This is a genomic window from Flavobacterium sp. KS-LB2, from assembly GCF_036895565.1.
In the GTDB taxonomy this organism is placed as follows: Bacteria; Bacteroidota; Bacteroidia; order Flavobacteriales; family Flavobacteriaceae; genus Flavobacterium.
The window spans coordinates 692057-749727 of the sequence record NZ_CP145904.1 but is presented as its reverse complement, the minus strand read 5'-3'; the positions used below and the strand labels follow the sequence as shown (position 1 = coordinate 749727).

General features: G+C 34.1%; 44 protein-coding genes and 4 tRNA genes (1 of these 48 cut by a window edge). 7 read left to right on the top strand and 41 right to left on the bottom strand.

Features of this window, described 5'->3' with window-relative positions:
• Positions 1 to 48: 48 nt before the first annotated feature.
• Positions 49 to 1398: a signal recognition particle protein gene (gene ffh / locus V5J73_RS03265; protein ID WP_338647598.1), complete on the bottom strand. Its 1350-nt coding sequence runs from the start codon at positions 1396 to 1398 to the stop codon at positions 49 to 51.
• Between the two features lie 138 nt (positions 1399 to 1536).
• Positions 1537 to 3315 carry an arginine--tRNA ligase gene (gene argS / locus V5J73_RS03260; RefSeq protein WP_338648653.1) on the bottom strand — a complete coding sequence of 593 codons (1779 nt, stop codon included), beginning with the start codon at positions 3313 to 3315 and terminating at the stop codon, positions 1537 to 1539.
• Between the two features lie 292 nt (positions 3316 to 3607).
• Between argS and V5J73_RS03255 the strand changes: the two genes are divergently transcribed.
• Positions 3608 to 6016 (top strand): outer membrane beta-barrel protein, encoded by a 2409-nt coding sequence (locus tag V5J73_RS03255; protein ID WP_338647596.1) that lies wholly within the window; start codon positions 3608 to 3610, stop codon positions 6014 to 6016.
• An 87-nt stretch (positions 6017 to 6103) separates the two neighbouring features.
• On the opposite strand, the gene V5J73_RS03250 is transcribed toward V5J73_RS03255, so the two are convergent.
• The 8 genes from V5J73_RS03250 to V5J73_RS03215 all read right to left on the bottom strand — a co-directional run bounded on the left by V5J73_RS03250 (position 6104) and on the right by V5J73_RS03215 (position 14216).
• Complete coding sequence (locus V5J73_RS03250) at positions 6104 to 6784, bottom strand: copper homeostasis protein CutC (RefSeq protein WP_338647594.1); 681 nt, start codon at positions 6782 to 6784, stop codon at positions 6104 to 6106.
• A complete protein-coding gene (locus V5J73_RS03245) occupies positions 6785 to 7780 on the bottom strand; it encodes an isoaspartyl peptidase/L-asparaginase family protein (RefSeq protein ID WP_338647592.1) in 996 nt (331 codons plus the stop codon).
• Between the two features lie 132 nt (positions 7781 to 7912).
• Positions 7913 to 8920 (bottom strand): 3-oxoacyl-ACP synthase III family protein, encoded by a 1008-nt coding sequence (locus V5J73_RS03240; protein ID WP_338647590.1) that lies wholly within the window; start codon positions 8918 to 8920, stop codon positions 7913 to 7915.
• Positions 8921 to 9128: 208 nt separating this feature from the next.
• Positions 9129 to 9581 (bottom strand): hypothetical protein, encoded by a 453-nt coding sequence (locus tag V5J73_RS03235; RefSeq protein WP_338647587.1) that lies wholly within the window; start codon positions 9579 to 9581, stop codon positions 9129 to 9131.
• Entirely contained in the window at positions 9569 to 11179 is a 1611-nt protein-coding gene (locus V5J73_RS03230; protein WP_338647585.1) for a hypothetical protein, read from the bottom strand. Before V5J73_RS03230 ends, V5J73_RS03235 begins: the two co-directional genes overlap by 13 nt.
• Before the next feature lie 798 nt (positions 11180 to 11977).
• Positions 11978 to 12925, bottom strand: a complete 948-nt coding sequence (locus tag V5J73_RS03225; protein WP_338647583.1) for an ABC transporter ATP-binding protein — start codon at positions 12923 to 12925, stop codon at positions 11978 to 11980.
• Between the two features lie 104 nt (positions 12926 to 13029).
• On the bottom strand, positions 13030 to 13725 hold the full coding sequence (locus V5J73_RS03220) for an OmpA family protein (RefSeq protein WP_338647581.1): 696 nt from the start codon (positions 13723 to 13725) through the stop codon (positions 13030 to 13032).
• A 14-nt stretch (positions 13726 to 13739) separates the two neighbouring features.
• Positions 13740 to 14216, bottom strand: a complete 477-nt coding sequence (locus V5J73_RS03215) for a lipocalin family protein (RefSeq protein ID WP_338647579.1) — start codon at positions 14214 to 14216, stop codon at positions 13740 to 13742.
• Between the two features lie 178 nt (positions 14217 to 14394).
• Between V5J73_RS03215 and htpG the strand changes: the two genes are divergently transcribed.
• A complete protein-coding gene (htpG, locus tag V5J73_RS03210; RefSeq protein ID WP_338647577.1) occupies positions 14395 to 16296 on the top strand; it encodes a molecular chaperone HtpG in 1902 nt (633 codons plus the stop codon).
• Between the two features lie 335 nt (positions 16297 to 16631).
• Here htpG and V5J73_RS03205 read toward each other — a convergent pair whose 3' ends face one another.
• Positions 16632 to 16859, bottom strand: a complete 228-nt coding sequence (locus V5J73_RS03205; RefSeq protein ID WP_338647574.1) for a CDGSH iron-sulfur domain-containing protein — start codon at positions 16857 to 16859, stop codon at positions 16632 to 16634.
• Positions 16860 to 17340: 481 nt separating this feature from the next.
• Here V5J73_RS03205 and V5J73_RS03200 point away from each other — a divergent pair, with 481 nt between their 5' ends.
• Positions 17341 to 18393, top strand: a complete 1053-nt coding sequence (locus V5J73_RS03200) for a glycosyltransferase family 9 protein (protein ID WP_338647571.1) — start codon at positions 17341 to 17343, stop codon at positions 18391 to 18393.
• A 54-nt stretch (positions 18394 to 18447) separates the two neighbouring features.
• Positions 18448 to 18906 carry a VOC family protein gene (locus V5J73_RS03195; protein ID WP_338647569.1) on the top strand — a complete coding sequence of 153 codons (459 nt, stop codon included), beginning with the start codon at positions 18448 to 18450 and terminating at the stop codon, positions 18904 to 18906.
• Between the two features lie 78 nt (positions 18907 to 18984).
• On the opposite strand, the gene V5J73_RS03190 is transcribed toward V5J73_RS03195, so the two are convergent.
• The 5 genes from V5J73_RS03190 to V5J73_RS03170 form a co-directional block, all read right to left on the bottom strand.
• Complete coding sequence (locus V5J73_RS03190; protein WP_338647567.1) at positions 18985 to 20469, bottom strand: LysM peptidoglycan-binding domain-containing protein; 1485 nt, start codon at positions 20467 to 20469, stop codon at positions 18985 to 18987.
• A gap of 739 nt (positions 20470 to 21208) precedes the next feature.
• A complete protein-coding gene (locus V5J73_RS03185; protein WP_338647566.1) occupies positions 21209 to 23476 on the bottom strand; it encodes an aconitate hydratase in 2268 nt (755 codons plus the stop codon).
• Between the two features lie 120 nt (positions 23477 to 23596).
• On the bottom strand, positions 23597 to 26368 hold the full coding sequence (locus tag V5J73_RS03180; RefSeq protein WP_338647565.1) for a bifunctional aconitate hydratase 2/2-methylisocitrate dehydratase: 2772 nt from the start codon (positions 26366 to 26368) through the stop codon (positions 23597 to 23599).
• A 400-nt stretch (positions 26369 to 26768) separates the two neighbouring features.
• Positions 26769 to 27722, bottom strand: a complete 954-nt coding sequence (locus V5J73_RS03175) for an AAA family ATPase (RefSeq protein ID WP_338647563.1) — start codon at positions 27720 to 27722, stop codon at positions 26769 to 26771.
• 118 nt (positions 27723 to 27840) lie between these two features.
• Positions 27841 to 29271 carry a peptidylprolyl isomerase gene (locus tag V5J73_RS03170; RefSeq protein ID WP_338647561.1) on the bottom strand — a complete coding sequence of 477 codons (1431 nt, stop codon included), beginning with the start codon at positions 29269 to 29271 and terminating at the stop codon, positions 27841 to 27843.
• 796 nt (positions 29272 to 30067) lie between these two features.
• Between V5J73_RS03170 and V5J73_RS03165 the strand changes: the two genes are divergently transcribed.
• Both V5J73_RS03165 and V5J73_RS03160 read left to right on the top strand, forming a co-directional pair.
• The gene (locus V5J73_RS03165) at positions 30068 to 31510 is read left to right on the top strand and encodes an alpha-amylase (RefSeq protein ID WP_338647559.1); all 1443 of its coding nucleotides are present in this window, start codon (positions 30068 to 30070) and stop codon (positions 31508 to 31510) included.
• A gap of 188 nt (positions 31511 to 31698) precedes the next feature.
• Positions 31699 to 33288 (top strand): peptide chain release factor 3, encoded by a 1590-nt coding sequence (locus V5J73_RS03160; RefSeq protein WP_338647557.1) that lies wholly within the window; start codon positions 31699 to 31701, stop codon positions 33286 to 33288.
• Positions 33289 to 33372: 84 nt separating this feature from the next.
• On the opposite strand, the gene V5J73_RS03155 is transcribed toward V5J73_RS03160, so the two are convergent.
• The 20 genes from V5J73_RS03155 to V5J73_RS03060 all read right to left on the bottom strand — a co-directional run bounded on the left by V5J73_RS03155 (position 33373) and on the right by V5J73_RS03060 (position 51987).
• Positions 33373 to 33735 carry a hypothetical protein gene (locus tag V5J73_RS03155; protein WP_338647556.1) on the bottom strand — a complete coding sequence of 121 codons (363 nt, stop codon included), beginning with the start codon at positions 33733 to 33735 and terminating at the stop codon, positions 33373 to 33375.
• Positions 33736 to 34101: 366 nt separating this feature from the next.
• Positions 34102 to 34413: a DUF3467 domain-containing protein gene (locus tag V5J73_RS03150; RefSeq protein ID WP_143386194.1), complete on the bottom strand. Its 312-nt coding sequence runs from the start codon at positions 34411 to 34413 to the stop codon at positions 34102 to 34104.
• 3 nt (positions 34414 to 34416) lie between these two features.
• Entirely contained in the window at positions 34417 to 38730 is a 4314-nt protein-coding gene (gene rpoC, locus V5J73_RS03145; RefSeq protein WP_338647554.1) for a DNA-directed RNA polymerase subunit beta', read from the bottom strand.
• Between the two features lie 304 nt (positions 38731 to 39034).
• Positions 39035 to 42847 (bottom strand): DNA-directed RNA polymerase subunit beta, encoded by a 3813-nt coding sequence (gene rpoB, locus V5J73_RS03140; protein ID WP_338647553.1) that lies wholly within the window; start codon positions 42845 to 42847, stop codon positions 39035 to 39037.
• A 275-nt stretch (positions 42848 to 43122) separates the two neighbouring features.
• Positions 43123 to 43491, bottom strand: a complete 369-nt coding sequence (gene rplL, locus V5J73_RS03135; protein WP_035670434.1) for a 50S ribosomal protein L7/L12 — start codon at positions 43489 to 43491, stop codon at positions 43123 to 43125.
• 90 nt (positions 43492 to 43581) lie between these two features.
• Positions 43582 to 44094, bottom strand: a complete 513-nt coding sequence (rplJ, locus tag V5J73_RS03130) for a 50S ribosomal protein L10 (RefSeq protein ID WP_338647552.1) — start codon at positions 44092 to 44094, stop codon at positions 43582 to 43584.
• Between the two features lie 22 nt (positions 44095 to 44116).
• A complete protein-coding gene (gene rplA, locus V5J73_RS03125) occupies positions 44117 to 44806 on the bottom strand; it encodes a 50S ribosomal protein L1 (RefSeq protein WP_039111376.1) in 690 nt (229 codons plus the stop codon).
• Between the two features lie 13 nt (positions 44807 to 44819).
• On the bottom strand, positions 44820 to 45257 hold the full coding sequence (gene rplK / locus V5J73_RS03120; protein WP_035639405.1) for a 50S ribosomal protein L11: 438 nt from the start codon (positions 45255 to 45257) through the stop codon (positions 44820 to 44822).
• Positions 45258 to 45323: 66 nt separating this feature from the next.
• Positions 45324 to 45875, bottom strand: a complete 552-nt coding sequence (gene nusG / locus V5J73_RS03115; RefSeq protein WP_126455879.1) for a transcription termination/antitermination protein NusG — start codon at positions 45873 to 45875, stop codon at positions 45324 to 45326.
• 10 nt (positions 45876 to 45885) lie between these two features.
• Positions 45886 to 46083 (bottom strand): preprotein translocase subunit SecE, encoded by a 198-nt coding sequence (gene secE / locus V5J73_RS03110; RefSeq protein WP_039109059.1) that lies wholly within the window; start codon positions 46081 to 46083, stop codon positions 45886 to 45888.
• 16 nt (positions 46084 to 46099) lie between these two features.
• Positions 46100 to 46170, bottom strand: a tRNA-Trp gene (locus V5J73_RS03105).
• A gap of 58 nt (positions 46171 to 46228) precedes the next feature.
• Positions 46229 to 47416: an elongation factor Tu gene (tuf, locus tag V5J73_RS03100; RefSeq protein ID WP_338647550.1), complete on the bottom strand. Its 1188-nt coding sequence runs from the start codon at positions 47414 to 47416 to the stop codon at positions 46229 to 46231.
• 54 nt (positions 47417 to 47470) lie between these two features.
• A tRNA-Thr gene (locus V5J73_RS03095) sits at positions 47471 to 47542 on the bottom strand.
• 80 nt (positions 47543 to 47622) lie between these two features.
• Positions 47623 to 47703 (bottom strand) — tRNA-Tyr (locus V5J73_RS03090).
• 33 nt (positions 47704 to 47736) lie between these two features.
• Positions 47737 to 47810, bottom strand: a tRNA-Thr gene (locus V5J73_RS03085).
• A gap of 90 nt (positions 47811 to 47900) precedes the next feature.
• Positions 47901 to 48203 (bottom strand): ribosome hibernation-promoting factor, HPF/YfiA family, encoded by a 303-nt coding sequence (hpf, locus tag V5J73_RS03080; RefSeq protein ID WP_338647549.1) that lies wholly within the window; start codon positions 48201 to 48203, stop codon positions 47901 to 47903.
• A 35-nt stretch (positions 48204 to 48238) separates the two neighbouring features.
• Complete coding sequence (locus tag V5J73_RS03075) at positions 48239 to 49135, bottom strand: tyrosine-type recombinase/integrase (protein ID WP_338647548.1); 897 nt, start codon at positions 49133 to 49135, stop codon at positions 48239 to 48241.
• Positions 49136 to 49205: 70 nt separating this feature from the next.
• Positions 49206 to 49400, bottom strand: a complete 195-nt coding sequence (gene rpsU / locus V5J73_RS03070; RefSeq protein WP_035670421.1) for a 30S ribosomal protein S21 — start codon at positions 49398 to 49400, stop codon at positions 49206 to 49208.
• Positions 49401 to 49749: 349 nt separating this feature from the next.
• On the bottom strand, positions 49750 to 50919 hold the full coding sequence (locus tag V5J73_RS03065) for an acyl-CoA dehydrogenase family protein (protein WP_338647547.1): 1170 nt from the start codon (positions 50917 to 50919) through the stop codon (positions 49750 to 49752).
• A 180-nt stretch (positions 50920 to 51099) separates the two neighbouring features.
• Complete coding sequence (locus V5J73_RS03060) at positions 51100 to 51987, bottom strand: ComEA family DNA-binding protein (protein ID WP_338647545.1); 888 nt, start codon at positions 51985 to 51987, stop codon at positions 51100 to 51102.
• 279 nt (positions 51988 to 52266) lie between these two features.
• On the opposite strand from V5J73_RS03060, the gene V5J73_RS03055 reads away from it, so the two are divergent.
• Positions 52267 to 53718: an amino acid permease gene (locus tag V5J73_RS03055; protein WP_338647543.1), complete on the top strand. Its 1452-nt coding sequence runs from the start codon at positions 52267 to 52269 to the stop codon at positions 53716 to 53718.
• 75 nt (positions 53719 to 53793) lie between these two features.
• Here the strand turns inward: V5J73_RS03055 and V5J73_RS03050 are convergent, their stop codons facing one another.
• From V5J73_RS03050 to V5J73_RS03030, 5 genes are all read right to left on the bottom strand, one after another.
• Positions 53794 to 54021, bottom strand: a complete 228-nt coding sequence (locus V5J73_RS03050; RefSeq protein WP_282710518.1) for a PspC domain-containing protein — start codon at positions 54019 to 54021, stop codon at positions 53794 to 53796.
• Positions 54022 to 54088: 67 nt separating this feature from the next.
• Positions 54089 to 55357 (bottom strand): DUF2851 family protein, encoded by a 1269-nt coding sequence (locus V5J73_RS03045; RefSeq protein WP_338647541.1) that lies wholly within the window; start codon positions 55355 to 55357, stop codon positions 54089 to 54091.
• A gap of 74 nt (positions 55358 to 55431) precedes the next feature.
• Entirely contained in the window at positions 55432 to 55914 is a 483-nt protein-coding gene (locus V5J73_RS03040; protein ID WP_338647539.1) for a 3'-5' exonuclease, read from the bottom strand.
• Positions 55915 to 56012: 98 nt separating this feature from the next.
• Entirely contained in the window at positions 56013 to 57374 is a 1362-nt protein-coding gene (locus tag V5J73_RS03035; protein ID WP_338647536.1) for a pyridoxal-phosphate dependent enzyme, read from the bottom strand.
• A 206-nt stretch (positions 57375 to 57580) separates the two neighbouring features.
• Positions 57581 to 57671 carry the 3' portion of a putative porin gene (locus V5J73_RS03030; RefSeq protein WP_338647534.1) on the bottom strand. The gene runs 1868 nt beyond the window's last position, so the window shows 91 of its 1959 coding nt (coding positions 1869-1959); its start codon lies off the right edge, out of view — the gene reads right to left on this strand; its stop codon occupies positions 57581 to 57583.

Sequence of the window (57671 nt, the reverse complement as noted above, 5' to 3'; positions counted from 1 at the left end):
AGTCTTAAAATCATTACGACTTTAAGACTTTCTACTTTTGATTCATTTTTATCTCATTCCTGGCATTCCGCCTTTCATGCCACCCATCATTTTCATTAGGTTTTTTCCTCCTGGTCCTTGCATCATTTTCATCATTTTGCTCATTTGGTCAAACTGCTTCATCAATTGATTTACTTGTTCGATTTTGGTTCCGGAACCTTTTGCAATTCTCGCTTTTCTTTTGACATCAATTAGAGCAGGCTTGCTCCTTTCAATTGGAGTCATCGAGTGAATGATTGCTTCAATATGCTTGAATGCATCATCTTCTATCTCTACATCTTTCATGGCTTTTGAAGCACCTGGTATCATTCCAACCAAATCTTTCATGTTACCCATTTTCTTCACTTGCTGAATTTGAGAAAGGAAATCATCAAAACCGAATTCGTTTTTGGCAATTTTCTTTTGGATTTTTCTAGCTTCTTCTTCGTCAAATTGTTCTTGAGCTCTTTCCACCAAAGAGACAACGTCTCCCATTCCCAGAATTCTTTCGGCCATACGAATTGGATAGAATACATCAATAGCATCCATCTTTTCCCCTGTTCCGACAAACTTGATTGGCTTATTAACTACTGTTTTAATCGAAATCGCAGCTCCTCCACGTGTATCACCATCTAATTTAGTTAAAATAACCCCATCAAAATTTAATCTTTCATTGAAGGCTTTTGCAGTATTTACGGCATCTTGACCCGTCATTGCATCCACTACAAACAACGTTTCATTTGGTTGAATTGCTTTATGAACGCGTTCAATTTCATTCATCATTTCCTCATCAACTGCCAAACGTCCTGCAGTATCGACAATCACTACATTGAAGCCATTTGCTTTCGCATGTTTGATTGCATTTTGAGCAATTTCTACTGGATTTTTGTTCTCTGGCTCTGAATATACCTCAACACCTATCGAATCTCCAACAACATATAATTGTTGAATCGCCGCAGGACGGTATATATCACAGGCTACTAATAATGGTTTTTTATTTTTCTTTGTTAAAAGATAATTTGCAAGCTTTCCTGAGAAAGTTGTTTTTCCTGATCCTTGCAAACCTGACATTAAAATAATCGATGGATTACCCGAAAGATTGATTCCAGCAACATCACCACCCATTAATTCAGTCAATTCATCTTTTACTAACTTCACCAATAATTGTCCTGGTTGAAGTGTAGTCAATACATCCTGACCTATTGCTTTCTCTTTTACTTTAGTAGTAAAATCTTTAGCAATTTTAAAATTTACATCGGCATCAAGTAAAGCACGACGAACTTCTTTTAGCGTTTCGGCTACATTTACTTCGGTGATTTTTCCGTGACCTTTAAGTATATGAAAGGCTTTATCTAGTTTATCGCTTAAATTATCGAACATAGTATTGATTTATTTTGAAATGCAAAGATAAACTAATTAGGAAATTAGGCAATTAGATAATTAGAATATTGACAAGGCATTTTGTTGATTGTTGTTAAAAAAAACGACCTCAAAAGGAAGTCGTTTTCATATTGTATATTACATTCTCTCGGGAACATTAATTCCTAGCAACTTAAATGAAGCTGCAATGGTATCTGCCACTTTTTTAGACAATTGCACTCTGAAAATTTTCTTTTCTAAATCCTCTTCTCCAAGAATAGGAACTGCCTGATAGAAGGAATTGTATTCGCGAACTAAATCGTAGGTGAAATTTGCCAGTAGAGCCGGACTGTGATGTTGCGCCGCATTTTGAATCACTTCAGGAAACAACTCTAATTGTTTTACCAGTTCTTTCTCTTTTTCATGTAGCGTTGTCATTTTTGATGTATTCAAAAAGTCAAAATTTGCTTTACGAATAATCGATTGTATTCTGGCATACGTATATTGAATGAATGGCCCCGTATTTCCTGCAAAATCTACTGATTCTTCTGGATTAAAAAGGATTCGTTTTTTTGGATCTACTTTTAAAATATAATATTTCAAAGCCCCTAAACCAATTGTGCTATATAATTTTGCTTTTTCTTCGGGAGAATAGGAGTCTAATTTCCCTAAATCTTCAGCAATTTTTTGTGCTGTATCGGTCATTTCTTGCATCAAATCATCAGCATCAACAACTGTTCCTTCACGACTTTTCATTTTACCTGAAGGCAAATCTACCATTCCGTAAGACAAATGAAACAAGTTCTTGGACCAATCAAAACCTAATTTTTTCAAGATAAGAAACAACACTTTAAAATGGTAATCTTGTTCATTTCCAACCGTATAAACCATTCCGCCTACATCTGGATAATCCTTCACACGCTGAATTGCAGTTCCAATATCCTGTGTCATATAAACTGCAGTACCATCGGAGCGCAATACAATTTTACGGTCTAAACCTTCTTCGGTTAAATCAATCCAAACCGAACCATCAGGATCTTTTTCGAAAACGCCTCTATCTAAACCAATTTGAACAACATCTTTTCCTAACAAATAAGTATTACTTTCATAATAATACGCATCAAAATCAACACCTAAATTTTTGTATGTGGTAGCAAAACCATCATAAACCCATTGATTCATTGTTTTCCAAAGCGTGATTACCGCTTCATCACCAGCTTCCCATTTTAGTAACATTTCTTGCGCTTCCAAAATGATTGGAGCTTGTTTTTTTGCTTCCTCTTCGGTTTTACCTGCGCTTATTAATTGCGCAATTTCTTCTTTATACGCTTTATCAAAAGCTACATAATAATTTCCAACTAATTTATCTCCTTTTAAACCGGTTGATTGTGGCGTTTCTCCATTTCCGAATTTTTGCCAAGCCAACATCGATTTACAAATATGGATACCTCTATCATTAATGATTTGAGTTTTATACACTTTCTTACCCGAGGCTTTGATGATTTCAGCCACTGAATATCCCAAAAGATTATTACGTACATGACCTAAATGCAAGGGTTTGTTGGTATTTGGCGACGAATATTCAACCATCACTGCCTTGTCATCTTGATTAGGAGTAACAAAACCAAACGCAACGTCATCTTTTATTTTTCCAAAGAAATCTAAATAATATGCATCCGAAATAACGATATTCAAAAATCCTGAAACCACATTAAAACGACTCACCTCAGCTAAATTTTCAACTAAATAGTTTCCTATTTTATTCCCCAATTCTACTGGATTACTTTTAACTACTTTCAACAATGGGAAAATAACCATTGTAATATCACCTTCAAATTCTTTCCGTGTAGATTGAAATTCAACTTTGTCAATCGTAACGTCAAACAAAGCGAGTATCGCTTTTTCAATTGAGGGCGTAAGAATCTGTGGTAATGTCATTTCGTGTATTGGTTTTAAGGTTGCAAATATAGTCATATTGCAGGAATTTGAAAATTGGAAAACAAGATAATTTACACCTAAAAATGAAGCTTTTACTATCATTTAAGGTATGCATCCATTTATTTTTCAAAAATTGATGTAACAAAATCCTTGTTTGAAAGTCTATTAAGAAACTTTTAATATTCCGTTTATGTTAAAAAATGTTAAATATTATTAAAAAAGGTATTATGTTTAACATAGTATTATATAAAAGAATACATTTGCATCATCAATCAATTAAATCAAATCAATCATGAAACTAAAATTAATTTTAATCTGCTTTATCGGAACGTTGTTTTCGATGCAGGCGCAAACGTCAGCCAAATCCCCCATACTAGAAAGTTCTGGAATGATTTCTGGAAAGATCATTGACAAAAAGACTAACGATCCCTTACCATATGTAAATATTGTAGTAAAGGAAAACAATAAGGTAGTAACTGGTGGTATCACCTCAGACAAAGGGACTTTTCAAATAAAAAATTTAGCTGTAAAGGATTACACTGTCGAAATTCAATTCATTGGATACAAAACAATTTCTCAAAGCGCTAAATTAACTGAAAACAACAACATCAACTTGAATACAATAGCACTTGAAGAAGATGCTATTCAACTAAAGGGAGTTGAAATTGTAAGCGAGAAGTCCTCCATCGAACAAAAAATTGATCGTAAAGTGATTAACGTTGGGAAAGATCTTATTTCTGCTGGTGCAACTGCCTCAGAAATCATGAACAACATCCCATCAGTAAACGTAGATCAGGACGGAAAATTATCGTTGCGTGGTAACGAAAACGTGCGTGTTTTAATAGATGGTCGTCCAAGCAACATTGAAGCTTCGCAATTGTTAAAGCAAATTCCTTCGGCTTCTATCAAAAAAATCGAATTAATTACCAATCCAAGTGCAAAATACAATCCAGAAGGAATGTCAGGAATAATTAATATTGTCTTGCATAAAAACGCTTCCGATGGGTTTAATGCGAGTATTAATACTGGACTAACTTTTGCAAAAACACCAAAGATTAGTAACTCCACGAATATGAACTACCGTACAGGGAAAGTCAACTTTTTTGCTACGTATGGCAATAATTTTGGAAAAAAATTCAACGAAGGTATCATTTCGAGACTAGATGACAACTCCCAACAAGTGTTTGATATTAAAAACAACGACAAATCACACTTATTGAAATTTGGGATGGACTATTTTATCAATGATAAAAATACACTTTCAGTCTACACTAATCAAAACAAAGTATTGGGAGATGGTAATGTAGATGTTAGCATTATGAACGTAAATACGATAGATAATTTAGTACAAAAATCAAATTATTTATCGGATAACATTGATGGAACTTACAATTTAGCATTCAAACATTTGACTAAAAAGGAAGGCGAAACAGTAGATTTAGAACTAAATCACAGTATTTATTCTGAAAAACAAAACGGAAACTTCCAGACCCTTTTCAACAATCCCAACATGACAAATAGTGGTTATATGGATCGTCTTATTGACAAAAGGCAAAATTCAACCATTAATTTAGATTATGTAAATCCACTGAGTGAGAAATCGAAATTAGAACTTGGCGCTGAGACGAGAATGATTCGAACAGACAACAACTACGACACCAACAATAGTTCTTTATCGAACTCTGATTACACGTATGATTTAGACATCCTTTCAGCTTACGCTACTTTTGGACAAAAGTTCGAAAAAATAGGATATCAGCTAGGCGGTCGTTTTGAAAGCTACAATGTCCGTGCAAAACTTAATGGCGCTTCTGCATTTAAAGATGATTATATTACTTTCTATCCATCAGCCTCTATGACTTTTTCTCCAAATGAAAAAAACCAATTTCAAATGAGCTATAGTCGTCGTGTAGACCGTCCAGGACTGGAACAAACAAAACCCATCCGTGAATTTAGTACTCCAAGAGTAACCTCAATAGGAAACCCAGAATTAGAGCCACAATTTACAAATTCATTAGAACTGAACTATACCAAAACGATCCCAAAAGGAACGATTACTACAGGCGTTTTTGTAAGAGCAATAAACAATGAAATCAATAGAATTATCTATCCTGATCCTCAAAATCAAGAGAACCAAATTCTGAGTTTTGATAATTTTGATACCAATACCTCTTTTGGTTTTGAACTATCATCTAACTATAAAATAACAAAATGGTGGGACATTCAACCTGCGATAGATTTTTCTAGCATCAAACAGAAAGGATTAATTTCCGTACAAAACACATCCAATAACACTTTTGATTTGGTAACCAAAGAAGTGAATGCTGAAGCCTTTAATGCTCGTTTCAATAGTAATTTTAAAACCACCAAAAACCTTCGTTTCCTTCTATTTGGATTCTACAGATCTGGTGTTGACGGCATACAATTTAACGGAAAAGAAATGTATAAAATAGATGCAGGTGGACGTTATTCATTTCTAAAAGATAAGGCAACACTAAGTGTTCGTTTCAACGATATTTTTAATACGATGAAAGCTGGTTTTGATGGTGAAAATCCGTACCCACTTCGAGGACAATTTACATGGGAAAGCCAATCCGTTTATGTGGGTTTCAACTATATGTTTGGAGCGGGGAAAAGCAAAAGTCTACAGCGCAAACAAAGAGATAATGACACTAATAAAGGTGGTGGTGGAATATTTTAAAACAGAATTATATTGAAAATTAGTTAAGTATTTTTGTAGTAAGGAAAACCCGGAGTATGCCAACTCCGGGTTTTTTGATTTTAAAAGTTATGATTGTTCTAAATTGGCTTTTAATGCTCTAATTTCACTATCATTTGCAGTTTCACCTTGATCAACAATTGCCGACGAATGGAAAAAAATAGCCTTCGTTTTTTCTTTTACTAATCCAATATTTGTGGAACGCAAACCACCGCCAGGCATAATGGTAATTCGGTTGTTTGCCTTTTCTACTACTGTTGCCAACACCTCAATACCTTCGACTACATTTGTTTTTTCACCAGAAGTCAAAATAGTTTTAAAACCACATTCGATTAGAGACTCAAGTGCATCAAACTTATTTTTTATGCTATCAAAAGCACGATGAAACGTGCACGGAAAAGGCTTTGCTAGCCCAACTAACAACTTGTTTTGTCCTTCATTAAGACTACCGTCTTCCTTTAAAATTCCAAAAACAAAGCCATCTACTTTTAGTTTTTTGAATGCTATAATTTCTGATTTCATTTGCTCGAACTCTACATCAGAGTAAACAAAATTACCGCCTCGAGGCCGAATCATTACATTCAAATCGACGGTGACTTTATCACGAACAGTTTTCGTAAGTTCAAAATCCGGCGTTGTTCCGCCTTCGTTTATATTGGCACAAAATTCAATTCTATCGGCACCATTTTCTTGTGCAAGAATAGCCGATTCCAAATTAAAGCAGGCAATTTCTAGTCTCCCTTTTTTCATCTAACGTAAAAAATATTCCGCATCAATTAATCGGTTTCCCGTTGCATCATGAACTGCGTAATTAAAACCTCCTTGAATGCAATACGAGCCGTATTCCCCTTTTTTATTTAAGGCAATAAAACCAACTTGGATATCTTTTAGATTTTTATTTCTTTTTCGGGTCAAATTTATGATTCTTGCCACTGCTTCCTCACAAGCTTTCTGTGGTGATTTACCTTGGCGCATCAATTCGACAACCAAGTGACAACCGGAAATCCGAATCACTTCTTCCCCGTGACCGGTAGCTGTGGCGGCCCCAATTTCATTATCAACATACAAACCGGCGCCAATTATAGGCGAATCGCCCAAACGCCCGTGCATTTTGAAAGCCATACCACTAGTAGTGCATGCTCCAGATAAATCGCCGTTTGCATCAAGCGCAATCATTCCAATAGTGTCGTGATTCTCGATATTAGCAATAGGCTTGTATTGACTGGTTTTCAACCATTCTTTCCATTCTTTTTCAGATTCTTCCAATAACAAATTTTCTTTTACAAAACCTTGAGATAAGGCAAACTGTAAAGCACCATCACCAACCAACATGACATGTGGCGTTTTTTCCATCACAGCACGAGCCACAGTAATTGGATGTTTTATAAATTCTAAACAGGCCACTGATCCAATATTTGCATTTTCATCCATAATACAAGCATCAAGTGTAACTCGCCCATCTCGATCTGGTCTTCCGCCATAGCCTACACTTCGTTCTTTTGGATCACCTTCAGGAACTTTAACTCCTGCTTCTACTGCGTCTAGGGCTCTTCCATTATTTTTTAAAATTTCCCAAGCGGCTGCATTGGCTTGTATTCCAAAATTCCATGTAGAAAGTACAATGGGTTTACTCCCTTTTTTTGATGAAAAATCATTTTCTTCTTCTGGTTTCCCTTTAAATGAATTTAATGCCACAGCTGCAGAGGCAATAGCTGCTGTTCTTAAAAAATTTCTACGGTTTGTCATTTTGATTGCATTACAATTTGAATGCTAAATATAATGTTTCATCTGCAAATAAAAAAGCCTGCACAATAATTTGCACAGGCTTCCTAAATCTATTTGAGAACAATTGTTTTTAACAACTAAATATTTTTTAGTCTACCATTTAATAATAGCACTTCCCCAAGTAAAACCACTTCCAAATGCGGCCAAAACAACCGTATCACCTGATTTTATTTTTCCTTTTTCCCAAGCTTCAGTTAAAGCAATTGGAATAGAAGCTGCAGTAGTATTTCCGTATTTCTGAATATTATTATACACTTGATCGTCTGTCAAGTTGAATTTCTTTTGGATAAACTGAGAAATTCTCAAATTTGCCTGATGCGGAATTAACATATCAATATCCGAAACCTGTAAATTATTAGCTTGTAATCCTTCATTAATTACTTCGCTGAAACGAACTACTGCATTTTTAAATACAAATTGCCCGTTCATGTATGGAAAATAACTTTCATCATCCGGATCATTATCTGCCAAAATATCCGTTACCCAACGGCCTCCCATTCCTGGAGCTTTTACAATTAATTCTTCGGCATGTTGCCCTTCAGAATGTAAATGTGTGGATAAAATACCTTTGCTCAAATCTTCTTCTCTACTCAAAACAGCGGCTCCAGCTCCATCTCCAAAAATGACCGAAACACCACGTCCACGAGTTGTCATATCCAATCCAGTGGAATGAACCTCAGATCCAATCACTAATATGTTCTTGTACATTCCAGTCTTAATATACTGGTCCGCAACAGATAAAGCATAAATAAATCCAGAACATTGATTCCTTACATCTAATGCTCCTACGGTTCTTAAACCTAAATCACGTTGTACTAAAACTCCTGGGCCAGGGAAATAAAAATCTGGACTTAATGTGGCAAAAACCACAAAATCAATATCGGCTGCAGCAACTCCGGAACGTTCAATCGCAATTTTAGCTGCTTTCACGCCCATAGAAGTCGTTGTATCTTCTCCTTTTATAATGTGTCTTCGTTCCTGAATTCCTGTTCGTTCCTGAATCCATTCGTCATTGGTGTCAATAATTTTTGATAAATCGTCATTAGTTACCACGTTTTCGGGAACATAATACCCTAATCCTGCTATTTTTGAATGATACATACTATTGTTATTTTATTAAAATAAAGTTGCAAATTTAAAACATACTTAAAAATATGAGCCCACAAATTACTGCTTTTTTAGCAACTTATCATTTTTATCTATTTTTTAGGAGCTATTTTTCCATGCTACAATAGGGTTTAATTGCAATCCAGTTGTGACCTCATCAACTATATCCTTAAAAACCAATTCAATCCCATTTTAGTTAATTTCATTCCATGGTATATGTTTTCCATCTTAAATAAGTGCCATCTTTTAATTTATGAACAATATAGGTTGGAGAGGTTGTTTTATAATTATTTTTCCTGAATTCTTTGATTGTTATATATTTAATTCCATCAAGGGATTTTATCCTTTCTGGTTTTTGGTTAAAAGCGTAAAAAGCAAAAGAAAATGAAGGAAGTCCAACACTGTCAGGATCTCCTATGCGATTTTTATATTTTTGAATTGCTTTATCTCTTTCTTTTTTAGATTCATATTTTTCAATATAAATACTGAAATGAACATTACAACTATCTTTATTTATGTTATAACTTTCTAATGACTCATCCTTTAAATCTATATAAATTGTCATGAAAGTTCTTTCTTTTTTTTCTTGTGCAAACGACAAATAGAAAGAACTAATAAATAAAGTTAAAATTATTTTTTTTATTATTGTTGACATGGTGGATTTGTGTTATAAAAATTATAAAAAGTTGCTAAAATTTGTAATCGCATTGCAGGAGCAACATTTCCCCAAGCGACTGTTGGTTGTGGTGGCAAGCCGGTTGTATTATTAATATTACCTGTACCCATAAGCCCAATCCAAGCTAGTGCATTGTAAACTTCTTCAGTTTGTGTATTGTCATATTGCTTTAAAACTTTAATAATTATGTCTCTGGAATGTTGTGCCATCAACTCGTGTTGTGCATTCGAAGGAGATTGTCCAGCAGGAACATTATATAAATATCGTGTGTAGTAATCTGTAATCCCAGGATAATCATCTTTTATACTTTCGATAAAACTCGCAGACCAAGTAATATTTCCTCCAGGAGAAAGAGACAACAGCTTTCTATACATTTCAGCATGAAGTATTTCATGAAAAAAAGTTCTTGCAATATTTAAGGGTGGAGAATTTAAAAAATTAGGATTAAATTTAATTTCTATTACAGAGTTTATAGGTTCATAAGTTACAGCACTTGCATTAGGATAATTTGGATCTACACCTACGCTTAAATTCAAATTAGCCACGGAGAAATTTCGATCAAACTTTTTCAAATAACTTTGAAAAATGGGAGCTTTTCCAAGTTTAGTGTATACGCCATTTAAACACGGATTATCTTTAAGAGATTTGTCAACAATTACTCTATAGGCAAAATCTATTTCTCCTAAAGAGTTAGAATTATCAGCCAAATATTGAATAAAACTCTGTGCTTGATCGTTAGGATTTTGCAATAAAAAATGAAATGCATTATAATGAAGCAGGTCAATATCTGTAACAGTCCAATAAGTAGGATAAAGATTAAAAATTGAAATTATATTATTTAAAGCAAAAGTAGTAGCGTCTTTATTCGCTTGAGTTAAACCACCATTAACTTTCATAAACTGAACAATATTTGGGTAAATCCAAGCATTTTCTTCGACTATCTGTTTTACGCTATAATTATTGTCCGTTATTGTGCTTATAAAATACCATACTTGTGTTGCAAACACAAAATCTGGATTATTAAGATCTGCATCTCCTTCATAAGGATTAGGAATAAATATTCCTGAATAATCAGTGTTACCACCACCAGATGAAGGATCGCCACCAGATGGAGGATTACCGGCACCAGTATCCCCACCTCCACCTCCAGTAGTACCGCATCCACTCGCAAGTAAAACAAAAACTTCTTTTGTAGCTTTAGTTCCATCAGAGTTAAAACAATCAGGTCTATCGCCCGGAGTTACTAATTCACCTTCACATTTATCTACAGTAGTATAATAACCGACTTCAATACAGGAATAAGAATCAAATGTTCTATTTGTATTACTATATTTTGATACTTCAGAGCTTGTTAGTGATTGTTTAAAAGATTTTTCTAATTTTACTTTTTCTAAACTTTTGTTTAGATTAAATTTTACCATTACTATTTCTTGGCTCCCATCAGGATAGTTACTAACAATAATGTTTTTAAAATAATTCAATCCTTTCTCTTGTCCAATTTTAAATGTGTACGATTTAAAACCATCTTCTTTTTCCAGATAAATTATATTAGTAGTATCTACAATAAAACCATACAAATCTTTAACTCTAGCTTGAGTGTTTGAATTTAGACTAGGTTGAATCTCTGCAATTGCTTTTACAGTTTTAGGATGCTGTTTTTTTTAATTCATCGAAACGAATAGTTTTAAATTTAAAGTCTTTCTTATTTTGACTTAATGCATCTTCGTAAAGGTCTTTTTCACAGCTAGTGAAAATAAAAAATAATGTTATCATGAGGAACCTAGCTAAATTTTCTAATTTTGTATTTATAAATTAATTTGTTTAGTACCTTTTCACTTTGCAACTCTGCTGGGCAGAAAAAGATTTTTCGCTCCCATTTTCAGTTTTTTTTAAAACTATTTTTTGTATTTTGTTCTTACATAATCTTGGTCAAAGGTTTAGTATAACCCATAAATACACTAAACTTCTTAGAATCTAAAATACTTAATTGATTGGTCGTTATTATTTTAATTTTAACATCTCAAAAACACAATACTCTCTTGAATAGCAAGCTAGGCTTTTTTAAACTATTCAAATATAGGATTTATTTTATAAAATCAAGTGAGAAATATTAGTTAAAATTCAATCTAGAAATGAGTATCCAAATTATTATTTTAGAAACAAAAACAGCCTGACACCAATTACCACTTTTAAAAATCCTTTTGAAAGCATCAAAAATATGAGTAAAGAAGTAATCAAATACCAACGAAAAAAGAGAATATTCTGCATTTGCTTTGGGAACAAGATCAATTCTTAGAAAAATATTTAAAGAATTAATTCCAACTTGACATAAAAGCAAAACCCCGAAATCATATTGATTTCGGGGTTTTCTATTTTTAAGATAGCATCAAGTATACTTCCTGATTGAATTCTAATTCAGAATCATGTTCGAAGAAAATGGCTCTTCTTTCAAAAGCCGCTTTAACCAAATAATGGCTTCCTTTGAAATAACATTGTTTCACAACTGCTTTCATAATTGCGTTGTCCACCACTTTTAATTGATGCGGATACAATAAAAGTGCTGCGTCTTCGTCATCCTCAAGAGCTATTAATTGAGACAATTTCAGTTCATTGACTTCCCCAAAAAGAGAAGCAATGTATTTATTCGCCGGATTTTCATACAGAGCTTTGGAGTCGCCTTTTGCCATTACTTTCCCATTTTGAACCACAATCGTTTCATCAGAGAAAGACAACGCATCGGTACTGTCATGCGTGGCAATAATACAGGTCACGCCTTTGTCTTTTAAGTAACGGAATAAATTGCGACGCAAGGAATTCTTTCTGAAAGAATCAATTTGGCTGAACGGTTCATCCAGCAAAATAATTTCTGGTTCTAAAGCCAAAACTCTTGCCAAGGCCACTCGTTGTTGCTGTCCGCCACTTAGAAATTTCGCCTTTACTTTTGCGAAAGCGGTCATTTCGACCATATCTAATAACTCTTGAACGCGGGCTTTCTTTTCCTCAGGATACATATTCGACAAGAACTTGCCTACATTTTCTTCGACAGTTATGTAGGGCATCAAATCAAAATCCTGCGCTAAATATTTAATGTAATCTTCTCCCGGGACAAGATTGTATTTGGGACCCAAAATAGGTTTGTCATTATAGGTTATTGCTCCGTTATCCAAATCATATAATCCGTAAATGAGTTTTAGCAACGTACTTTTACCGCAACCGCTTTCGCCAATAATAGCGGTGTTTTGACCTTTAGCAATAGTGAAACTTACATTTTCAATAACGGGCTTGTCAATGTAAGTGAAGGAAATATCTTTTATCTCAAGCATCATCTGTATTTAAGAGTGCAAATTTACAATGTTTAATTCAAATTTAGACACAAAAAAAGGCTGCTTCTTGACGAAACAGCCTTTGTTTATAGAGTATTTTTTGCTTAGTTTTTCACTTCAGCTTCGGCATCTTTAATCATTTTCTCGTTTGCAGTAATAGCAAATTCAACACGACGGTTTTGACTTCTACCCTCAACAGTTTCATTTGAAGCAATTGGATCAGCAATTCCTAAACCAGTAACTTGAAATCTGCTTGAAGAAACACCTTTACTAGTTAAATAATTTCTAACAGATGCTGCTCTTTCTCCTGAAAGTTTTAGGTTATAATCAGCTGGACCAGTACTGTCTGTATATCCGTAAATAGTAATATTAGTATCTGGATATTCGGCAAAAACAGGAACTAATTTATCCAAATTTGCTTTTGCAGCAGCAGTCAAAGAAGATTTATTAGTATCAAAACGCACTGCATTTTCATTCAAAACTAATTTGATTCCTTCTCCTACACGAACTACTTCAGCTCCAGGGAGAACCGCATCTATTTCTCTTGCTTGCTTGTCCATTTTGTTACCAATAACTCCACCGGCAACTCCACCGATAACACCGCCTAACACAGCACCCATTGCACCTTTACCACCTTTACCAAGATTGTTCCCTAGAACACCTCCTAGTACAGCTCCGGCAACAGCACCTATTCCAGCACCTCTTTGTGTTTTATTTGTGTTTTTTACTGCCTCACAACTAGTAAACATTGAACCTATAACCATTATTGCTGCCATTGCAACTATTGAAATCTTTTTCATATCTATATTTTTTATTAGTTAACTTTTTGAAATTGGTATACTACATCTGTCATTTTTCCTCCAACATCGATTTTATCAATCAATTGAAAAGAGGATTCTGTTTGATTGGCTACATATAAAATATATCCATCTCTCACTTTTCGAGCTTTTTCACCGGCATCAAGAATTTTTAGGATAAACTGACCATCATTATTTACAAACCAAGTAATAGGTGAGCTAAATGCGACACAGTTTGCTTTTGTCAAAGCCATAGTTCCTTTATTGTTATTAGAAACAAACTTCCATGTACTTCCTACAAAACATTCTGAATCTGCAAGCTGAAAACTATTTACTTTGATATATTGTGAACCTGGATATGTAACCGAGCTGATTGTCCAATTTCCTTTCATTGCAACTTGAGCCTTTCTATCTGTATTCGTACTTGTCACTGATGTTGACTTACATGCGAACATCAAAACAGCTAACGTGCATACTAAAATTATTTTTCTCATTTTCTTAAATTTTAATGAATTAATACTTACACAAAGATACAATGCAACTTCAGAAAAATGTTTCAAAATTAAATTATTTTGTATCATAATTAACGCCTACGACAATTTGTCACTTCAATTGTAATTGGTATTCTATTTGAAAGAAACATACCATAATAATAAATTTAAAACTCAAAATATGACAACAGGTAAAATTAATGTTTCGGTAGAGAACATCTTTCCCTTAATCAAGAAATTCTTATACAGCGATCACGAAATTTTCTTACGTGAATTGATTTCCAATGGAACAGATGCGACACTTAAATTAAAACATTTAACCAGCATTGGCGAAGCCAAAGTAGAATACGGAAACCCAATTATCGAAATTAAAATTGATAAGGAAGGAAAGAAATTGCACATCATTGACCAAGGTCTTGGAATGACGGCTGACGAAGTAGAAAAATACATCAACCAAGTAGCCTTTTCTGGAGCGGAAGAATTTCTAGACAAATACAAAGATTCTGCTAAAGATTCTGGAATTATTGGACATTTTGGTCTTGGTTTTTATTCTGCTTTTATGGTTGCCGAAAAAGTAGAAATCATCACTAAATCGTTCAAAGACGAACCAGCAGCGCACTGGACTTGTGATGGAAGCCCAGAATTCACATTAGAACCAGCTGACAAAAATACACGTGGAACTGAAATTATCTTGCATATTGCCGAAGATTCGTTGGAGTTTTTAGAAGATTCTAAAATCAACGGATTATTAAACAAGTACAATAAGTTCATGCCGATTCCAATTAAATTTGGAACCAAAACAGAGAAAATTGAACAAAAAAAGGGTGAAGAAGTTGCTGAAGAAGACAAAGACAAAACGTTTACAGAAGTTGAAGTAGACAATATCATCAACAACCCAAATCCAGCTTGGACCAAACAACCAACAGAATTATCAGCTGAGGATTACAAGAATTTCTACCATGAATTGTACCCAATGCAGTTTGAAGAACCGTTGTTCCACATTCATTTAAATGTAGATTATCCGTTCAACCTAACCGGTATTTTGTATTTTCCAAAATTAGGTTCTGATTTACAAATTCAGAAAGATAAAATCCAATTGTACCAAAATCAAGTGTACGTAACGGATAACGTAGAAGGAATTGTGCCTGAATTCTTGATGATGTTAAAAGGTGTGGTGGATTCACCAGATATTCCATTGAACGTTTCTCGTTCTGGATTGCAAGCAGATGCTGCAGTAAAGAAAATTTCGAATTACATCACCCGTAAAGTAGCTGATAAATTAAAGTCATTGTTCACTGAAAACCGTGAAGATTTCGAGCAAAAATGGAACGATATCAAAATCGTTTTGGAGTACGGAATGCTTTCTGAAGATAAATTCTACGAAAAAGCAGGTGCGTTTGTTTTATATCCAACAGTTGATGGAAAATTCCACACACTGGAAGAATTAAAAGAAAAACTGGCTGCGAACCAAACCGACAAAGACGGAAAATTAGTGGTTTTATATGCCGGAAATAAAGAAGCACAACACTCTTATATCGAAATTGCAAAAGACAAAGGATATGAAGTTTTATTACTAGACTCTCCTATTATCTCGCACTTGATTCAAAAAATTGAAGGCGACAACAGCAACATGACTTTTGTACGTGTGGATTCTGATCACATTGATAATTTAATTAAGAAAGAGGAAACGACAATTTCTAAATTATCCGAAGAAGAACAAACCAACTTGAAAACCGTTCTTGAAGCGATTGTTCCTAAACAAACGTATTCAGTTCAACTGGAAGCTTTAGACAGTAATGCGTCTCCATTTATCATCACGCAACCAGAATTCATGCGTAGAATGAAAGAAATGAGTCAGTCTGGTGGCGGCGGAATGTTCGGGATGGGCAATATGCCAGAAATGTACAATTTAGTGGTAAATACGAACTCTGAATTGGCAACCAGCATCTTGAAAAATAAAGACAAAAACGCTCAGGAAAGTTTAGTAAAACAAGCGCTTGACTTAGCTAAATTATCGCAAAACCTATTAAAAGGCGAAGCATTAACCGCTTTCGTAAAAAGAAGTTTCGAGCTGATTAAATAGTTTATTTGGTTAATTGGTTATTCGTATAACCGTTCCCAAAGTAACACCCAAAGCCTGCTAGTGAAAACTAGTGGGCTTTTTTTATGGAGCAAAACGATTGGTTTTCATGAGATGTTTTGTCCCGCTATGCGCTACCTGCGAATTCACCCGATTTCTTAGCTATGTAACGATCAACAAACACATGAAACTAAAGTAAGTGACAATTTAGAACGATGCAGCAATTCGTAAGATTCACAAAGAACCAATAAACTCAATTCTTCTAACCAACCAAACCTTCCTTAAACCAAAAAAAGCTAAATCAATTAAGATTTAGCTTTTAATACATTGAAAAAAAATTATTTTGTTTTCATTGGTGGCAAGTCAAATGCAGCAGGTTCATGCTCAAAACCATTGCGGTGTGAACCATCACAAAAAGGTTTGTTTACCGATAAACCACAACGGCAAAGACCTAAAGCCGTTCTCCCTTCTAGGCCGTATGTTTTTCCATCACAATCTGTTATTTCAAAATCTCCTTCAATTTTTATAGATCCATTGCGATTGATTGTTAGTTTTGTTGTGCTCATAATGCTATTTATTTTTTTAGAGTTCAAAGATTATAAAATATTTCAGGACCTTTTTATTTTGTGATGCTTTTTTATGATTCCAAATCGTAATTTACATTAATTCTATTTTGTGGTACGGTTTCAATCCATAAAAATAATCAAACTATTTGCACTTAATACTTATTTTGAATCCATTAGAATACAATTGCAATTCAACCCAACAAAAAAGCAACTAATTTTAAACTGATATGAAAATCTTCAAAGAAAAGCATCATGCCTTTCTGATTTCACACTACCCGAAAAGACTTCAAGATTAAGCTAGGCTTAAGATTAAAGTATATCTTGATACCTCGTAAATATTATTAGTTTCTATATTGTATATTTGCTTGTTAGCAATACGTTTACCGCAGAGCTAATTATTTTATTTTCTGTAAAAAATAAAAAAAACGATTTCAATTTAATATTAAAAAAACCTTTCAACACTAAATACCATTTTAAAAGCATGAGTATCTTAAAAAAAGTAAATGTATTCCGAAGAATTTTAACCCGAAACCTAACTAAAAACATAGGCAGTTCACAAAAAAATCAAGAGATAGATTTGACTCAAAAAATTGAAATCAAAAGAGTTTTAATTTCTAGACCCAATCATAGATTAGGAAATTTACTGCTGATCACGCCGTTAGTACAAGAGGTTATAAACACTTTTCCTGAATGTAAAATTGATTTATTTGTAAAAGGCGGATTAGCTCCAATAGTTTTTCAAAACTATGAAAACATTAATCATATCATTGAACTTCCAAAGAAACCATTTAAAAATCTAATTAATTACTTTCAAGTTTGGGTAAAAATAAAAAGTGCCAAATATGATATTGTAATCAACGTAGATAAAAATTCCTCATCTGGACGTTTATCAGCTCAATTTGCAAATGCAAAATATAAGTTTTTTGGTGAAATAGACGACACAATTCAGTTGCAATACAACGATTACGAACACATTGCGAAGTATCCCATATATGAATTTAGAAGCTTTCTAACTACGTTAGGATTTCAGCAAAAAGAGCATCCAATTCCATCGCTAGATCTTAAATTAAGTCCAGCTGAATTAGCTGAAGGCAAAAAAATAGTGGATGCGTTGGTTCCTAACGACAAAAAAACTATTGCTATTTTCACCTATGCAACAGCTGATAAATGCTATTCAGAAACTTGGTGGGAAGAGTTTTATTCAAAATTAAAGACTACCCATGAAGATTACAATATTATTGAAGTTTTACCGGTAGAAAATATTTCCCAAATTGGCTTTAAAGCACCTACCTTTTATAGTAAAGACATTCGAGAAATTGGTGCCGTTATTGCAAATACAACGATTTTCATTGGTGCCGACAGTGGAATTATGCATTTGGCTAGTGCTTCATTGACACCTACAGTGGGATTATTTTCACGTTCAAATCAGAAAAAATATGCCCCTTACAATACTAATAGTGTAGCCATAAATACTAATACTAGTACTACAGAAGAATCAATCAAAGTGATAGACAGCATACTTACTAAAAGTTAATTTTACATATAAAACAACAAACACTATTTTAATACTATACAAACTAAATTACTGATGAAAAAATTAACCACATTTCTACTTGTATTTTTATGTACTGGAATATTTTACGCCCAGAATACCAACTCCTTTGCTTTGAAGTTGGATCATATGGCACTTTCAGTAAAAGACTTGGATCGTTCTGTCGCTTTTTATACTACTGTTTTGAAACTTACTGAAATTACTAATCTTACGAGAAAGGAAGGTATTCGTTGGGTTTCATTGGGCGATGGAAAAGAATTACATTTAGTTTCTACTATAAAAGAACCTGTTATAGTAAACAAAGCGGTGCATCTTGCATTCAAATCGGCAAATTTTGACGCGCTGGTTAAAGCCCTTAAAGCAGCACACATAACCTATTCTGACTGGCCAGGAAAACTTGACACAATTACTGTTAGAGCTGACGGAATTAAACAAATTTACATACAAGATCCAGACGGATATTGGATTGAAATAAATAGTGCAGAACAACACTAAACTAAAAAACGAAACTCCTCAGTAACCTGAGGAGTTTCGTTTTTTTATTCCTTATAATTAGAATTCAACTAATTACCATTATTGCAAAACTCTATTTATTTGAGAGAAATTTTTCTCATAGTACTTTTCTTTAGTCGAGGAAATAATAACACCATTACTCACCGAAGAGTGGATGAATTTTATCTCCCCTTCACAAACTTCTACCACCATACCTACATGGTTTATTTGGCTTCTACCGTTTGTTTTAAAGAAAATCAAATCCCCTTTTTGGGCTTCTTCAGTATTTATTCTAGTACCGATGCCTGATTGTTCTCTTGATGTTCTAGGTAACTTTATATCAAATGCTCCAAAAGTAGTACACATCAGTCCAGAGCAGTCAAAACCTGCTTTTGATGTTCCACCAGTGCGGTACCTAGTTCCTATATTTTCTGAAGCACGTTCTATCAATTGATCTAGAAAATCATGGCTAAAAGTAGGCTTTAATGTGTTATTAAAATCAATTTTAGTGCTCTCAATCGTAATTGGATTGCTATTATCAGTACTTGCAACACTATTATTTTCTACTGGCACAGTATTCGTACGGATATTCAATTTATCGCCTACACGAAGTGCATTTTTAACTTCTGGGTTTTGTTTTTCTAATTCTTGAACTGTAATTCCGTATTGTTTTGCAATACCGTATTTAGTTTCTTTGGGCAAAACTTCACGAACAATATTATTCTCAACTGAGCTTGTCGTTTCATTTGCTTGAGAAATAGTTTGAGCTTCAGATTTTGGCTGAGAAGCGACTGCTGCTTCCATTTTAGGTACAACATTTAATGGTTCAGCACTAACAACAGCTTCTTTAGTAAACAATTGTTTATTTTCTTGTGGCACAACTACTGCTGCTGTAACTGGTATTCCATTTCCTGGAATAGTTATTTTTTGACCTACTCTAAGTGCTTTGGCTCCTAACGTTGGATTTGCTTTGTCTAAATCTTTAACTGTGATTCCGTATTTTCTAGCGATAGAATATTTTGATTCTTTTGGTAGTACTTCTATCGTGATTTGTTCCGTTAGTGATTTCTCAGTTTCAATTACTGGAGTAGTAACTACTAATTCTGGTTTTTGAGAAACCTTTTTGGTTTGAGAGATAACAACTGCTTCAGTTGAAGTTGCATTTGCTGGAATTATAATTTTTTGACCAATTCTTAATCCTGTCGCTTCTATTGTTGGGTTGAGTTCGTTTAATTCTTTTAGAGAGATTCCGTATTGTTTTGCAATTCCATAAGGCGTTTCTTTGGCCAAAACTTCATGCTCTTTTGAGGGTAAATCTGCTGCAACCTTGGATTTATTATTTGTCTTTTTAGTGGCTGCTACAGGAATTAATAAAATGGAATTGAGTTTTAATAGATTTTTTGCCTTTGGATTTAATTTAAAAATTGCGCTTTGTTTAACATCATATTTTTCCGCAATACTAGAGATGGTTTCCCCTTTTGCAATAGTGTGTTTTGTGATATTTTCTTGTGAAAAAAGAACGATACTATTTAATAAAAACAATGTTACAATTACTCTAAAACTCATATTCATTTATTTCAAATTACTTACCCCATTTTATACCACACAGCGATTTCGGGATATAATTATTAAATCTCGCTATGGTTTGCTTTTTTACTTTTTACTTAAAAAATTGTAAAAATCATCCTTATCTCTTTCCAGAAAAGAGGTTCAGAATGTGTTCGTTTAAATTCTAGTTGATTTTTTATTTCAATTGCAAAAAGCAGTTGAAATAGTACACCGTACACTACCTATTGTATTGTTGCGTTGAAAAAAAATTATAAAGAAAAGCCATCCAAAAAGCTTCATTTAAAATTTAATTTTTCAAAAAAGCTAATATAAGCCATTTAATCAAAAAACACCTCCTTTTTTTAAATTTTAACGTTCAAAAAACAAAAAATCGACTTGTTTTTTGAATTTTGCTGCGATTTTCAGTTCAAAGCTCTTTTCTTTTTCGAAAAAAATGTGCTGTAAAACCATGAATTGGCATTGAAAATATGGTTTCTAATGTGTAGCCATGATGAAAGTGGAAAGCCTTTTGAAGCGGAATTGCTTATTTTTCCTGAGAAAAAAGAGCGACAAAGAAGCTCCTTTTTTATCTTGGAAAAAAGCAATTTTGCGAAAAAGCTTGAAACGGCCAGCAGGAAATAGCTCCTAAAAAAAGTGTTCAGTAATCAGTCGCAATCTTGAATAACTGCCAACTAAATCACTAAACACTTTATATTTTGAACTGACCATTATAAACTGGTCTCTGAATACTTCTTGATTATGCGTTACTGGCAGCTGCTATTAAGTTTAATGCTGAACCGGCAACGAACCAACCAATTTGCCCTTCGTTGTAGGTATGATTTGCTAGGATTACATCTTTGGTACCATCTGCATGAACAAATTCTACTGTTAATGGTTTTCCTGGAGCAAAATCGACTAAATCAGTAAAGTTGATAGTATCATCTTCTTGGATTTTATCGTAGTCAGCTTCGTTAACAAAAGTTAATCCTAACATCCCTTGTTTTTTCAAGTTGGTTTCGTGAATACGAGCAAAAGATTTTACCAAAACTGCTTTCACACCTAAAAAACGTGGTTCCATAGCTGCATGTTCACGTGACGAACCTTCTCCATAATTGTGATCACCTACAACAATTGAAGCAATTCCAGCGGCTTTGTAAGCACGCGCTACAGCCGGAACTGCATCGTATTCTCCAGTCAATTGGTTTTTGACTGAATTTGTTTTTTGGTTAAAAGCATTTACTGCTCCAATCAACATATTATTAGAAATATTATCTAAGTGCCCACGGAAACGCAACCAAGGTCCGGCCATAGAAATATGATCTGTAGTACATTTCCCAAATGCTTTTATTAATAATTTAGCACCTGTAATATTTTTCCCATCCCAAGCTTCGAATGGCGCCAACAATTGCAAACGATCTGAAGTTTCAGAGACCGCTACCATTACGCCACTTCCATCTGCTGCTGGTGCTTGAAAACCGGCATCTTCTACTGCGAAACCTTTTTTAGGCAATTCATCACCATAAGGAGCAGTCAGTTTCACTTCGTCACCGTTATCAGTGATCAGAGTATCAGTGATTGGATTAAAATCCAAGCGTCCTGAAATAGCTAATGCGGCAACCATTTCTGGAGACGTTACAAAAGCGTGTGTGTTTGGGTTACCATCAGCACGTTTAGAAAAGTTACGGTTGAAAGAATGAACGATGGTATTTTTTTCTTGTTTATCGGCTCCTGCTCTATCCCATTGTCCTATACATGGTCCGCACGCATTTGTAAATACTTTGGTTCCCATTTTTTCAAAAGTAGCGATGATTCCGTCTCTTTCGATAGTATATCTAATTTGCTCCGAACCTGGATTGATTCCAAACTCTGCTTTTGGGCTAATTCCCATTTCAACTGCTTGGTTTACGATAGAGGCAGCACGCGCCATATCTTCATAAGAAGAGTTAGTACAAGAACCAATTAATCCCCATTCAACTTTTATAGGCCAGCCATTAGCAGCGGCTTCTTCTTTCATTTTAGAAACTGGTGTACCACGATCTGGAGTAAAAGGTCCGTTAATATGTGGCTCTAATTCAGAAAGATTGATTTCGATAACTTGATCGAAATACGTTTCCGGATTTGCATATACCTCTGGATCGGCAGTTAAGTAAGAAGCAACATTATCAGCCGCATCTACTACGTCCTGACGACCTGTTGCAGAAAGATACCTTCTCATTGACTCGTCATAACCAAATGTAGATGTAGTTGCTCCAATTTCGGCACCCATATTACAAATAGTTCCTTTTCCAGTACATGACATAGAAGTAGCACCTTCTCCGAAATATTCTAAGATAGCTCCAGTACCTCCTTTTACGGTAAGAATATCTGCCACTTTAAGAATTACGTCTTTTGGTGCCGTCCAACCCGATAATTTTCCAGTTAATTTTACTCCTATTAATTTTGGAAATTTCAATTCCCAAGACATTCCCGACATTACATCTACCGCATCAGCACCACCAACGCCAATAGCTAACATTCCTAATCCACCAGCATTTACAGTATGTGAATCAGTACCAATCATCAAACCTCCAGGGAATGCATAGTTCTCTAAAACGATTTGGTGAATAATACCTGAACCTGGTTTCCAGAAACCAATTCCATATTTATCCGATACTGAAGAAAGGAAATCAAAAACTTCTTTTGATTGCGTGTTTGCTAGAGCTAAATCAGATTTCGCTCCATTTTTTGCTAGAATTAAGTGATCACAGTGCACTGTTGTAGGAACAGCAACTTTTTTCTTTCCCGCATGCATAAATTGCAATAAAGCCATTTGAGCTGTTGCATCTTGACACGCTACTCTATCTGGAGCAAAATCTACATAATCTACACCTTTCGTAAACGCCTTAGTAGGATTACCATCCCAAAGATGGGTGTACAAAATTTTCTCTGTTAAAGTAAGTGGACGACCAACTATCTCACGTGCTTTGTCTACACGAGAGGTCATATTTGCATACACTTCTTTGATCATTTCAATATCAAATGCCATAAGATTTATATTTAATTAGTAGTATTCTATTTTGAACATACAAGATACAAAAAAACGGCGTATAAAAAAAGCCCGAGTCTAATGACTCAGGCTTTTATAATATAATTAACTAATTTATTATTATTTAACTAATAGCTTGTGAGAAGGTGCAAATTGTGTCAAATTAATTCCCTTCACTGCTGCTTTGTACTCTTCAATAGTAGGTGTTCTACCTAAGATTGTAGACAATACAACAACAGGTGTTGATGAAAGTAATGATTCTCCTTTTTTCCCTTCTGTATCTTCCACCACTCTTCCTTGGAAAAGTCGAGTAGAAGTCGCCATAACTGTATCTCCTTTGGCTGCTTTTTCTTGATTACCCATACAAAGGTTACAACCAGGACGTTCTAAATACAGAATATTTTCATATCCAGTACGAGCTACACCTTTAGGCGCATTATCGTCAAATTCAAAACCAGAATATTTTTGTAACACTTCCCAATCACCCTCTGCTTTCAATTCATCAACGATGTTATATGTTGGAGGCGCTACTACAAGTGGTGCTTTAAACTCAACTTTACCATGTTGTTCATCTATATTTTTCAGCATTTGAGATAAAATTTTCAAATCTCCTTTGTGAACCATACAAGAACCAACAAATCCAAGATCTACTTTTTTTGTTCCCCCGTAAAAAGAAAGAGGACGAATTGTATCGTGAGTATAACGCTTAGAAACATCCGCATTATTTACGTCTGGATCTGCGATCATTGGTTCTGCAACAATATCTAAATCAATAACTACTTCCGCATAATATTTTGCGTTTGCATCTGGTGTTAAAGCTGGTTTTTCACCTGATCGAATTTCAGCAATTCTATTATTTGCAATATCGATCAATCCTTTCAGCACTTGCTTTTGATTGTCCATACCTTTATCAATCATAATTTGGATTCTTCCCTTAGCAATCTCTAATGATTCTATTAAAGTATCATCCTCAGAAATACAGATTGAAGCTTTTGCTTTCATCTCTGCTGTCCAATCTGTAAACGTAAACGCTTGGTCAGCCGTAAGTGTACCAATGTGAACCTCAATAATTCTTCCTTGGAATACATTCTCTCCACCAAATTGCTGCAACATTTGCGATTGCGTAGCATGCACCACATCACGGAAATCCATGTAATGTTTCATGTCTCCTTTGAACGTAACTTTCACTGATTCTGGAATTGGCATAGAAGCTTCGCCTGTAGCCAATGCAAGCGCAACAGTTCCTGAATCAGCACCAAAAGCCACACCTTTGGACATTCTTGTATGCGAATCACCACCAATAATAATAGCCCATTCGTCTACAGTTATATCATTCAAAACCTTATGAATTACATCCGTCATGGCGTGATATTCTCCTTTTGGGTCACGAGCAGTAATCAAACCAAAATCATTCATGAATTTCATCAATCTTGGAATATTTGCTTTCGATTTATTATCCCAAACTGAAGCAGTGTGACAACCAGATTGGTAAGCACCGTCAACAATTGGCGAAATCACAGTTGCAGCCATAGACTCTAATTCTTGAGAAGTCATCAAACCTGTTGTATCTTGCGAACCTACAATATTTACGGTAACACGAACATCAGAACCCGCATGTAACACTTTACCCGGTGTATTTCCAACCGCATTTTTATTAAATATTTTTTCTACCGCAGTAAGTCCCTGTCCTTCAACAGAAACTTCTTTTGACGGAGCGAATACTGGTACGATATCAATTCCTAACGTTTTTGAAGCAAATGTTTGTAATTTTTTTCCAAATACAATTGCGTAAGACCCACCAGCTTTAATGAATTCCATTTTCTGAGGAGTGAATGCCTTAGAAATATCAATTAATTCTTGGTCGCCATTATATAATTTTTTTGTCTTTGTGTTGATGGTTAAGACAGTTCCAGTTGCAACAGAATATGCTTCTTCTAAAATTGGATCCCCATTTTCATTACGAAGTGCTTCTCCGTTTTCATCTAATTTTTTGACCCAGTTTTTAAGATCAAGACCAATACCACCCGTTACATCTACAGTAGTCAGGAAAATTGGAGAAATACCATTTGTTCCAGCTACAATAGGAGCTATATTAATAAATGGAACATAAGGACTTGCTTGTTTACCAGACCAAAGTGCCACATTATTTACACCTGACATTCTAGATGAACCAACACCCATTGTACCTTTTTCTGCAATTAACATTACAGATTTATCTGGATGTTGCGTTTTAAGAACTTCAATTTTATCTTGAGCTTCTGGAGAAATAAAACATTTACCATGCAATTCACGATCTGAACGGGAGTGTGCTTGGTTTCCCGGAGAAAGTAAATCTGTTGAAATATCCCCTTCACCAGCGATGAATGTAACCACCTTAATTTCTTCTACTACCTCTGGTAATTTCGTAAAAAACTCTGCTTTTGCATAGCTTACTAAGATTTCTTTTGCTATTTCATTACCACTTTTGAAAGCTGCTTCTAAACGATCTGTATCTGCTTCATATAGATACACTTGTGTTTTCAGAACTTCCGCAGCTTCTTTTGCAATTACAGCATCATTTCCTAAAGCTAAATCAAGTAACACTTTTATCGATGGACCACCTTTCATGTGTGATAACAACTCTAATGCAAATGCAGGTGTAATTTCATTTACAAGGGATTCGCCAAGAATAATCTCTTTTAAAAAATCAGCTTTAACATTAGCAGCAGGTGTAGTTCCTGGTACAACATTATAAATAAAGAAGTTAAGAGAATCCGCTCTATACTCGTTATTTAAATCTTTAATTTGCGCAATGATTTCGCTTAGTAAATCAGCGCCATCAATTGGTTTTGGGTGAAGCCCTTGACCTTTTCGTTCTTCAATCTCTTGAATATAATCCTTATAAGTGTTCATAATAGAAGTCTTTTCTTGGTATTTTTATTTTTTGTACGCAAATTTAGGAATTAAAGCCGAGAATTAAAAAAAATATAATAGAAGTAGCTTTTTCAAAAATTATTATTACAAAATAAAGAGTTTCACCACCTTTTATTATCAAAAACTCAATTATAACTTAAAATAATAAATTATTAATAGTTTAAAATCTTTTCTTTGAGAAAGTTGAAATTTAACAATACTTAGTAAATTAGATTTTATAGCACTTTCAGCTAAGAACCTTTCTAAATTACCATTTACAACGTTATAGTTGCGTGTTTTGATGTTCGTTTTGGTCAAACTAACATACGTGTATTCCAAATAAAAAAAAGCCAAACAAATTTCTAAAATCTGTTTGGCTTTTTCTAAAAACTAAAAATAATTACATCAGCTTAGAAATAATCATTTCTTCAGTAATTCCCTCGGCATCGGCTTTATAATTTTTAATAATTCTATGACGTAAAATTCCAGTAGCCACTGCTTTTACATCTTCAATATCAGGAGAAAATTTCCCATTAAAAGCAGCATTCGCTTTCGCTGCCAAAATTAAATTTTGCGAGGCTCTCGGACCCGCTCCCCAATCTAAATAATTTTTGACAAACTCATTAGACAATGGATTATCAGGTCTTGTTTTACTCACTAATGTTACTGCATACTCAATGACATTATCAGCAACAGGTATTCTACGAATTAATTGTTGGAAATCGATTATTTCTTGAGCTGTAAACAATGGATTTATAGTGTTTTTTATATCTGAAGTAGTTTGTTTCACCACTTGAACTTCTTCTAAAAAAGAAGGATATTCTAGTTTTATAGCAAACATAAAACGATCCAACTGTGCTTCTGGCAACGGATAAGTTCCTTCTTGCTCAATAGGATTTTGAGTTGCCAAAACAAAATAAGGCAAATCTAGTTTATAGTTTTCACCCGCAATAGTAACCGAACGCTCCTGCATCGCTTCTAGTAAAGCTGCCTGAGTTTTTGGTGGCGTTCTGTTGATTTCGTCAGCCAAAATAATATTGGAAAAAATAGGTCCTTTTATGAACTTGAAATGACGGTTTTCATCTAGTATTTCACTTCCAAGTATATCCGATGGCATCAAATCCGGAGTAAACTGAATTCTTTTAAAATCAAGCCCCAATGCTTGTGCAAGGGTATTTACCATCAATGTTTTGGCTAATCCTGGAACTCCTACCAATAATGCATGCCCACCAGAAAATATACAAAGCAAAATTTGATCTACTACATCATTTTGACCTACAATGATTTTTGCTATCTCCGTTTTTAGCTTATTCCTTTTTTGAACCAAGTTATGTATTGCTGCTACGTCTGACATGTATAAAGTATTTAAAATTCAAAAGAGTTAGCATTATGAAATCATAAAACTAACTCTTTTTATTTATTTATTGAAAAATTTTCACTCCTAATTCGAATCTAATGTATGAATAAGAGGACTATTTTTTAAGCCAATTGTTTGTAAAATCGCAATCTCTATATTCACCTATGATTTTGATGTACGTTTCTTTAATCTTTTCATCAAACCATTTTCCGATAGTAGTAATTTGTTTGCTTTTTAAAGCTAAATCTTTTATTTTGATGTAATCTTTAGCATAATCTGCTGCATGTTCATCTATTCTATTGGTTACGGTAATTAATTTGAATGTTTTCTTTCCTTCTTCTCCTTGTTCTAATAAAGGAGCCGAAACTTCACCTTCTTTCAAATTAGAAACTTGGCTGTAAAAAGTAGGATCCATCTTAGTCAATTCAAAACGAGTATCCTGTGTTTTTGGATTAATTAAAGCCCCACCGTTGGCTCTAGTTTCTTTCTCATCCGATAATGTTCTTGCCGCTTCCGCAAAAGTGATTTCTTTATCTTCAATTCTTTTTTTGATTAAAGTAATTTTCTCTTTGGCCTCATTCAATGCTTCTTCCGTCACTGATGGTGTTAATAATATATGGCGCAATTCTATTTCTTGTCCTTTTATTTTTTCTACATAAATGATATGATATCCAAAATCTGTTTGAAAAGGAGCAGAAATTTCTCCTTCAGCAAGGCTAAAAGCAACATCTTTAAACTCTTTTACAAAAGGCGTTCTACGATTCATTTTATAAAAACCACCATTCGATCTTGAACCTGGATCTTGAGAATACAAAACTGCCTTGGTAGAAAAACTAGAACCTTCTTCAATTTCCTTTTTGAAACCATTCAGTTTATCGATTACTTTTTGCTTATCGGCATCCGAAACTTTGGGAGTTACAACGATTTGAGCCACTTCTAACTCTACACCAAAAAAAGGAAGATCTGTAGCAGGTATCGTTTTAAAATAATTACGAACTTCTTCAGGAGTAATTTCTACACCGTCAACAATTTTCTTTTGCATTTCTGAACTTAACTTCCCTTCTTTTAAAATGTCAGAGAAATAAGTTCTAAATTCCTCCTCTGTATCTTTTTTATAATATTTAACTACTTTATCTAAAGAACCGATTTGCTCTACCATATAGTTCAATCGATCTTCCATCATGCCTTTAATCTCAGCATCAGTAACTACAATACTATCTTGAATAGCTTGGTGCGCATATAATTTATCTTCTAATAATTTTCCTAACATTTGGCATCTTGTAATATCTTTTACAGAACCGCCTCCAGCAGAAATTTCAAGATAAGACTTGTCAATATCTGAATCAAGTATGATATAATCACCAACAGTAGCAATTACCCCATCAATTTTTTGTTTTTGATTGGATTGAATTTTTTTAACCGGAGCAATGACACTATCCTTAATAATTTCTTGAGCACTTGCTACAACACTGGAAATAAGCAGAACAAAAAAAGTAAGTGCGATTCTATTATTGATGGATCTCATTTGTATTTTATTTATTGGCATTATTATAATTTTGTATTTATTGTAAAACATCCTTTATTCAACTGTCTTTTATTCAACTGTCTTTAAACCTATTTATAAAGGCCAAAATAATTTTGGCAAATATACACTTTAAGAATCAAGAAGCGAATTGGATTTATAATACAATTTCTTACCATTCTTTAAATTTAAAACGAACAAAAATAACAATTCAATTACATAATACAAGTTTCCTACCTACTATTAACAAAAAATTATAAACGCATTTATTTATTGTAATAATCAGCTCTTAAATCATATAGAAACTCAACGTTAGAAGCCCTGAAATTAAAATCACCATTGTACTTTATCAAATGGGGTCAGTATCATTTTGTTTCCCTTTATCAAACACCACACTTTTCTGCAAAATCTGTTTTTCTTTTCTCATATTTTATTTTTTTCTAAATCGAGTTTTGATTAAAAAATCATTCTCAAAAACAAAAAAAACATTAAAACCAGGACTTAAATTTCTCATTTTTAGCAAACTATTCAAAAAGTTGTAAACACTACAACGTTTTCGTTGTGAATTAAAAAAATTCACATACTACTCGTGTAAGAATTTGTATAAATTAGCTAAAAAAGTGCTTTTTTATCAAAATATAAGACATAAAAATAAATTTACACCAATTATTTAATTTATTTTTTTTGATTTTAATAAAATGAGTTTTATTCCCTAACCTTAAAAACCACTAAATAAAAATTAAATTTCTAGAAATCATATTGTTTTCTATTTTTCAATTATTACCCCAAAACCTATTAATTAAACTAATTTATTCCTTTTATGAAAAAACTAAATTTCAAAACGTATCTATTATCAGCTTTATTAGTTGGTATGTATTCGTGTAATTCGAATGACGATCTGACAACTGATTCTGCTGCTGCAGCTTCACAATTCAAAGTAATCAATGTTACTCATCACGACGGACAACCTTTCAGTACCGGAAAATCAACTAACTCCACAACTGGAAGGTATGTAGCAAATCCTGGCGGGGGTGTTATGATGCAAGCTTTCTATTGGGATGTTCCTGCTGGTGGAACGTGGTGGAATACTGTAAATGCAAAAATAACTGCATGGTCAAATGCTGGTATTGGTTCTATCTGGCTTCCTCCTGTATCCAAGGCGCAAAATGGTCCTTTTTCTATGGGATATGACCCTACAGATTATTTTGATTTTGGAAATTACAATCAAAATGGTACTGTAGAAACACGATTTGGTTCCCGCACAGAACTAGAAAGTCTAATAACAAAAGTCCACGCCGAAAACATGCAAGTATATGCTGATATGGTATTAAATCATAATAGTGGTGGACAATTAGAAAATAATCCTTTTACAGGAACACAAACTTATACTAATTTTACTGGTGTTGCATCTGGTAAATTCCCAAGAACTAGTGCTGATTTTTATAAAAATGCGTACGGAAATAACGATGAAGGTTCTTTTGGTGGTTTTCCTGACTTAGCTCATGTGGTACCAAATGTACAAGACTGGCTTTGGAAAAGAGCAGATGGAGTCGGTAAATATTATAAAAATACGATGAAATTTGACGGATGGAGATTTGATTACGTTAAAGGTTTTGCTCCGTGGGTTATAAAAGACTGGAATGCAAACGTTGGTGGATTCTCAGTTGGCGAGTTATGGGATTCTAATGTAAACATCCTAAATGATTGGGCAAATAATGCCAATAGTTCTGTTTTTGATTTTGCCTGTTATTATAAAATGAACGATGCATTTGACGGAAACAATTTAAATCTTTTGAATGATGACATGATGTGGAAAAGAAATCCTTATAAAGCGGTTACTTTCGTTTCTAATCATGACACCGATGAAATTTGGAAAAAAGAGCTAGCCTATGCTTATATTTTAACTCACGAAGGATATCCAACTATTTTTTACAGGGATTATGAGGAATGGTTGAATAAAGCAAAAATGGATAATCTTATTTGGATTCACAACAATAAAGGAACCGGAACAACTTCTATTTTATTCACCGATACCGATGAATATATTGCTCGAAGAAATGGCTATAATGGAAATCCCGGTTTAGTGGTTTACATCAATAACTCATCAACTTGGCAAGAAAGATGGATTCAAACGAATTGGGCTAATGCACAAATCAAAGATTTTACCGGAAATTCAACTTGGTTCCCTACAACCCAAGGCGATAAATGGGTTAAAATTCAGTGTCCGCCAAATGGATATTCTATTTGGTCAATCAATATGTAACACCTAAATATTATAAAGGCTGTCTTAAAAGGCAGCCTTCTTTTTTCTCAGTTATTAAATTTTTACGACCCTAATAGTGATTTAAAATAACATCAATTGCAACTTAAAAACTCGGCTACTCATTTAGACAATACAATTTTTTTAATTGGCATTTATAAATAGTACTTTTGCAAACTATTTATACAAATATGGGCTTTTTAGAAGAAATACAACGCAGAAGAACTTTCGGGATTATCTCACATCCTGATGCCGGAAAAACAACACTTACTGAGAAACTCCTCCTTTTTGGTGGTGCGATTCAAGAAGCAGGTGCCGTAAAGAATAATAAAATTAAAAAAGGTGCTACCAGTGACTTTATGGAAATTGAACGCCAGAGAGGAATTTCGGTTTCAACCTCAGTTTTAGCATTCAATTATAAAGAGAAAAAAATAAACATTCTTGATACCCCTGGACACAAGGATTTTGCCGAGGATACTTTTAGAACTTTAACCGCTGTTGACAGTGTTATAGTTGTAATTGATGTTGCCAAAGGTGTAGAGGAACAAACAGAGAAATTAGTTGCAGTTTGTAGAATGCGAAAAATTCCAATTATCGTATTCATTAACAAATTAGACCGAGAAGGAAAAGACGCTTTTGACTTGATGGATGAAGTAGAACAAAAACTAGGTTTAACAGTTACACCATTGAGCTTTCCTATTGGAATGGGATATGATTTTCAAGGAATCTATAATTTATGGGAACAAAACATCAACTTGTTTAGTGGTGACAGCCGCAAAAACATTGAAGAAACAATTGCGTTTTCTGATGTTCAAAATCCAGAATTAGAAAAAATCATCGGTCAAAAACCTGCTGATAAATTACGTGAAGAACTAGAGCTGATAGACGAGGTTTATCCTAAATTTGATCGTCAAGATTATTTAGACGGCAAGCTTCAACCTGTATTTTTTGGTTCTGCTTTGAATAATTTTGGAGTAAGAGAATTATTGGACTGCTTTGTTCAAATTGCTCCATCGCCAAGACCTAAAGATTCAGAAACCCGATTAGTCGATCCTAAAGAAGAAAAAATGTCTGGATTTGTTTTTAAAATCCACGCCAATATGGATCCAAAACATAGAGACCGTTTGGCTTTTATAAAAATTGTTTCTGGAACTTTTGAAAGAAACAAACCTTATTACCACGTACGTCAAAAAAAGAACTTAAAATTCTCGAGTCCAAACGCATTTTTTGCAGAAAAGAAAGAAATTGTAGATATATCGTATCCTGGTGATATTGTTGGTTTACATGATACTGGAAATTTTAAAATTGGGGATACGTTGACCGAAGGGGAAATCATGAGTTTCAAAGGAATTCCGAGTTTCTCTCCAGAGCATTTCCGATACATCAATAATGCTGATCCAATGAAAGCGAAACAATTGGACAAAGGAATTGATCAGCTGATGGACGAAGGTGTTGCACAACTTTTTACGCTTGAAATGAACAACCGAAAAATTATTGGAACTGTTGGTGCGCTTCAATATGAGGTTATCCAATATCGTTTAGAGCATGAATATGGCGCCAAATGTACCTATGAAAATTTCCCGGTACACAAAGCATGTTGGGTAAAGCCAAACGATCCAAAAAGTGAAGAGTTCAAAGAATTTAGAAGAATCAAACAAAAATTCTTAGCCCATGATAAGTATGGACAGTTAGTGTTCTTAGCCGATTCTGATTTTACAATCCAAATGACTCAGAATAAATATCCGAATGTCAAATTATTTTTTACTTCAGAATTTGAGTAAAAATATTCTTTTGAATAATTTACAAAAAAAACGCTAATTTTTAATTAGCGTTTTTTCTATATACCTTTTAAAATAAACCTCCACTTAAGCCATCATACTATCAGCATCTACTGCTTTCTTTAAAAAAGCTTTTATTAACAAACGGTTTGGAGCAGAACCAGATGTTATAACCTGTATTTTTGTATTTGTATTTTCTTTAGACATTTTTCCATTTACACCTTGCTTTGTTCCCATAAACCATAATACGAAATTCATACTATTTGAATAGGAAACTGCTGAAACACTTTCTTTATTTGTATTGCTACTAACTTCAATAGTATTAATATCCACTAACTTTTGAGCAGATTGACCAAATACAGATACGTTTGACATTAAAATAAAAACAACCAAAATCAAGAGATTAGAAATCCCTTTTTTATTGTCCATTTTTATAGAAAAATACTTCATAACAATTCGTTTTTTTTTGATAATAAATAGGATTTACTTCCTTTATCGAGAACGAAAGTATAGCATTTATTTACTGTCAAAAAATATTTTCGATGAAGCACATTAATAATCGTTTAAAACACAAACTTGTTACCAAGACTTTGATTTTAATGATATTTTTCTATCCATTTATTAAATGAAAAATAGTATTTGATTTATTTCTTTTAAAATTCAAAAATAAAGAAACGATAAATAACGGAATATCAATAAAACCTTTAAAGAACTTGTAATTAGTCTAAAAGGTAGCATTAACGGATTTCACATTGAAAAAAAAGAATTGTAATCTATAAACAAAAAAAGGCTCCATTTCTGGAGCCTTTTAAAATATTATGCTTGTCCTGCTGGACCAAAATTAAGCGGTATGGGTGCTTGTTCAGTGTCTTTTATTTCGCCATTAGCGACTTCAAAACGGTGAATATTTTCTCCAATTGCTTTCAACAATCTTTTAGCATGTTGTGGCGTCAAGACGATTCTTGATTTCACCTTAGCTTTAGGAATACCAGGCATGATGCTTACAAAATCTAAAACAAACTCTGATGAAGAGTGATTTATTATTGCCAAGTTGGAATAAATTCCTTCAGCAATTTTTTCATCTAGCTCAATATTAATTTGCTCTTGTTGTTGATTAGAATTACTCATATCTTAATAAATATATTCTTCTTTGTTAGCCATCATATCGTTGTAATCTTCTTTTGACCCCACAATTGTATTGTCATATTCTCTCATACCTGTTCCGGCAGGGATTCTATGTCCTACAATTACATTTTCTTTCAATCCTTCTAAGTAATCGATTTTACCTGCAACAGCAGCTTCGTTCAATACTTTAGTAGTTTCTTGGAAAGATGCAGCAGAAATAAACGATTTCGTTTGAAGCGATGCTCTAGTAATACCTTGTAAAACTGGTGTTGCTGTTGCAGTAACAACATCACGAGCTACAACAAGATTTTTATCTGTACGTTTCAATAAAGAGTTTTCATCACGCAACTCACGAGGCGTAATAATTTGTCCTTCTTTTAATGCACTAGAATCTCCAGCATCTTCAACTACTTTCATACCATATAATTTATCGTTTTGAACGATGAAATCTTTAGTGTGAATTAATTGATCTTCTAAGAATAAAGTATCACCTGGATCCTGAACTCTTACTTTACGCATCATTTGACGTATCACTACTTCAAAGTGTTTGTCGTTGATTTTTACCCCTTGTAAACGGTATACTTCTTGAATTTCGTTAACCAAATACTGTTGAACAGCAGCTGGTCCTTGGATTCTTAAAATATCATCCGGAGTAATTGCCCCATCAGATAAAGGCACCCCTGCTCTTACGAAGTCATTTTCTTGAACTAGAATTTGGCTTGATAATTTAACCAAGTATTTTCTAACGTCACCAAATTTAGATTCGATAACAATCTCACGATTTCCTCTTTTGATTTTTCCAAAAGAAACAACACCATCGATTTCAGAAACAACAGCTGGGTTTGAAGGATTACGAGCCTCTAACAACTCTGTAATTCTTGGTAAACCTCCTGTAATATCTCCAGATTTAGAAGAACGACGTGGGATTTTTACCAATACTTTACCTGCTTTAATTTTCTCACCGTTTTCAACCATCAAGTGGGCTCCAACTGGTAAGTTATAAGAACGAATTAGTTCCCCTTCTTTACCGTAAACCAATAAAGTTGGGATTAATTTTTTAGCTCTAGATTCAGAAATAACTTTTTCTTGGAAACCAGTTTGCTCATCAATTTCAACCATGAACGATTGACCTTGCTCTAAATCTTCGTAAGCAATTTTACCAGTAAACTCAGAAACGATAACTCCATTATATGGATCCCATTTACAGATTACATCTCCTTTACCAACAGATTGACCGTCTTTAACGAAGATACTAGAACCATAAGGAATATTGTTTGTACTTAATAAGATACCTGTTCTTTCATCAATTAATTTCAATTCAGTAGAACGAGATACAACAATATCAACTGCATTACCTTCACTATCTTCACCTTTTACAGTTTTCAAATCTTCAATTTCAAGCTTACCTGCAAATTTAGTAATGATACTCGATTCTTCAGAAATACCACCCGCAACCCCACCTACGTGGAAAGTACGTAATGTTAACTGAGTACCAGGCTCTCCAATAGATTGTGCTGCAATTACACCAACTGCCTCACCTCTTTGTGTCATTTTACCAGTAGCTAAGTTTCTACCGTAACATTTCGCACAAATACCTTTCAATGCTTCACAAGTTAATGGAGAACGCACTTCTACTTTCTCAATTGGAGAAGCGTCAATTGCTTTCATTATAACTTCAGTGATTTGTTGTCCAGATTGAACTAAAACTTCATTGTTTAAAGGATTAATTACGTCTTGTAAAACAACACGTCCTAAAATTCTTTCTCCTAATGATTCAACAATTTCCTCATTTTTCTTCAATGCTGATACTTCAACACCTCTTAATGTACCACAATCTTCGATGTTAACAATAACATCTTGAGATACATCATGTAATCTTCTTGTTAAATATCCTGCATCGGCAGTTTTCAATGCCGTATCCGCAAGACCCTTACGCGCACCGTGAGTAGAGATAAAGTACTCAAGGATAGAAAGACCTTCTTTAAAGTTAGAAAGAATCGGGTTTTCAATAATCTCACCACCACCAGCAGTCGATTTTTTAGGCTTAGCCATCAAACCACGCATACCAGTTAACTGACGAATTTGTTCTTTGGAACCCCTTGCTCCAGAATCAAGCATCATATACACTGAGTTGAAACCTTGTTGGTCTTCTCTAATGTTTTTCATTGCTAACTCTGTCAATTGAGCATTTGCTGAAGTCCAAACATCAATAACTTGGTTGTAACGTTCGTTATTTGTAATAAGACCCATGTTATAATTTGCAGAAATACCTCCTACTTGCTCTCTTGCGTCGGCAATTAATTTAGGTTTCTGATCTGGAATTCTAATATCCCCAAGAGAGAATGACAAACCACCTTTGAAGGCAAATTTGTACCCCATGTCTTTCATGTTATCCAAGAAAGCCGCAGTTGTAGGTACATCAGTAGAACTCAAAACGTGACCGATAATATCTCTAAGGTTTTTCTTAGTCAATACATCATTGATATATCCAGCTGCTTCCGGTACTACTTCATTAAATAATACACGACCCGCAGTTGTTTGTATAATTTGGTATACTAATTCACCAGCTTCATTAAAATCTTTTGCTCTAATTTTTACTCTAGCATTCAATTCTAATCTTCCTTCATTCAAAGCAATATTTACTTCTTCAGCAGAATAAAAAGTAATTCCTTCGCCTAAAATTTTAAGCTCTGGAGTAGATAAACGTTCTTTGGTCATATAGTATAGACCCAAAACCATATCCTGAGAAGGTACCGTGATAGGAGCTCCATTTGCAGGATTCAAGATATTGTGAGAACCCAACATTAATAGTTGTGCTTCCAAAATCGCTTCTGGTCCTAACGGTAAGTGAACTGCCATTTGATCCCCATCAAAATCCGCATTAAATGCAGTACAAACTAAAGGGTGCAATTGGATTGCTTTTCCTTCAATTAATTTTGGTTGGAATGCTTGAATACCTAATCTGTGCAAAGTAGGAGCACGATTCAGTAATATTGGGTGACCTTTGATTACATTTTCAAGGATATCCCAAACTACAGGCTCTTTTTTATCTATTATTTTCTTAGCTGATTTTACAGTTTTTACAATTCCTCTTTCTATCAATTTACGGATAACGAAAGGTTTGTATAATTCTGCTGCCATATCTTTAGGGATACCACATTCAGATAATTTCAATTCAGGTCCAACAACAATTACCGAACGAGCAGAATAATCCACACGTTTTCCAAGTAAGTTTTGACGGAAACGTCCTTGCTTACCTTTCAATGAATCAGAAAGTGATTTCAATGGTCTGTTAGATTCTGTTTTTACAGCAGATGCTTTACGTGTATTATCGAAAAGTGAATCTACTGATTCTTGCAACATACGTTTTTCGTTTCTCAAGATAACTTCTGGAGCTTTAATCTCCATTAATCTTTTCAAACGGTTGTTACGTATAATTACACGACGGTATAAATCATTTAAATCTGAAGTCGCAAAACGACCTCCATCAAGTGGAACTAATGGACGTAATTCTGGTGGAATAACTGGTACCACTTTCATAATCATCCATTCTGGACGATTCTCACGGTTCAAGTTAGACTCACGGAAAGATTCAACAACTTGTAATCTTTTTAACGCTTCTGTTTTACGCTGTTTAGACGTTTCATTGTTAGCATTGTGTCTCAATTGGTAAGACAATGCATCAAGATCTATTCTTGCTAATAAATCCATAATACACTCTGCTCCCATTTTGGCAACAAATTTATTAGGATCAAAATCATCTAGATACTGGTTGTCAGCAGGAAGAGTATCTAAAATATTTAAATATTCTTCTTCTGTCAAAAAGTCTAATCTTTGCAATGATTCACCTTCTGCATTTTTAGCGATACCCGCTTGGATTACTACGTATCTTTCGTAGTAAATAATCATGTCTAATTTCTTAGATGGAAGACCAAGGATATAACCAATTTTGTTTGGAAGAGAACGGAAATACCAGATATGAGCAATTGGCACAACAAGGTTGATGTGACCTACTCTGTCTCTACGTACTTTTTTCTCCGTAACTTCTACACCACAACGGTCACAGATGATTCCTTTGTAACGTATTCTTTTATACTTACCACAAGCACATTCAAAATCTTTTACTGGTCCGAAAATACGTTCACAGAAAAGACCATCACGCTCAGGCTTGTGCGTTCTGTAGTTGATTGTTTCCGGCTTTAATACTTCACCTCTTGATTCTTTCAAGATAGATTCAGGAGAAGCAAGTCCTATTGAGATTTTATTAAACCTTTTTACAGGGTTTTTATCTTTGCTATTATTATTTCTATTATTCATCATAGTTTTTACTATTGATTTATTTGCAATTAAAAAATTGATTCTTGTTTAAGTCGAAAGTTTGAAAGTCGAAAGTCGAAAGTCACACTAGACTTTAAAAACTTTAAGACATTTGACTTTATGACTGTAACATTACCTCGGATTACTTCTCTAAACTTCAACAAATTTTTGAAGTGCTAGTTATAAAATCTTTTGAAATTTTATAAAAAATCGGAACGGTTTACGGGTCTAAATCCTAAAAACTCTTATAAATGAGTAATCAGTTTTTAGGTATTGCTACCTAAAAACTGAATACTGAAAACTTTTTTTATTCTTCTAAACGAATATCTAATCCAAGACCTTTCAATTCATGCATCAATACATTGAATGATTCTGGTAATCCTGGTTCTGGCATAGATTCACCTTTTACGATTGCTTCGTAAGTTTTAGCTCTACCAATAACATCATCAGACTTCACAGTCAAGATTTCTCTAAGAGTACTTGATGCTCCATAAGCTTCAAGCGCCCAAACCTCCATCTCTCCAAAACGTTGACCTCCAAATTGAGCTTTACCTCCAAGTGGTTGTTGAGTAATCAACGAGTATGGACCTATAGAACGTGCGTGCATTTTATCATCAACCATATGTCCAAGTTTCAACATGTAGATAACTCCTACTGTTGCCGCTTGATGGAAACGTTCTCCTGTACCACCATCATATAAATGTGTATGTCCAAAACGTGGTATTCCAGCTTCATCAGTCAATTCATTGATTTGATCCAAAGTTGCTCCGTCAAAAATTGGTGTAGCAAATTTTCTACCCAAGTTCATTCCAGCCCAACCAAGTACCGTTTCATAAATCTGACCAATGTTCATACGTGAAGGTACACCAAGTGGGTTCAACACGATATCAACTGGCGTTCCGTCTTCAAGGAAAGGCATGTCTTCATGACGAACGATACGCGCAACAATACCTTTGTTACCGTGACGTCCTGCCATTTTATCCCCAACTTTCAACTTACGTTTTTTGGCAATATATACTTTTGCTAATTTCAAGATTCCTGCTGGCAATTCATCTCCAACAGTAATAGTGAATTTCTCTCTACGTAATGCACCTTGTAAATCGTTCAATTTAATTTTATAGTTATGAATTAAATCATTAACCATTTTATTAGTTGCATCATCAGCAACCCATTGACCTTTACTTAAGTGAGCAAAATCTTCAACTGCATAAAGCATTTTTTGTGTGTATTTTTTACCTTTTGGTAAAACTTCTTCACCCAAATCATTCATTACACCTTGAGATGTTTTTCCGTTTACGATCAAGAAAAGTTTTTCTACTAATTTGTCTTTTAATTCAACAAATTTAACTTCAAACTCCATTTCAAGTGCTCCTAAAGCATCTTTATCTTGAGTACGTTTACGTTTATCTTTTACTGCTCTTGCGAACAATTTTTTGTCTAAAACAACACCATGTAAAGAAGGAGACGCTTTTAATGAAGCATCTTTTACATCACCTGCTTTATCCCCGAAGATTGCGCGAAGCAATTTCTCTTCCGGAGTAGGATCTGATTCCCCTTTTGGAGTAATTTTTCCGATCAAAATGTCACCAGGTTTAACCTCGGCTCCAATTCTAATCATACCATTTTCATCTAAATCTTTAGTAGCTTCTTCAGAAACGTTAGGTATATCGTTCGTTAATTCTTCGTTACCTAATTTAGTATCCCTAACTTCTAATGAATAATCATCAACGTGAATAGAGGTAAAAATATCGTCACGAACAACTTTTTCAGAAATTACAATCGCATCCTCGAAGTTGTATCCTTTCCATGGCATAAATGCAACTTTTAGGTTACGACCTAAAGCTAATTCACCATTTTGAGTCGCATATCCTTCAGATAATACTTGTCCAGGAACCACTCTATCCCCTTTTCTTACGATAGGTTTAAGGTTGATACTTGTACCTTGATTGGTTTTTCTAAATTTAATTAGATTGTATGTTTTTTCATCAGGCTCAAAACTTACCATTCTTTCTTCTTCAGAACGGTCGTATTTGATAGTGATGATATTTGCATCTACATATTCTATAACTCCGTCTCCCTCAGCATTAATCAATACTCTAGAATCAGAAGCTACTTGACGCTCTAAACCAGTTCCAACGATTGGAGCTTCAGGACGAATTAATGGTACGGCCTGACGCATCATGTTAGATCCCATCAAGGCTCTATTCGCATCATCATGTTCCAAGAATGGAATCAAAGAAGCTGAGATAGAAGCAATTTGATTTGGAGCAACATCCGTGTAATCTACTTTTGTTGGTTCAATTACTGGGAAATCACCTTCTTGACGTGCAATTACGTCTTCGGCAGTAATTTTTCCAGTTGCATCCATTTGAATGTTAGCTTGCGCAATTAACATTCCTTCTTCTTCTTCAGCACTTAAGTAAACTGGTGTAGCATTTAAATCTACAACTCCATTAGTTACTTTACGGTACGGTGTTTCAATGAAACCCATTCCGTTTACTTTCGCATAAACACCAAGAGATGAAATCAATCCAATGTTTGGTCCCTCAGGAGTTTCAATTGGACAAAGTCTTCCGTAGTGTGTATAGTGAACGTCACGTACCTCAAAACCTGCTCTTTCTCTCGAAAGTCCACCTGGTCCTAGTGCAGATAATCTTCTCTTGTGCGTAATCTCGGCAAGTGGATTCGTTTGATCCATAAACTGAGACAACTGGTTTGTACCAAAGAAAGAGTTGATAACCGATGATAATGTTTTAGCATTGATCAAATCGATTGGTGTAAACACCTCGTTATCTCTAACGTTCATTCTCTCACGAATGGTTCTAGCCATACGCGCTAAACCAACACCGAATTGTTGAGACAATTGTTCTCCAACTGTTCTTACACGACGGTTTGATAAGTGATCAATATCATCAATCTCTGCTTTAGAGTTAATCAATTCAATCAAATATTTCACAATAGTTATAATATCTTCTTTGGTCAAGACTTGCTTTTCCATTGGAGTATCTAACCCTAATTTTTTATTTATTCTATATCGACCTACTTCACCTAAGTTGTAACGTTGATCAGAGAAGAATAATTTATCAATAATACCACGAGCCGTTTCTTCATCAGGCGGTTCAGCGTTACGTAATTGTCTGTAGATATGTTCAACAGCCTCTTTTTCAGAGTTTGTTGGATCTTTTTGAAGCGTATTATGAATGATGGCATAATCTCCTTGATTAGCATCTTCTTTATGCAACAAAATAGATTTAACGTTAGAATCAATGATTTCTTCCACATTATCTTTGTCGATAATAGTATCTCTATCAAGGATTATTTCGTTACGTTCGATAGAAACAACTTCACCAGTGTCTTCATCTACGAAATCTTCATGCCAGGTATTCAATACACGAGCAGCTAATTTTCTACCGATATATTTTTTAAGTCCTGTTTTAGACACTTTAATTTCCTCTGCAAGATCAAAAATTTCAAGGATATCCTTATCTCTTTCAAAACCAATTGCACGGAATAAAGTAGTTACAGGTAATTTCTTCTTCCTGTCGATATAAGCATACATTACGCTGTTTATATCTGTAGAGAATTCTATCCAAGAACCTTTAAAAGGAATTACTCTGGCAGAATACAATTTTGTACCATTTGCATGGAATGATTGACCAAAGAAAACACCAGGAGATCTATGTAATTGAGAAACAACTACACGCTCAGCACCATTAATAACAAAGGTACCACTTGGTGTCATATAAGGAATTGTACCAAGATAAACATCTTGAACAATAGTTTCAAAATCTTCATGTTCTGGATCTGTACAATATAGTTTTAACCTTGCTTTTAAAGGCACACTATAGGTAAGACCTCTTTCTATACATTCTTGAATTGTATAACGTGGAGGATCTACAAAATAATCAAGGAACTCTAATACAAAGTTATTTCTTGTATCAGTAATTGGGAAGTTTTCCATGAAGGTATTGTAAAGTCCTTCATCACCTCTTTCGTCAGATTTAGTTTCTAATTGAAAAAAATCTTTAAACGATTTAACCTGAACATCTAGAAAATCTGGATAGTCAGGAATATTTTTTGTGGAGGCAAAATTCAATCTTTCAGTCTGATTTGTTAGCATCAATGAACAAAATTTTGATTAAAAAAGTAATTTTTTTGTGTAAATAATAATTTATTTACATTTAAATTTTACAACCATTACATCTTTAAAAACCAATTTAAGATAACTACTTTCTTATTATCTGTTAATTTTTTTTCCTCGTAATGGGTAAAACGAATGTATTAAAAAGGCTAAAATGCAAGTATACAAGGTAGACTTTTGTTATACGAAAAATGGTTTAGGTCATTGGGTGACTAAACCCAAGACCTAAACCTTATTTTTTAAACTGAGTTTAACTATTTAAGCTCAACAACAGCTCCAGCTTCTTCTAAAGATTTTTTAAGCCCTTCAGCTTCTTCTTTAGAAACACCTTCTTTAACATTACTTGGTGCGCTGTCAACTACATCTTTAGCTTCTTTCAAACCTAAACCTGTAAGTTCTTTAACTAATTTTACAACTGCTAATTTAGAAGCACCAGCTTCTTTCAATACAACTGTAAATTCTGTTTGAACTTCTTCAGCAGCAGCTTCACCACCACCTGAAACTACTACAGCTGCAGCAGCTGGTTCGATTCCGTACTCATCTTTTAATATTGTTGCTAATTCGTTAACTTCTTTTACTGTAAGGTTAACTAATTGTTCTGCGAATTGTTTCAAATCTGCCATTTTTTCTATCGTTTTAAAATGATTTGTAAAAATATAATTTATTTATTGTGCGCGTTTTTTAAATGAAATTAGAGTAAAACTCTATTTTCATTATGCTTCCACTTCTTCTGTAACCTCTTCGTCTTTTGCGAATTGGTTTTGAAGAGCAGAAATAACTCTTTGTGCTGGAGCTTGTAACAATCCAATAAGTTCGCCAATAAGCTCTTCTTTAGATTTAATAGTTGCTAATGCATCTAATTGATCGTCTCCAATATAAACTTCAGCATTAATATAAGCTCCCTTTAATACAGGTTTAGCTGATTTTTTTCTGAAATCTTTTATTATTTTCCCAGGTGCATTTGCAACATCTGAAATAAATATAGCGCTATTACCTGTCAATACAGATGGTAAATCACCATAATCGTTATCAGAAGCTTCCATTGCTTTAGCAAGCAATGTGTTCTTTACAACCTCTAATTTAATACCTGCTTTAAAACAAGCTCTTCTCAAGCTTGAAGTAGTCTCTGCATTAAGTCCTGAAATATCAGATATGTAAATGATATTTGTACCAGCTAACTGTGCAGTTAATTCTTCAATCGCGATTGATTTTTCTTCTCTAGTCATACTAAAAATTATTAACTACCAATTATACTGCTTTTGGATCCAATGCAATTGCAGGACTCATAGTGCTTGTAAGGTGAATACCTTTAATATAGGTACCTTTAGCAGCAGTTGGTTTAAGTTTGATTAATGTTTGAATAATTTCGTGTGCATTGTCATAAATTTGTTCAGCTCCAAAAGAAACTTTACCAATTCCTGCATGTACGATACCAGTTTTATCAACTTTGAAATCGATTTTACCAGCTTTAACTTCTTGAACAGCTTTTGCAACATCCATAGTTACAGTACCTGTTTTAGGATTTGGCATTAAACCTCTAGGTCCTAAAATACGACCTAATGGACCTAATTTACCCATAACAGCAGGCATAGTGATGATCACATCAACATCCGTCCAACCGTCTTTGATTTTTTGAAGGTAATCGTCAAGACCTACATAGTCTGCACCAGCTGCTAAAGCTTCCGCTTCTTTATCTGGAGTAACTAATGCCAATACTTTAACATCTTTACCAGTTCCATGAGGTAATGTTACCACACCTCTTACCATTTGATTCGCTTTTCTTGGATCTACACCCAATCGAACTGCGATATCAACAGACTCATCAAATTTTGCAGAAGCAATTACTTTTATCAATGCAGCTGCATCTTTTAAAGAGTATAATTTGTTCTTTTCAATTTTTGAAGCAGCCTCTTTTTGCTTTTTTGTCAATTTTGCCATGTCTTTCTCTTAATTAAAAAGGAGAATCTCCTGATACAGTTATACCCATAGATCTAGCTGTTCCAGCAATCATGCTCATAGCAGATTCGATTGTGAATGCATTTAAATCTACCATTTTATCTTCAGCAATTGCCTTGATAACATCCCAAGTAACGCTAGCTACTTTTTTACGATTTGGTTCACCAGATCCTGACTTTAGCTTTGCAGCTTCCAATAACTGGACTGCCGCTGGAGGAGTTTTTACAACAAAATCGAATGATTTGTCTTTATACACAGTAATTTGTACTGGGCATATTTTGCCGGGTTTATCTTGAGTTCTAGCATTAAATTGCTTACAGAATTCCATGATGTTTACCCCAGCAGCTCCTAAAGCAGGTCCAACCGGTGGCGACGGGTTCGCAGCACCTCCCTTAACTTGTAGTTTAACTACCTTACTAATTTCTTTAGCCATTTTTAAAAAATTTAACACTGTTACCAATGGAAGCGGCAACAATGATTATTATAGATGTAACAAAAATTATACTTTTTCAACTTGCATAAAACTCAACTCTAAAGGTGTTTTTCTTCCGAAAATTTTCACCATTACTTCAAGTTTACGCTTTTCTTCATTAATTTTTTCAACTGTTCCGTTGAATCCATTAAACGGACCATCAACAACCTTAATAGTTTCTCCAATGTTAAATGGAATAGAACGGGTATCTGTATTAACAGCCAACTCATCCACTTTACCTAACATTCTGTTTACTTCAGAAATTCTCAATGGAACAGGCTCTCCACCTTTGATTTCACCTAAAAAACCAATAACACTCGTTATAGACTTAATAATATGAGGTATCTCTCCAATAAGATTAGCTTCAATCATAACATAACCAGGAAAATAAACTTTGTCTTTGATTATTTTTTTTCCCTCTTTTACAGTAACCACTTTTTCAGTAGGCACTAAAACTTGCGAAACATAATCTCCCATTCCTAGTCGCGCGATTTCAGTTTCAATATAAGCTTTCACTTTATTTTCTTGACCGCTTACCGCTCTAACGACATACCACTTCTTAATATTATTATCTGCCATAACAAAAAAATTATGCTTTTATCCAGTTAAAAAATCCAGCCAAAGCTTTTGCGAAAATTTCATCCACTCCCCAAGTTGCCAAAGCGAATAATACTGAAAAAACAGCAACAACAATCGTTAGACGTTGCACCTCAGCCCAAGCTGGCCAAGTCACATTTGACTTTAATTCCTCAAATGCTTCTGATATGTAATTAACAACTTTTGTCATTATGATTTATTTTTTGCACGGGCGGAGGGATTCGAACCCCCATCAACGGTTTTGGAGACCGCTATTCTACCCTTGAACTACGCCCGTAGAATAAAAAGTAGTGTCATCGTTAAACGACACTACTTTTTGAATTTATTTTAGTAGATTATCCTACAATTTCAGTTACTTGTCCAGCACCTACAGTTCTACCACCTTCACGGATAGCGAAACGTAAACCAACGCTCATTGCGATTGGGCTTAACAAAGACACATTGATAGTTAAGTTATCTCCTGGCATTACCATCTCTACCCCTTCTGGTAAAGTAATAACTCCTGTTACGTCAGTTGTACGTACGTAAAACTGTGGACGGTAGTTATTATGGAATGGAGTATGACGACCACCTTCTTCTTTTTTCAAGATATAAACCTCAGCTTTAAAAGTAGCGTGTGGCTTAACTGAACCTGGTTTAATGATAACCATTCCTCTTTTGATAGATTCTTTATCAACACCACGCAACAACAAACCTACGTTATCTCCTGCTTCACCTCTATCAAGGATCTTACGGAACATCTCAACTCCAGTAATAGTAGAAGTTAATTTTTCAGCTCCCATACCAATGATTTCAACAGCATCTCCTGTATTAGCAATACCAGTTTCGATACGACCTGTAGCAACAGTTCCACGACCAGTAATTGTAAATACATCCTCAACTGGCATCAAGAAAGGCTTTTCAGTATCTCTAATTGGCTCCTCGATCCAAGCATCAACAGCTTCCATCAATTCAATAATTTTTGGTACCCAAGCTGGATCATTATTTAATCCTCCAAGAGCAGACCCTTGAACAACTGGACAATTATCTCCATCATATTCGTAGAAAGACAATAAGTCTCTAATTTCCATTTCAACAAGTTCTAACAACTCAGCATCATCAACCATATCCACTTTGTTCATGAATACTACCATTCTAGGAATACCAACTTGGCGACCTAAAAGGATGTGCTCACGTGTTTGTGGCATTGGCCCATCAGTTGCAGCTACAACAAGGATAGCACCGTCCATTTGAGCAGCACCTGTAACCATGTTTTTTACGTAATCCGCGTGACCAGGACAGTCAACGTGTGCGTAGTGACGGTTAGCAGTTTCATACTCAACGTGTGATGTATTAATTGTAATACCTCTTTCTTTTTCTTCAGGAGCATTATCAATTTGATCAAATGATTTTGCTTGACAGTAACCAGCATCAGATAACACTTTTGTGATTGCTGCTGTTAAAGTAGTTTTACCGTGATCTACGTGTCCGATCGTACCAATATTTAAGTGTGGTTTCGAACGGTTAAAGGTTTCTTTTGCCATTTTACTTAATTTTTAATCTAGTTTATATATTTATTTCAATTTCCTTCTTACTTGAGCCAACTACGGGAATTGAACCCGTGACCTCTTCCTTACCAAGGAAGCACTCTACCTCTGAGCTAAGTCGGCAGATCCCTTGATCAAAGAGCTTAGATTCCTAACTTTAAACTTTTCAATCTAAAAATTCGCAATCCAAAAACTAATTCTTGTGGGGAGAGCAGGATTCGAACCTGCGAAGTTCACACAGCAGATTTACAGTCTGCCCTCGTTGGCCGCTTGAGTATCTCCCCAACTTTCTCTATCGTCAAACCTTTACAGTCTTGAGCCGGCGGAGGGACTCGAACCCACGACCTGCTGATTACAAATCAGCTGCTCTAGCCAACTGAGCTACGCTGGCGAATCAATAAAAAAAGTCCGCTATTTCTAACGGACTGCAAATGTAGAGATTTTATCTCTCAATCAAAACATTTTTTAAAAAAAATTCATATTAAATGTGCGAACTTATTTTTTCTTTCCTTTTAACCAACATTCTTTCTAAGGATTCTGCTGAAAGCTCAACTGCTTCTTCAAAAGTTTTACATTGCTTTTTTACCAAAAAATCATCACCCGGGACATTGATTTTTACCTCGGCAATTTTATTCTCCTTGTCACTTGTCTTTTCAACCTTTAAAAAAACATCTGCGGATACCACCTTATCGTAATACTTCTCCAACTTGTCCATTCTAACTTGAACAAAATCTACTAGCTTTTTGTCAACAGTAAAGTTAACTGCATGAACACTTACCTTCATAATCATTTTTTTTAATAGTTAAACATTTCTCAGAATCACTTTCGTCCCCGTGGATGCGCTTCTTTATATACACTTTTTAGCTCCGATAAACTACTATGTGTGTATATTTGAGTCGATGCCAAACTAGAATGACCCAAAAGCTCCTTGACTGAATTTAAATCCGCTCCATTATTTAACAAATGCGTCGCAAAAGTATGTCTCAATATATGGGGGCTTTTTTTTACTTTTTCAGAGACAGCACTAAAGTAAGAATTTATTAATCGATACACAAAGGAATCATTTAATTTTAACCCTTTTTTTGTGAGAAATAAATAATCCCAATCCTCAATAAATAATAAGCTCGCGCGCTCTTTCAAGTAGAACAGAAACTGTTGTTTTATTACAGGCAGAATAGGAAGAATTCGCTCCTTATTGCGCTTACCCAACACCTTTACTGTACTATTAGACAAATCGACATTCGCTATTTTCAAACCTATCAACTCCGCCCTCCGTATTCCTGTAGTATAAAACAAATCAATAATGAGCTTGTTTCTAATTCCCTCAAAATCTCCAGCACTTTGCACCATACCCAAAACATCTACAACCTCCTTTTCAGAGAAAGGAATCTGCAACAACTTTTGAGTCTTTAAGGCTTTGTGTTTTAGTAACGGACTTATTTGTATTTGCTTGGTTTTTAATAGAAATTTATAAAAGGCTTTTAAAGACGCCATTTTTCTATTAACCGAAGTATTTGACACACCCGCATCTACGAGAGACACAATCCAACTTCTAATTTGATTGTAATTGACTTGCTCTGCGTTTGATTGGTCGAAGTGCGCAGCATTGAATAATTCAAAAGATGTAATGTCATTACAATACGCCGTAACAGTGTGTACGGAATACTTTTTCTCCAACTGTAGATAATCCCGAAATGCATCTTTATTTGTAGCCATAAAAAAACCGTTAGCATCAAAGTTATAAAACTTTTAATGACTAACGGTATTTTATTCTAATAGATATTGACTAACTCTCTAAGTTATCTCTCATATTTTGGATATAAGCCGCTTTTTGAATTTTGATTCTATTTGTCACTGAAGGCTTAATAAAAGCAGTACGTGCTCTTAATTGACGAACAGTTCCTGTTTTATCAAATTTTCTTTTGTAACGTTTTAACGCTCTATCGATATTTTCTCCGTCTTTAATTGGTATAATTAACATAATATAGACACCCCCTTTCTTTAAGTGTGCAAAAGTAGTCATTATTTTGACTTACAAGCTATAAATTGTCATTTTATTTTGGTGTGCCGTCAAATGCAGTATTCCTTGAACAGTGACCCTTTCTTTTGCCGTCAGGCTATTCGTTGCAATCTTTTATTCCGCAAGGCTTCATAAAAGGATTTCCACTGCTATCCTTCACACAAAAAAGAGCCAACATTCAGTTGACCCTTCTATTGCTCTTTATAAAAATAAGCGTTGATTTAAATTTAAATAACTACATAGACTTTCCGAGCTTTATAATCTAAAGGAAGAAAAAAATCAGTATGATCTATTAAATTTAGTCATAACATTATTTCACTGCTGGCTCATAATTTTGTTGATCAATAATCATTTTTCCTAAGATCTCTTTCAGTATTTCTGATGTACCTCCGCCTATTGGTCCTAAACGACTGTCTCTTGACAAACGCGCTAATGGATATTCTTCCATGTAACCATATCCACCTAACATTTGCAGACAACTGTATATCGTTTCATCAGCAACTTTGGTAGATTTTAATTTAGCCATAGTTGCTTCCTTAACTACATATTCCCCTTTGTCTAGTCGCGCAACAGCAGCATAATTAAACACTTTACAATGCTCCACATCAGTGGCATGCTCGACAATAGTATGTCTCAATGCCTGAAACTTGCTAATTTTTTTTCCAAAAGCCTCACGTTGCGACATGTACTCAATAGTGTAATCAATTGCATACTCGGCCCTTGCATGAGCATTAATAGCCATAATTAAACGCTCCAAAGCAAAATGTTGCATAATGTAAGGAAATCCTTTTCCGGCTTCGCCCATCAAATTTTCTACAGGGATTTCTACATTATCAAATGCTATTTCTGCGGTGTCAGAAGCTCGCCAACCTAATTTATCTAATTTGTTCGCAGTAATACCTTTCAAGTTGCTATCCATCAAAAAGATACTAATCCCTTTATTTCCTAGTTCAGGATTTGTTTTTGCCGCTACAATATAATAGTCCGCATAGACACCGTTTGTAATAAAGGTTTTCGAACCATTAATGACATACTTATCCCCTTTTAGTACTGCATTAGTTCGCATACCCGCTACATCACTACCTCCAAAAGGTTCTGAAATACACAATGCACCTATTTTCTCACCTGCAATACTTGGAGCTAAATAATCTTGTTTAATACGCTCGTTCCCTTCGGCATTCAAATGAGTCATCGCTAAATACGAATGTGCCCACATAGCAGCAGCAAAACCTGACGATTTAATTTTTTGAAGTTCTTCTAGAAAAATAACGGTATAAAACAAATCTAAATTCAATCCGCCATACACCTCAGGATACGCTATACCAAAATAGCCCATTTCCCCAAATTTTTTCCAAATAAAACGTTCTATTGTACCTGTTTTTTCCCATTTTTCAATATGCGGCACAACTTCTTTATGTAAAAAATCTTTTAAACTTTCTCTAAATGATTGGTGTTCTTCTGTAAAATAAATTGAATTCATATAACTAGTATTTTTTTAACAAATTGAATAAGTTGAAACAAAAGCGACAGCCTTATATTTCAGAATTTGATTTTTAAGAGTTTGATAATAAAGTCTGATGCATCAAAAAAAACAAACAATACAAAAAAGTCATTTTTTATATAAAAATCAAACAATTTCAAAGTCGCAAATTAGTGACTTCTAATTAAAGTCCAAATATAAGCCAATTATTTTTGCTTTATCAACAGGAAACCCCTTAATTTTTGTTAAATCCTCAACATTATTAATTTTTCCCTTCATACTTCTATAGGTCACGATTTCTTTTGCTAAAGCATATCTGAAATAATAAAACTGAGTAAGTTCTTTTAAAGAAGCGTTATTAACGTCCAGTTTCTTAAAACTCGGAAGTACAGAGATTTTAAAATGAGTATTTAAATTCTCAATTACTTCAGGTGATAATCCCCAAACATCTTTCATTTGTTCCATCGAAACAAATCCCCCCAAATTTTCTTTTTGTTTTAATATCCGCAAAGAAATTGCCTCGCCTATTCCGTAAATTTTTATCAAATCCTCCTTGGATGCTTGATTAATATCAATTAAAATGATTTTTTCTTTTTTGGCGAAAGCCTGATTTGTGTATTTTTTAAACTCTTTAGATTCTTTCTTATTATTTACCCATTCTGGAAATTTAAAATTTGGAGCTATTGCATTTAATAATGAATCCGAAATTTTCGTTACGTTTTGAAACTCTTTAGGCGAATTCACATATTTATTTTCTTTTCGAAAAGCCAAAAGCCGATCAATTTCTACAACTGACATACCCAATTTGTACCCTTTATAATCCGTTATAAAATTAGGATTAAAACGATAAGATTTGGACAACATTTTACCTTCGTTTACTTTCATAGAATCAACCTGAGACTGCAGAGAAAGCCATTTTTGCTTATCAGGATACTTTTTTGCATCAAAGCCAAAGTCCGCAAAAAAATAAATCATTTGTAAAAGAATTATAATTCCGAATAAAACGAAAATACCCGCACGTTGCCCGCGAGTAAAATAAAAATAAGTTCGTACTAATTTGAAATTCATTTATGATATGGAATTATTTAGAGCAATAATTAAAGATTTCTAAATTTAGAAATTAAATCAAGACTTATTACTTTCTATGAAAAAAATTGCAAGAAATAAACGCATTTTAAAAACAAAGCAACAATGAGCATAGCTGTATACAAAAAAGTTTTTTTAAGTCTAAACTCCAAATAAAGACAATTAAATTACTTTTTTATAACTTAAAATTCAATTAATGTTTTTATTTTTTATAAAAAACTATACATTTGGAGCTTAATAACAAACAAAACCATATAACCCATGTCAATTTGGAAAACTAAACCACTGTCGGTATTGCTAAATGAAGCATCAGAATCCGAAAAAGGATTAAAAAGGACTTTGTCTTCACGTTCATTAGTAGCACTTGGAGTTGGAGCAATTATTGGAGCAGGATTATTCTCATTAACTGGTATTGCAGCTGCAGAACATGCTGGACCAGCAGTTACACTATCCTTTATTTTAGCCGCCGTAGGATGTGCTTTCGCAGGACTTTGCTACGCTGAGTTCGCATCAATGATTCCCGTAGCTGGTAGTGCTTATACGTACTCCTACGCCACTATGGGAGAATTTATGGCTTGGATTATCGGTTGGGATTTAGTACTTGAATACGCATTAGGAGCTGCTACAGTAGGGGTGAGTTGGTCGCGCTATTTACTCGAATTATTAAATAAATACGGGATACACCTTCCGCATGATTTAATCTGTTCACCCTGGGAAACTTTAAAATTAAGTGACGGAACAATCATTGAGGGTGGAATTATAAACCTTCCTGCTATATTCATTGTATCGCTACTTTCTTTATTATTAATAAGAGGAACTAAGGAATCTGCATCTATAAATAACTTCTTAGTTATAGTAAAAGTAATCGTAGTTATTATGTTTATTGTTTTAGGATGGAGTTTTATTGATACTGCAAATTACACTCCTTACATTCCTCAAAACACAGGAGTTTTTGGTGAGTTTGGATGGTCAGGAATTGCCGCTGGAGCTGGAACTGTATTTTTTGCTTTCATTGGTTTTGATGCTGTTTCTACAGCAGCCCAAGAAGCAAAAAATCCTCAAAAGGGAATGCCAATTGGTATTTTAGGATCTCTTATAATTTGTACTATTTTATATGTTTTATTTGCACATGTAATGACTGGTCTTGTTCCTTATAATGAATTTGCAGGAGATGCGAAACCAGCAGCAACCGCATTTGCAAGAACCGGATATACATTTTTACAAACAGGTTTAATTGTAGCAATTCTAGCAGGTTATACTTCAGTAATGCTTGTGATGTTGATGGGACAAAGTCGTGTTTTCTATACCATGAGTAAAGATGGTTTATTACCTTCTTTCTTTAGTGATATTCACGCAAAATTCAGAACACCTTGGAAAACAAATCTTTTCTTTATGGTATTCGTAAGTCTTTTTGCAGGTTTTGTACCCGTAAGTGATTTAGGACACATGGTGAGCATTGGAACATTATTAGCTTTCGTTTTAGTATGTATCGGAGTTTTAGTAATGCGTAAAAAAATGCCAGATGCTCCAAGATCTTTCCGTACGCCTTTAGTACCATTTGTGCCAATTGCAGGAATTCTAATTTGTTTAGCGTTGATGTATTCATTACCAAATGAAAGCTGGGCGAGACTTGTTATTTGGATGGCATTAGGAGTAGCTATTTACTTTGTATACGGAAAGAAAAATAGCAAACTAAACAATCCAGACAAATAAAATTTTATATAAATTATAAAAGGGATTATAAAGTATTTGAAATACTTTATAATCCCTTTTTCTATTTAATGAATCTTACAAATCAAAAACCGAGGTCCGCTTAGCACGAATTAAATCCTTCAAACGAATCCAAAAAGCCAACGTGAGGTAAACCGCAAACCATAATCCTACTGTGACAAAAGATAAATAGATAAAAAACAATCGCACACTACTGGCACGCATTCCTAAAGTATCAGCTAAACGAGAGGAAACATGAAAACCATGTTTCTCAAAAAAAAATTTAAGTCTAATTACTACTGACATTTTATGAGTTATGAATTATCAACAAAATTACAAAAATATATAATTGATTCATTTTGTATTTCCTGAATTATTTTTTCATTAATTCCGCACCAATAACGCACTCTAAACACTTACTTTTATTACAATACTCATTCTTGAGTTGCAACAAAGATTGTGTTTCGAAAGCAGTTTTTGATTGTATTCCAAAAGAAGTGAATTTATCTATAATGGCATTTTTTTCTGCAGTAACTTCATTTAAGAAGCTAATTAAATCCTCCGAAATTTCTTTTCCCTGACTTTTTGCAAAAGCAAATTGAATTGGAATTATAGTATTTATAACAATTAAATCAATAAAGGATTTAGAAAGCATTTTCTTTTTTTTCGGACTTTCTTTATCAAATAGATAATGATTTAACCAATATTCCGAAGCACTAATTTGAAATAATTCGTACGTGCTTTTTAATGAATCTAGACTACATAATTTAGAAAATAAATTATGCTGACTATGATATAAATTAGCTAATTGTGAGAGTCGTATCGTTGGAAAATTATCAGGTCGGTGCTTGAAAAACTGTACTGGTTTGAAACAATTTTTCTCTATTTGATATTTATGCAATAAGTAAAAATATCTAAATTTTAAATCCTTGAAATAGGCATCTTCCTTATCAGAATCCAATAACCCCGCAGTACCAAAAATCAAAGCTTCCAAGTTTTCGACTTCAAAACTTTCCTTTCTAATTATTGAAAAAGGAAAAGACTGCACCATTTCATAAAAAATTTCTCCATTTGTATTTAAACCAAAATTCTTAGCTAACAAACAGAATAAAACTGCTTCCCAATCTTGATTAGTTTGCTCTAATAAATTAAATATAGGCTGCGATTTTCTTTCTAAACGTTCAAAAAACAAACGCTCTTGCCAGTTTTGCAATGCAAACACATCAACTTCTTTTAGTTGTTTTTCACAAAAAATCCATGATTTTGGCGTCATTAAAGACTGATAGTTTTCTAGAGTTTCTTTTTCTACGTATTTTTTTAATTCTAAAACAGGAATTTCGGAATTATCAATTCTAAAAACGGCAACATCATGCTCCCAAACCACATGTAAAATGACGTTTTCATAACCTACATCTTTTTCATGATGATGTATGTACCAATCCGAAGATTTAATATGAATTTCAACATTACCAGCCCATTTCTGAGCACCAATAATTACCTGAGCATTAAAAAAGTCAGGCCCTGCTAGTTCCAAATATTGACCTATATTGACAATTGTGACTTCCTCGTTGTTGACTGTTCTTAAATTTAGAACATCAAATTTCTTAAACTTCCAGAGGTAATGCAGAAAATCTTCTTTCATTTTTTTCAGATAAAAAGTATATACTTGGAGACAAGAGACTTCTAAAATAAGAAAAAAAACAAAATGAAAGAAATTTATTTCAACATATATAATTTGGCGCAAGCCCGGGCATCAGATAAAGCTTCATGATGATTTAGTGCAATATTCATTTCTCGGCAACAATCACTCAATTTGGTTGGTTTAAGCCCTTTGGCTTTATATATTTTCACAGTGCATTCCCAACGGGAAGCAATATTCAAATCAGCATAATCCAATCCGTAAAGTGCCATTGACTTGGCAAGTACATTTCGGTCAAAACTTTCATTATGAGCCACAACTATTCTATTTTTAAGACGTTTTTGTATTTCAGGATATACCTGTGCAAATGATTTTGCATTTACCGTATCACGTGGGTATATCCCATGAACTTGAATTGTAAAAGGCGAATATAGATTGTTTGGTGGCTTTATTAAACTAACAAACTCATCGACAATTATCCCGTTTTCTACGGTAACAATACCAACGGAACACGGATGGAAAGCGGTTGCAGTTTCAAAATCTATGGCAGTAAAGGTCATATTATAGTTTGTTATAAATATAAAAAACCACAAATTTAACGAAATAAACTCGTCAAATTCATGGCTTTAAAAACTTTACTATTTTGAATTATAAAATTTTATTTTATCGATCCAATAATATCATATTTGGTAATAATATGATGACTTCCATTCTCTAATTCGATTAAAACTGCTTCATTTTCTTTGGTAAATAAACGAGAAACTTCTTCTATTGGTGTACCAAATTTTACTATTGGAAATGGTTTGCCCATAACTTCTTTTATAGGCTTGTCAGCTACATCCTTATCGGCTACGTAACTTTGAAATAAATCACTTTCATCTACAGAACCTACAAAACCTGTAACATCAATCACTGGAATCTGAGAGATTTTGTATTTACGCATTCTTTCTATAGCGTGAGAAACTAATTCTTCTGTACGCACCACAATCAATGGTTTATCAATATGATCTTTGATTACATCTTCGGCTTTAGTGATTTCTTCGTCTAGAAATCCACGTTCACGCATCCAGTCATCATTGAACATTTTACCAACATAACGACTTCCTGAATCATGAAAAAGAACTACAACGACATCTTCTGGTTTAAAATGATCTTTAAGTTGCAATAATCCTTTAATTGCTGCACCTGCTGAATTCCCTACAAATATTCCTTCTTCCAACGCAATTTTACGAGTGTAAACTGCTGCATCTTTATCCGTTACTTTTGTAAATCCATCAATCAATGAAAAATCAACATTTTTTGGAAGAATATCTTCTCCAATACCTTCTGTTATATAGGAATAAATTTCATTTTCATCAAAAATTCCAGTTTCGTGGTATTTTTTAAACACAGAACCATAAGTATCTATTCCCCAAATTTTGATGTTTGGATTCTTCTCTTTCAAATATTTAGCTACACCGGAAATTGTCCCTCCTGTTCCTACTCCTACTACAAAATGAGTGATTTTACCTTCTGTCTGTTTCCAAATTTCAGGTCCCGTTTGTTCGTAATGAGCAATCGCATTTGAAGGATTATCGTATTGATTTACATACCAAGAATTAGGTGTTTCATCTGCTAATCTCTTGGAAACAGAATAATACGAACGTGGATCAGTTGGCTCCACATCAGTCGGACAAACCACAACTTTTGCACCTACTGCACGAAGAATATCCATCTTTTCTTTGGACTGTTTATCTGATATCACACAAATTAACTTGTAACCTTTTATGATGGCTACTAATGCTAATCCCATTCCTGTATTGCCGGAAGTACCTTCAATAATAGTTCCTCCTGGTTTTAACCTTCCATCTGCCTCAGCATCTTCAATCATTTTTACTGCCATTCTATCCTTTACAGAATTTCCGGGATTGAAGGTTTCTACCTTAGCAAGTACCAAAGCATCTACATCTGCAGTTACTTTATTCAATTTTACTAATGGCGTATTTCCTATTGTGCCTAATATGTTTTCTGCGTAGCGCATTTTATTATGATTTTAAGATTGTGATTTGTTATAAATATTAATGCAAAGATAGTATTTTGTTATAAAATATTCTTCGTTACGGGATTTTGCGTTCGTGATAAAAGCGGCATCCTTTCCTTGCTTTCTTTAAGCAAGGAAAGATAAAGCGAATAGCGCGATAAAACGCCCAAAAAAAAGATTTGAAAATTTGAAATTTTAAAGAGCTATTAATTGAAGAAGTTCCAAATCAAACCAAATCGAATCGTAAAGTCACGCGATGGATTATTGGGTGAAGAATAAAAATTATTACCCGTTAGA

What these genes read in the sequence shown, in the direction of transcription:
- ffh (WP_338647598.1), bottom strand. Translation starts at nt 1,398, where the DNA reads ATGTTCGATAATTTAAGCGATAAACTAGATAAAGCCTTTCATATACTT.
- argS (WP_338648653.1), bottom strand. Translation starts at nt 3,315, where the DNA reads ATGACATTACCACAGATTCTTACGCCCTCAATTGAAAAAGCGATACTC.
- V5J73_RS03255 (WP_338647596.1), top strand. Translation starts at nt 3,608, where the DNA reads ATGAAACTAAAATTAATTTTAATCTGCTTTATCGGAACGTTGTTTTCG.
- V5J73_RS03250 (WP_338647594.1), bottom strand. Translation starts at nt 6,784, where the DNA reads ATGAAAAAAGGGAGACTAGAAATTGCCTGCTTTAATTTGGAATCGGCT.
- V5J73_RS03245 (WP_338647592.1), bottom strand. Translation starts at nt 7,780, where the DNA reads ATGACAAACCGTAGAAATTTTTTAAGAACAGCAGCTATTGCCTCTGCA.
- V5J73_RS03240 (WP_338647590.1), bottom strand. Translation starts at nt 8,920, where the DNA reads ATGTATCATTCAAAAATAGCAGGATTAGGGTATTATGTTCCCGAAAAC.
- V5J73_RS03235 (WP_338647587.1), bottom strand. Translation starts at nt 9,581, where the DNA reads ATGTCAACAATAATAAAAAAAATAATTTTAACTTTATTTATTAGTTCT.
- V5J73_RS03225 (WP_338647583.1), bottom strand. Translation starts at nt 12,925, where the DNA reads ATGCTTGAGATAAAAGATATTTCCTTCACTTACATTGACAAGCCCGTT.
- V5J73_RS03220 (WP_338647581.1), bottom strand. Translation starts at nt 13,725, where the DNA reads ATGAAAAAGATTTCAATAGTTGCAATGGCAGCAATAATGGTTATAGGT.
- V5J73_RS03215 (WP_338647579.1), bottom strand. Translation starts at nt 14,216, where the DNA reads ATGAGAAAAATAATTTTAGTATGCACGTTAGCTGTTTTGATGTTCGCA.
- htpG (WP_338647577.1), top strand. Translation starts at nt 14,395, where the DNA reads ATGACAACAGGTAAAATTAATGTTTCGGTAGAGAACATCTTTCCCTTA.
- V5J73_RS03205 (WP_338647574.1), bottom strand. Translation starts at nt 16,859, where the DNA reads ATGAGCACAACAAAACTAACAATCAATCGCAATGGATCTATAAAAATT.
- V5J73_RS03200 (WP_338647571.1), top strand. Translation starts at nt 17,341, where the DNA reads ATGAGTATCTTAAAAAAAGTAAATGTATTCCGAAGAATTTTAACCCGA.
- V5J73_RS03195 (WP_338647569.1), top strand. Translation starts at nt 18,448, where the DNA reads ATGAAAAAATTAACCACATTTCTACTTGTATTTTTATGTACTGGAATA.
- V5J73_RS03190 (WP_338647567.1), bottom strand. Translation starts at nt 20,469, where the DNA reads ATGAGTTTTAGAGTAATTGTAACATTGTTTTTATTAAATAGTATCGTT.
- V5J73_RS03185 (WP_338647566.1), bottom strand. Translation starts at nt 23,476, where the DNA reads ATGGCATTTGATATTGAAATGATCAAAGAAGTGTATGCAAATATGACC.
- V5J73_RS03180 (WP_338647565.1), bottom strand. Translation starts at nt 26,368, where the DNA reads ATGAACACTTATAAGGATTATATTCAAGAGATTGAAGAACGAAAAGGT.
- V5J73_RS03175 (WP_338647563.1), bottom strand. Translation starts at nt 27,722, where the DNA reads ATGTCAGACGTAGCAGCAATACATAACTTGGTTCAAAAAAGGAATAAG.
- V5J73_RS03170 (WP_338647561.1), bottom strand. Translation starts at nt 29,271, where the DNA reads ATGCCAATAAATAAAATACAAATGAGATCCATCAATAATAGAATCGCA.
- V5J73_RS03165 (WP_338647559.1), top strand. Translation starts at nt 30,068, where the DNA reads ATGAAAAAACTAAATTTCAAAACGTATCTATTATCAGCTTTATTAGTT.
- V5J73_RS03160 (WP_338647557.1), top strand. Translation starts at nt 31,699, where the DNA reads ATGGGCTTTTTAGAAGAAATACAACGCAGAAGAACTTTCGGGATTATC.
- V5J73_RS03155 (WP_338647556.1), bottom strand. Translation starts at nt 33,735, where the DNA reads ATGAAGTATTTTTCTATAAAAATGGACAATAAAAAAGGGATTTCTAAT.
- V5J73_RS03150 (WP_143386194.1), bottom strand. Translation starts at nt 34,413, where the DNA reads ATGAGTAATTCTAATCAACAACAAGAGCAAATTAATATTGAGCTAGAT.
- rpoC (WP_338647554.1), bottom strand. Translation starts at nt 38,730, where the DNA reads ATGATGAATAATAGAAATAATAATAGCAAAGATAAAAACCCTGTAAAA.
- rpoB (WP_338647553.1), bottom strand. Translation starts at nt 42,847, where the DNA reads ATGCTAACAAATCAGACTGAAAGATTGAATTTTGCCTCCACAAAAAAT.
- rplL (WP_035670434.1), bottom strand. Translation starts at nt 43,491, where the DNA reads ATGGCAGATTTGAAACAATTCGCAGAACAATTAGTTAACCTTACAGTA.
- rplJ (WP_338647552.1), bottom strand. Translation starts at nt 44,094, where the DNA reads ATGACTAGAGAAGAAAAATCAATCGCGATTGAAGAATTAACTGCACAG.
- rplA (WP_039111376.1), bottom strand. Translation starts at nt 44,806, where the DNA reads ATGGCAAAATTGACAAAAAAGCAAAAAGAGGCTGCTTCAAAAATTGAA.
- rplK (WP_035639405.1), bottom strand. Translation starts at nt 45,257, where the DNA reads ATGGCTAAAGAAATTAGTAAGGTAGTTAAACTACAAGTTAAGGGAGGT.
- nusG (WP_126455879.1), bottom strand. Translation starts at nt 45,875, where the DNA reads ATGGCAGATAATAATATTAAGAAGTGGTATGTCGTTAGAGCGGTAAGC.
- secE (WP_039109059.1), bottom strand. Translation starts at nt 46,083, where the DNA reads ATGACAAAAGTTGTTAATTACATATCAGAAGCATTTGAGGAATTAAAG.
- tuf (WP_338647550.1), bottom strand. Translation starts at nt 47,416, where the DNA reads ATGGCAAAAGAAACCTTTAACCGTTCGAAACCACACTTAAATATTGGT.
- hpf (WP_338647549.1), bottom strand. Translation starts at nt 48,203, where the DNA reads ATGAAGGTAAGTGTTCATGCAGTTAACTTTACTGTTGACAAAAAGCTA.
- V5J73_RS03075 (WP_338647548.1), bottom strand. Translation starts at nt 49,135, where the DNA reads ATGGCTACAAATAAAGATGCATTTCGGGATTATCTACAGTTGGAGAAA.
- rpsU (WP_035670421.1), bottom strand. Translation starts at nt 49,400, where the DNA reads ATGTTAATTATACCAATTAAAGACGGAGAAAATATCGATAGAGCGTTA.
- V5J73_RS03065 (WP_338647547.1), bottom strand. Translation starts at nt 50,919, where the DNA reads ATGAATTCAATTTATTTTACAGAAGAACACCAATCATTTAGAGAAAGT.
- V5J73_RS03060 (WP_338647545.1), bottom strand. Translation starts at nt 51,987, where the DNA reads ATGAATTTCAAATTAGTACGAACTTATTTTTATTTTACTCGCGGGCAA.
- V5J73_RS03055 (WP_338647543.1), top strand. Translation starts at nt 52,267, where the DNA reads ATGTCAATTTGGAAAACTAAACCACTGTCGGTATTGCTAAATGAAGCA.
- V5J73_RS03050 (WP_282710518.1), bottom strand. Translation starts at nt 54,021, where the DNA reads ATGTCAGTAGTAATTAGACTTAAATTTTTTTTTGAGAAACATGGTTTT.
- V5J73_RS03045 (WP_338647541.1), bottom strand. Translation starts at nt 55,357, where the DNA reads ATGAAAGAAGATTTTCTGCATTACCTCTGGAAGTTTAAGAAATTTGAT.
- V5J73_RS03040 (WP_338647539.1), bottom strand. Translation starts at nt 55,914, where the DNA reads ATGACCTTTACTGCCATAGATTTTGAAACTGCAACCGCTTTCCATCCG.
- V5J73_RS03035 (WP_338647536.1), bottom strand. Translation starts at nt 57,374, where the DNA reads ATGCGCTACGCAGAAAACATATTAGGCACAATAGGAAATACGCCATTA.